The sequence below is a fragment of the Nocardia sp. NPDC041819 genome, from assembly GCF_055590505.1.
On sequence record NZ_JBVJAP010000014.1, the window covers coordinates 56,182 to 111,743 of the forward strand.

Annotated in this window: 55 protein-coding genes, 1 tRNA gene and 1 pseudogene (2 of these 57 only partly in view); 41 read left to right on the plus strand and 16 right to left on the minus strand. The window is 69.3% G+C overall.

Annotated elements, in window-relative coordinates:
* From ACZ6DL_RS30105 to hisH, 8 genes are all read left to right on the plus strand, one after another.
* On the plus strand, positions 1 to 920 hold the 3' portion of the coding sequence (locus tag ACZ6DL_RS30105; protein ID WP_466056171.1) for an alpha/beta hydrolase family protein. 82 nt of this gene lie to the left of the window's left edge; only the last 920 of its 1,002 coding nucleotides appear in the window; its start codon lies off the left edge, out of view; the stop codon is at positions 918 to 920.
* Between the two features lie 68 nt (positions 921 to 988).
* Positions 989 to 1,855, plus strand: coding sequence for an arylamine N-acetyltransferase family protein (locus ACZ6DL_RS30110; protein ID WP_466056173.1), 867 nt, complete (start codon positions 989 to 991; stop codon positions 1,853 to 1,855).
* Between the two features lie 89 nt (positions 1,856 to 1,944).
* On the plus strand, positions 1,945 to 3,654 hold the full coding sequence (locus ACZ6DL_RS30115; protein ID WP_466056346.1) for a penicillin-binding transpeptidase domain-containing protein: 1,710 nt from the start codon (positions 1,945 to 1,947) through the stop codon (positions 3,652 to 3,654).
* A gap of 99 nt (positions 3,655 to 3,753) precedes the next feature.
* Entirely contained in the window at positions 3,754 to 5,385 is a 1,632-nt protein-coding gene (locus ACZ6DL_RS30120; protein WP_466056175.1) for a protein kinase domain-containing protein, read from the plus strand.
* Between the two features lie 252 nt (positions 5,386 to 5,637).
* Positions 5,638 to 6,975: a histidinol dehydrogenase gene (gene hisD / locus ACZ6DL_RS30125; protein WP_040866017.1), complete on the plus strand. Its 1,338-nt coding sequence runs from the start codon at positions 5,638 to 5,640 to the stop codon at positions 6,973 to 6,975.
* Entirely contained in the window at positions 6,972 to 8,105 is a 1,134-nt protein-coding gene (locus ACZ6DL_RS30130) for a histidinol-phosphate transaminase (protein ID WP_466056177.1), read from the plus strand. The genes hisD and ACZ6DL_RS30130 overlap by 4 nt, the downstream gene beginning before the upstream one ends.
* 45 nt (positions 8,106 to 8,150) lie before the next feature.
* A complete protein-coding gene (gene hisB / locus ACZ6DL_RS30135) occupies positions 8,151 to 8,765 on the plus strand; it encodes an imidazoleglycerol-phosphate dehydratase HisB (RefSeq protein WP_040866019.1) in 615 nt (204 codons plus the stop codon).
* The gene (hisH, locus tag ACZ6DL_RS30140; protein ID WP_062970900.1) at positions 8,762 to 9,397 is read left to right on the plus strand and encodes an imidazole glycerol phosphate synthase subunit HisH; all 636 of its coding nucleotides are present in this window, start codon (positions 8,762 to 8,764) and stop codon (positions 9,395 to 9,397) included. The genes hisB and hisH overlap by 4 nt, the downstream gene beginning before the upstream one ends.
* Positions 9,398 to 9,439: 42 nt before the next feature.
* On the opposite strand, the gene ACZ6DL_RS30145 is transcribed toward hisH, so the two are convergent.
* Positions 9,440 to 9,901 carry a hypothetical protein gene (locus ACZ6DL_RS30145; RefSeq protein ID WP_357041635.1) on the minus strand — a complete coding sequence of 154 codons (462 nt, stop codon included), beginning with the start codon at positions 9,899 to 9,901 and terminating at the stop codon, positions 9,440 to 9,442.
* A 279-nt stretch (positions 9,902 to 10,180) separates the two neighbouring features.
* Complete coding sequence (locus ACZ6DL_RS30150; RefSeq protein WP_466056180.1) at positions 10,181 to 10,699, minus strand: nuclear transport factor 2 family protein; 519 nt, start codon at positions 10,697 to 10,699, stop codon at positions 10,181 to 10,183.
* Positions 10,700 to 10,798: 99 nt separating this feature from the next.
* On the opposite strand from ACZ6DL_RS30150, the gene ACZ6DL_RS30155 reads away from it, so the two are divergent.
* The 6 genes from ACZ6DL_RS30155 (at position 10,799) to hisI (ending at position 15,038) form a co-directional block, all read left to right on the plus strand.
* The gene (locus ACZ6DL_RS30155; protein WP_466056182.1) at positions 10,799 to 11,260 is read left to right on the plus strand and encodes a MarR family winged helix-turn-helix transcriptional regulator; all 462 of its coding nucleotides are present in this window, start codon (positions 10,799 to 10,801) and stop codon (positions 11,258 to 11,260) included.
* Positions 11,261 to 11,323: 63 nt separating this feature from the next.
* A complete protein-coding gene (priA, locus tag ACZ6DL_RS30160; RefSeq protein WP_062970890.1) occupies positions 11,324 to 12,055 on the plus strand; it encodes a bifunctional 1-(5-phosphoribosyl)-5-((5-phosphoribosylamino)methylideneamino)imidazole-4-carboxamide isomerase/phosphoribosylanthranilate isomerase PriA in 732 nt (243 codons plus the stop codon).
* Positions 12,052 to 12,867, plus strand: coding sequence for an inositol monophosphatase family protein (locus tag ACZ6DL_RS30165; protein WP_466056184.1), 816 nt, complete (start codon positions 12,052 to 12,054; stop codon positions 12,865 to 12,867). The genes priA and ACZ6DL_RS30165 overlap by 4 nt, the downstream gene beginning before the upstream one ends.
* Positions 12,868 to 12,871: 4 nt before the next feature.
* Entirely contained in the window at positions 12,872 to 13,645 is a 774-nt protein-coding gene (gene hisF, locus ACZ6DL_RS30170; RefSeq protein ID WP_466056186.1) for an imidazole glycerol phosphate synthase subunit HisF, read from the plus strand.
* A gap of 59 nt (positions 13,646 to 13,704) precedes the next feature.
* On the plus strand, positions 13,705 to 14,649 hold the full coding sequence (locus ACZ6DL_RS30175) for a TIGR03564 family F420-dependent LLM class oxidoreductase (protein WP_466056188.1): 945 nt from the start codon (positions 13,705 to 13,707) through the stop codon (positions 14,647 to 14,649).
* A 41-nt stretch (positions 14,650 to 14,690) separates the two neighbouring features.
* Entirely contained in the window at positions 14,691 to 15,038 is a 348-nt protein-coding gene (gene hisI / locus ACZ6DL_RS30180; protein WP_357041650.1) for a phosphoribosyl-AMP cyclohydrolase, read from the plus strand.
* Between the two features lie 12 nt (positions 15,039 to 15,050).
* Here hisI and ACZ6DL_RS30185 read toward each other — a convergent pair whose 3' ends face one another.
* The 4 genes from ACZ6DL_RS30185 to ACZ6DL_RS30200 form a co-directional block, all read right to left on the minus strand.
* Positions 15,051 to 15,566, minus strand: coding sequence for a MarR family winged helix-turn-helix transcriptional regulator (locus ACZ6DL_RS30185; protein ID WP_466056189.1), 516 nt, complete (start codon positions 15,564 to 15,566; stop codon positions 15,051 to 15,053).
* Positions 15,567 to 15,710: 144 nt separating this feature from the next.
* Positions 15,711 to 16,265 carry a permease gene (locus ACZ6DL_RS30190; protein WP_466056191.1) on the minus strand — a complete coding sequence of 185 codons (555 nt, stop codon included), beginning with the start codon at positions 16,263 to 16,265 and terminating at the stop codon, positions 15,711 to 15,713.
* A 63-nt stretch (positions 16,266 to 16,328) separates the two neighbouring features.
* On the minus strand, positions 16,329 to 16,784 hold the full coding sequence (locus ACZ6DL_RS30195; protein ID WP_391471337.1) for a peroxiredoxin: 456 nt from the start codon (positions 16,782 to 16,784) through the stop codon (positions 16,329 to 16,331).
* Positions 16,785 to 16,940: 156 nt separating this feature from the next.
* Positions 16,941 to 17,252, minus strand: a complete 312-nt coding sequence (locus ACZ6DL_RS30200; protein WP_040866030.1) for a hypothetical protein — start codon at positions 17,250 to 17,252, stop codon at positions 16,941 to 16,943.
* A 188-nt stretch (positions 17,253 to 17,440) separates the two neighbouring features.
* On the opposite strand from ACZ6DL_RS30200, the gene ACZ6DL_RS30205 reads away from it, so the two are divergent.
* From ACZ6DL_RS30205 to ACZ6DL_RS30255, 11 genes are all read left to right on the plus strand, one after another.
* Positions 17,441 to 19,006: an anthranilate synthase component I gene (locus ACZ6DL_RS30205; RefSeq protein WP_466056193.1), complete on the plus strand. Its 1,566-nt coding sequence runs from the start codon at positions 17,441 to 17,443 to the stop codon at positions 19,004 to 19,006.
* Positions 19,003 to 19,827 (plus strand): TIGR02234 family membrane protein, encoded by an 825-nt coding sequence (locus tag ACZ6DL_RS30210; protein WP_466056195.1) that lies wholly within the window; start codon positions 19,003 to 19,005, stop codon positions 19,825 to 19,827. The genes ACZ6DL_RS30205 and ACZ6DL_RS30210 overlap by 4 nt, the downstream gene beginning before the upstream one ends.
* A gap of 183 nt (positions 19,828 to 20,010) precedes the next feature.
* A complete protein-coding gene (gene trpC, locus ACZ6DL_RS30215; protein WP_062970871.1) occupies positions 20,011 to 20,829 on the plus strand; it encodes an indole-3-glycerol phosphate synthase TrpC in 819 nt (272 codons plus the stop codon).
* Between the two features lie 5 nt (positions 20,830 to 20,834).
* Positions 20,835 to 22,094, plus strand: coding sequence for a tryptophan synthase subunit beta (trpB, locus tag ACZ6DL_RS30220; protein ID WP_466056197.1), 1,260 nt, complete (start codon positions 20,835 to 20,837; stop codon positions 22,092 to 22,094).
* A complete protein-coding gene (trpA, locus tag ACZ6DL_RS30225) occupies positions 22,091 to 22,891 on the plus strand; it encodes a tryptophan synthase subunit alpha (RefSeq protein WP_357041671.1) in 801 nt (266 codons plus the stop codon). Before trpB ends, trpA begins: the two co-directional genes overlap by 4 nt.
* Before the next feature lie 370 nt (positions 22,892 to 23,261).
* Positions 23,262 to 24,404 (plus strand): prolipoprotein diacylglyceryl transferase, encoded by a 1,143-nt coding sequence (gene lgt, locus ACZ6DL_RS30230; RefSeq protein ID WP_466056199.1) that lies wholly within the window; start codon positions 23,262 to 23,264, stop codon positions 24,402 to 24,404.
* A gap of 257 nt (positions 24,405 to 24,661) precedes the next feature.
* Positions 24,662 to 25,195, plus strand: a complete 534-nt coding sequence (locus tag ACZ6DL_RS30235; RefSeq protein ID WP_466056201.1) for a TM2 domain-containing protein — start codon at positions 24,662 to 24,664, stop codon at positions 25,193 to 25,195.
* Between the two features lie 179 nt (positions 25,196 to 25,374).
* Entirely contained in the window at positions 25,375 to 26,127 is a 753-nt protein-coding gene (locus ACZ6DL_RS30240) for an amino acid ABC transporter substrate-binding protein (protein WP_466056203.1), read from the plus strand.
* 12 nt (positions 26,128 to 26,139) lie between these two features.
* The gene (locus ACZ6DL_RS30245; RefSeq protein WP_466056204.1) at positions 26,140 to 26,808 is read left to right on the plus strand and encodes an amino acid ABC transporter permease; all 669 of its coding nucleotides are present in this window, start codon (positions 26,140 to 26,142) and stop codon (positions 26,806 to 26,808) included.
* A 103-nt stretch (positions 26,809 to 26,911) separates the two neighbouring features.
* Complete coding sequence (gene pyk / locus ACZ6DL_RS30250) at positions 26,912 to 28,330, plus strand: pyruvate kinase (protein ID WP_174371804.1); 1,419 nt, start codon at positions 26,912 to 26,914, stop codon at positions 28,328 to 28,330.
* An 89-nt stretch (positions 28,331 to 28,419) separates the two neighbouring features.
* Entirely contained in the window at positions 28,420 to 29,238 is an 819-nt protein-coding gene (locus ACZ6DL_RS30255) for an acyl-CoA thioesterase (protein WP_393238441.1), read from the plus strand.
* Here the strand turns inward: ACZ6DL_RS30255 and ACZ6DL_RS30260 are convergent.
* The 3 genes from ACZ6DL_RS30260 to ACZ6DL_RS30270 form a co-directional block, all read right to left on the minus strand.
* On the minus strand, positions 29,235 to 29,660 hold the full coding sequence (locus tag ACZ6DL_RS30260; RefSeq protein ID WP_357041688.1) for a hypothetical protein: 426 nt from the start codon (positions 29,658 to 29,660) through the stop codon (positions 29,235 to 29,237). The genes ACZ6DL_RS30255 and ACZ6DL_RS30260 overlap by 4 nt on opposite strands.
* 156 nt (positions 29,661 to 29,816) lie before the next feature.
* A complete protein-coding gene (locus tag ACZ6DL_RS30265) occupies positions 29,817 to 30,437 on the minus strand; it encodes an arsenate reductase/protein-tyrosine-phosphatase family protein (protein WP_466056206.1) in 621 nt (206 codons plus the stop codon).
* 245 nt (positions 30,438 to 30,682) lie between these two features.
* The gene (locus tag ACZ6DL_RS30270) at positions 30,683 to 31,195 is read right to left on the minus strand and encodes a monooxygenase family protein (RefSeq protein ID WP_466056208.1); all 513 of its coding nucleotides are present in this window, start codon (positions 31,193 to 31,195) and stop codon (positions 30,683 to 30,685) included.
* A gap of 439 nt (positions 31,196 to 31,634) precedes the next feature.
* Here ACZ6DL_RS30270 and ACZ6DL_RS30275 point away from each other — a divergent pair, with 439 nt between their 5' ends.
* Positions 31,635 to 31,931 (plus strand): hypothetical protein, encoded by a 297-nt coding sequence (locus tag ACZ6DL_RS30275; protein WP_466056210.1) that lies wholly within the window; start codon positions 31,635 to 31,637, stop codon positions 31,929 to 31,931.
* A 600-nt stretch (positions 31,932 to 32,531) separates the two neighbouring features.
* Here the strand turns inward: ACZ6DL_RS30275 and ACZ6DL_RS30280 are convergent.
* Positions 32,532 to 32,618: transfer RNA gene (locus tag ACZ6DL_RS30280), tRNA-Leu, on the minus strand.
* Positions 32,619 to 32,842: 224 nt separating this feature from the next.
* Between ACZ6DL_RS30280 and ACZ6DL_RS30285 the strand changes: the two genes are divergently transcribed.
* The 7 genes and pseudogenes from ACZ6DL_RS30285 to ACZ6DL_RS30315 all read left to right on the plus strand — a co-directional run bounded on the left by ACZ6DL_RS30285 (position 32,843) and on the right by ACZ6DL_RS30315 (position 41,891).
* Positions 32,843 to 33,460 (plus strand): ANTAR domain-containing response regulator, encoded by a 618-nt coding sequence (locus tag ACZ6DL_RS30285; protein ID WP_040866041.1) that lies wholly within the window; start codon positions 32,843 to 32,845, stop codon positions 33,458 to 33,460.
* Between the two features lie 184 nt (positions 33,461 to 33,644).
* On the plus strand, positions 33,645 to 34,886 hold the full coding sequence (locus tag ACZ6DL_RS30290) for a branched-chain amino acid ABC transporter substrate-binding protein (RefSeq protein WP_466056211.1): 1,242 nt from the start codon (positions 33,645 to 33,647) through the stop codon (positions 34,884 to 34,886).
* A gap of 94 nt (positions 34,887 to 34,980) precedes the next feature.
* Entirely contained in the window at positions 34,981 to 36,018 is a 1,038-nt protein-coding gene (locus ACZ6DL_RS30295) for a branched-chain amino acid ABC transporter permease (protein WP_063050519.1), read from the plus strand.
* Positions 36,015 to 37,433, plus strand: a complete 1,419-nt coding sequence (locus ACZ6DL_RS30300; protein WP_466056214.1) for a branched-chain amino acid ABC transporter permease — start codon at positions 36,015 to 36,017, stop codon at positions 37,431 to 37,433. The genes ACZ6DL_RS30295 and ACZ6DL_RS30300 overlap by 4 nt, the downstream gene beginning before the upstream one ends.
* Positions 37,430 to 38,386: pseudogene (locus ACZ6DL_RS30305) on the plus strand (ABC transporter ATP-binding protein); the annotation flags it as partial. The gene ACZ6DL_RS30300 and the pseudogene ACZ6DL_RS30305, both read left to right, overlap by 4 nt.
* A gap of 165 nt (positions 38,387 to 38,551) precedes the next feature.
* Positions 38,552 to 39,247: an ABC transporter ATP-binding protein gene (locus ACZ6DL_RS30310; protein WP_466056348.1), complete on the plus strand. Its 696-nt coding sequence runs from the start codon at positions 38,552 to 38,554 to the stop codon at positions 39,245 to 39,247.
* Positions 39,248 to 39,356: 109 nt separating this feature from the next.
* Positions 39,357 to 41,891 (plus strand): tetratricopeptide repeat protein, encoded by a 2,535-nt coding sequence (locus ACZ6DL_RS30315; protein ID WP_466056215.1) that lies wholly within the window; start codon positions 39,357 to 39,359, stop codon positions 41,889 to 41,891.
* Positions 41,892 to 41,896: 5 nt separating this feature from the next.
* Here the strand turns inward: ACZ6DL_RS30315 and ACZ6DL_RS30320 are convergent, their stop codons facing one another.
* Positions 41,897 to 43,123 carry an FxsB family cyclophane-forming radical SAM/SPASM peptide maturase gene (locus ACZ6DL_RS30320; RefSeq protein WP_466056217.1) on the minus strand — a complete coding sequence of 409 codons (1,227 nt, stop codon included), beginning with the start codon at positions 43,121 to 43,123 and terminating at the stop codon, positions 41,897 to 41,899.
* A gap of 13 nt (positions 43,124 to 43,136) precedes the next feature.
* Positions 43,137 to 43,301 carry a hypothetical protein gene (locus ACZ6DL_RS30325; RefSeq protein WP_466056219.1) on the minus strand — a complete coding sequence of 55 codons (165 nt, stop codon included), beginning with the start codon at positions 43,299 to 43,301 and terminating at the stop codon, positions 43,137 to 43,139.
* A gap of 174 nt (positions 43,302 to 43,475) precedes the next feature.
* Here ACZ6DL_RS30325 and polA point away from each other — a divergent pair, with 174 nt between their 5' ends.
* Both polA and ACZ6DL_RS30335 read left to right on the plus strand, forming a co-directional pair.
* Positions 43,476 to 46,220, plus strand: coding sequence for a DNA polymerase I (polA, locus tag ACZ6DL_RS30330; RefSeq protein WP_466056220.1), 2,745 nt, complete (start codon positions 43,476 to 43,478; stop codon positions 46,218 to 46,220).
* 196 nt (positions 46,221 to 46,416) lie between these two features.
* On the plus strand, positions 46,417 to 46,914 hold the full coding sequence (locus tag ACZ6DL_RS30335) for a beta-class carbonic anhydrase (protein WP_466056221.1): 498 nt from the start codon (positions 46,417 to 46,419) through the stop codon (positions 46,912 to 46,914).
* Between the two features lie 69 nt (positions 46,915 to 46,983).
* Here the strand turns inward: ACZ6DL_RS30335 and ACZ6DL_RS30340 are convergent, their stop codons facing one another.
* A complete protein-coding gene (locus ACZ6DL_RS30340; RefSeq protein WP_466056223.1) occupies positions 46,984 to 47,298 on the minus strand; it encodes a DUF6191 domain-containing protein in 315 nt (104 codons plus the stop codon).
* 426 nt (positions 47,299 to 47,724) lie between these two features.
* On the opposite strand from ACZ6DL_RS30340, the gene ACZ6DL_RS30345 reads away from it, so the two are divergent.
* Positions 47,725 to 48,162, plus strand: coding sequence for a 2-keto-3-deoxygluconate kinase (locus ACZ6DL_RS30345; RefSeq protein ID WP_466056225.1), 438 nt, complete (start codon positions 47,725 to 47,727; stop codon positions 48,160 to 48,162).
* A 178-nt stretch (positions 48,163 to 48,340) separates the two neighbouring features.
* On the opposite strand, the gene trxA is transcribed toward ACZ6DL_RS30345, so the two are convergent.
* Together trxA and ACZ6DL_RS30355 are read right to left on the minus strand one after the other, a co-directional pair.
* Entirely contained in the window at positions 48,341 to 48,712 is a 372-nt protein-coding gene (gene trxA / locus ACZ6DL_RS30350) for a thioredoxin (protein WP_357041719.1), read from the minus strand.
* A 47-nt stretch (positions 48,713 to 48,759) separates the two neighbouring features.
* Positions 48,760 to 49,290 (minus strand): 2'-5' RNA ligase family protein, encoded by a 531-nt coding sequence (locus tag ACZ6DL_RS30355; RefSeq protein ID WP_466056226.1) that lies wholly within the window; start codon positions 49,288 to 49,290, stop codon positions 48,760 to 48,762.
* Between the two features lie 78 nt (positions 49,291 to 49,368).
* Between ACZ6DL_RS30355 and ACZ6DL_RS30360 the strand changes: the two genes are divergently transcribed.
* From ACZ6DL_RS30360 to ACZ6DL_RS30375, 4 genes are all read left to right on the plus strand, one after another.
* Positions 49,369 to 50,463 (plus strand): isocitrate/isopropylmalate dehydrogenase family protein, encoded by a 1,095-nt coding sequence (locus ACZ6DL_RS30360; protein WP_466056228.1) that lies wholly within the window; start codon positions 49,369 to 49,371, stop codon positions 50,461 to 50,463.
* Positions 50,464 to 50,755: 292 nt separating this feature from the next.
* A complete protein-coding gene (locus ACZ6DL_RS30365) occupies positions 50,756 to 51,619 on the plus strand; it encodes an ABC transporter substrate-binding protein (RefSeq protein WP_466056350.1) in 864 nt (287 codons plus the stop codon).
* Positions 51,620 to 51,622: 3 nt separating this feature from the next.
* Positions 51,623 to 52,582 (plus strand): amino acid ABC transporter permease, encoded by a 960-nt coding sequence (locus ACZ6DL_RS30370; RefSeq protein ID WP_040866051.1) that lies wholly within the window; start codon positions 51,623 to 51,625, stop codon positions 52,580 to 52,582.
* Positions 52,583 to 52,614: 32 nt separating this feature from the next.
* Complete coding sequence (locus tag ACZ6DL_RS30375; RefSeq protein WP_466056352.1) at positions 52,615 to 53,367, plus strand: amino acid ABC transporter ATP-binding protein; 753 nt, start codon at positions 52,615 to 52,617, stop codon at positions 53,365 to 53,367.
* 6 nt (positions 53,368 to 53,373) lie between these two features.
* On the opposite strand, the gene ACZ6DL_RS30380 is transcribed toward ACZ6DL_RS30375, so the two are convergent.
* Complete coding sequence (locus ACZ6DL_RS30380; RefSeq protein WP_466056229.1) at positions 53,374 to 54,273, minus strand: LysR family transcriptional regulator; 900 nt, start codon at positions 54,271 to 54,273, stop codon at positions 53,374 to 53,376.
* Positions 54,274 to 54,344: 71 nt separating this feature from the next.
* Between ACZ6DL_RS30380 and ACZ6DL_RS30385 the strand changes: the two genes are divergently transcribed.
* On the plus strand, positions 54,345 to 55,562 hold the 5' portion of the coding sequence (locus tag ACZ6DL_RS30385; RefSeq protein WP_466056231.1) for an FAD-binding oxidoreductase. It continues 144 nt past the right edge of the window; the window shows 1,218 of its 1,362 coding nt (coding positions 1–1,218); the start codon lies at positions 54,345 to 54,347; its stop codon lies off the right edge, out of view.

Sequence of the window (55,562 nt, forward strand, 5' to 3'; positions counted from 1 at the left end):
TCTCGGCGGATCCGGCTTGTGCGACGGGTGTGACGGCGCGTCCGGTCTCGCTGACCGTGGACGGTGAGGAGGCGACCGGGCGGGTGTACGAGCCCTACCGGTGCGCCGAGGGGGACGTGACCGCGCAGGCGCTCGTGGTCGCGGTGCACGGGCACGACGGGTCGTCGGCGGATTTCGCCGGTTACCTCGAGTCGATCGCGCGGCGCACCGCGACTCCGATCCTGTCGATGGATCTACGCTCCGCCGACAGCCGGTGGCGCACCGGAGAGTGGAATCTGTGGGCGGGCTGGCGCGATATCGTCGCCGCGACCGCGTGGTACCGCCAGGTCCACGGCTCGATCACTCGCACGGTGCTGTGGGGCTGGAGTCAGGGCGGCATCACCAGCGGTCTCGCGGCGGCGCACGGTCCGCGCGGGATGTTCGACTACTGGGTCGACAACTACGGCCCTGCCGACGATTTCACGATGTGGCTGGGTGCGGTGGCCGTGGACCCGGCACTGCCCGCGCAGATCGAGCGCGACGCGGGTGGCTGCCCGCCCGCCGCTTGCCCGCTCGCCTACGCCGAACGCTCACCCGCCCTGCTGGCGGCCCGGATGGACGTACGGCGCGCGTTTCTCGTCCATGGCACCGCCGACGACGTGGTGCCCTACGCCACGAGTGCCGAGATGCGCGCGGGGCTGGCCGCCGCGGGCAAGCCCACCTCCATGTACACCGTCGTCACCGGGCGCGACCTGAACGGGCGGGTGGCGCCGGGCGACCACAGCGTCGGCCCGGCCTTCTTCGAAGGCGGCTGCGTCGTCGAGCGTCTGCTGCTCGGCACGGAACCGGTCGACGGCCCGGACCGCGACTACCTCGTCGACGTCGCGCACGGCGTCGTCACCGCCCCGCCCGCACCCGCGGGCGCGAAGTGCGCGGCGTGAGGCGCCGGGAACACGATCGTCGTCCCGCGCGGTTGATCGAGAAGACCGAACGACGAAGCGAGGACGCGATGAGCAAGCCGACCGACCCGGCCTACCATTGGAACGGAGCGGATCTCGATCTGGACGCCTACCTGGCCCGGATCGGTTTCGACGGCGAGCGCGCCGCCACCGTCCGGACGCTGCACGACCTGGTGCGGGCGCACACCACCGCCGTCCCGTTCGAGAACCTGGAGATCATCCTGGGCCGGTCGATTCCCCTCGACCTGGCGACCTTGCAGGACAAGATCGTGCGCCGCCGCCGCGGCGGCTACTGCTACGAGAACGTCGGACTGTTCGCGGCCGCGCTGGAACGACTCGGTTTCGGCGTCACCGGGCTGAGCGGGCGGGTGAGCATGGGCGCGGGCGCCGGGTTGCGGCCCGCCACCCACGCGTTGCTGCGCGTAACGACCACCGACGACGACCGGGTCTGGCTGTGCGACGTGGGCTTCGGCGCCGGACCGCTCGCGCCGTTCGAATTGTCCTCGGAGACCGGCGAATTCGCGGCGGGGGAGTGGAAGTTCCGGCTGGAGCGCACACGCGGTGAGCTGGATTCCGAGCTGTGGGTGCTGCACCAATACGGCCGCGACGGATGGATCGACCGGCACAGCTTCACGTTGAATCCGCAGTACCGCATCGACTACGCCGTCGGCAACCACTTCGTGTCGACCTCACCGCGTTCCCCGTTCACCACCCGGCCGTATGTGCAGCGCTTCCATCCGGACGCGCACCACGTGCTGGACGGCACCACGTTCGTCACCGAGTATCCCGACGGCACGAGCGACACGCGGGAACTGGAACCCGCCGAACTCCCCAAGATCCTCGCCGAGGTGTTCGACATCGACCTCACCGACGACGACGCCGCCGCCCTGGCGGAGGCCAGGTGGTCGCGCGACTGACATCGAGCCCCGCCCGGCATCGCGCCCGGCCCGATAGGGTCGTCGGCGTGCGTACCAACCGGAAGTCCCTCGTCCTGTTCGCCGCACCGATGCTCGTGCTCGCCGCCTGCTCGTCCGGACCGGATCAACCCGATACCGTGGCGGGGCAGTTCGCCGAGGCGCTGAACCAGGACGACGTCGCCGCGGCGGCCGCGCTCACCGACAACCCGGCCCAGGCCTCCGACACCCTCGGCGCGCTCTACGAGGGGCTCGGCAAGGACGTGCGCTACGAGGTCCGCTCGGTCGACGATGAGAGTTTCACGCTGGCCGCCACCTGGAAACTGGGCGGGGACGGCAAGTCCGAGTGGACCTACACCACCAGCGGCACCGCGCACGACGACGGGAGGGGGTGGCGGGTGAAGTGGGATCCCGCCACGGTCGCCCCGGGCCTGGCCGGCGGGCCGTTGAGCTACAGCAGGGTCTACCCGGAACCGGCGCGCATCCTCGATGCCGTGGGCGGCGAACTGATGACCGAGCAAATCGTCACACTGGTGAATTTGACCCCCGGCACCGACCTCGCCGCGGTCGCGGAGCTGCTCGGCCCGCTCTCGCCCGGCCTCAGCGCGCAGTCGCTGCAAACGGAACTGGCCGCGGCGCAAGGCAAGCCGATCACCGCGATCACCCTGCGCGAGACGGACCTGGCCCCGATCCAGGAGCGCCTGACCGCACTGCCGGGCGTCACCCTCGCGCCGCAGACCCGGCTGCTGGCGACCGACAAGGCGCTGGCCGCCCCGACGCTGTCCGGACTGGCCGAGTTGTGGCAGGAGTCCGCCGACGCGAACGCCGGGTGGGCCGTGCGCGCCCAGACCCCGCAGGGCACACAGCGCGTCGCCGGGACGGACCCGAGGCCCACCGCCGACATCGCGACCACGCTCGATCCCGGCCTGCAGCGCGCGGCCGAGGCGGCGCTGGCCCCGGTCGCCCAGCCCGCCGCGATCGTCGCCCTGCGGCCCTCGACCGGTGCGGTCGTCGCGATCGCGCAGAACGCCGCCGCCGACGCGCAGGGCCCGATCGCGCTCACCGGGCTCTACCCGCCGGGATCGACGTTCAAGACGGTCACCGTCTCCGCCGCGCTGCAGGCGGGTGCCGTGACACCCGACACCGTGCTGCCCTGCCCCGGTACGGCGAACATCGAGGGCCGCCGCATCCCCAACGACAACAACTTCGATCTCGGCTCGGTTCCGCTGCACACCGCGTTCGCCCGGTCCTGCAACACCACGATGGGCGCGCTCGGCGCGCAGTTGCCCGCCGATGCCCTGACGAAAGCCGCCGCACAGCTCGGCCTCGGCATCGACTACGTCACACCGGGCCTGACCACAGTCACCGGAAAAGTTCCCGCGGCGGAGACCTCCGCGCTGCGGGTGGAATCGGCGATCGGTCAAGGGCAGGTGACAGCGTCACCGTTCGGCATGGCCCTGCTCGCCGCGTCCATCGCCCGCGGCGCCGTGCCCGCGCCCACCCTCGTCGCGGGCAAGCCCGGCACCCCCGACCGGACGGCGGACGCACTGCCACCGCAGGTCGACGACCAGCTGAAAGCAATGATGCGCGAGACGATCACAGACGGCACCGCGACGCAATTGCGCGACCTCCCCGGGCTGCTCGGCAAGACCGGTACCGCGGAGTACATCGATGACACCCACGCGCACGGCTGGTTCGTCGGCATCGACGGCGACCTGGCATTTGCCGTGTTCATCAGCGACGCGAGCAGTTCGGCGCCCGCGGTGGACGCCGCGGGCCGGATGCTGCGCGCTCGCGGATAGTCCGTGCCGGGCGATTCGGGGCCGCGGAAAGGTCCGGCTGGCGCGTACGAGTGTTCCGGCGCCCGCTACACTCATCCCCGGACCGCGTGAGTAATCAATATGCGGGATGTCACGATTTCGAGAAGGTTCGGAGTAGGCGCCATCGATACCGGTCAGTTGATCGCGGAGCATTACCGCCTGGTCGAGCGGATTGGTAGCGGCGGCACGGGCGTGGTCTGGCGTGCTGTCGACGAACGCCTTCAGCGCTCCGTTGCCGTCAAGCAGATCCACATCCAGCCGAGCCTGCCCGAGGCCGAGCGCGTCGTGGTGCGCCAGCGCGCTATCCGGGAGGCCCGCAACGCCGCCCGCTTCCAGCATCCGAACGCGATCGTGGTGTTCGACATCACCGAGCACGACGGCGACCCCTGCCTGGTGATGGAGTACCTGAAGTCCAAGAGCCTGGCGGCGGTGATCGGCGCTCAGGGCACGTTGCCGCTGACCCAGGTCGCGCGGATCGGCGAACAGGTCGCCTCGGCGCTGATCGCCGCGCACCAGGCGGGCATCGTGCACCGCGACGTGAAACCGGGCAACATCCTGCTCGACGATCACGGCACCGTGAAGATCACCGACTTCGGCATCTCCCGCGCGACCGGCGACGTCACGCTCACCGAGACCGGATTGATCTGCGGCACCGCCGCCTACCTCGCGCCGGAGGTCGCCCGCGGTTCCGATCCGAGCCCCGCCTCCGATGTGTTCGCGCTGGGCGCCACGCTTTTCCACGCGCTCGAGGGCGAACCACCCTACGGCGCGGGCTCCAACCCACTCGCGGTGCTCTACGCCGCCGCCAACGGTCAGCTGAGCGAACCGCGCAACGCCGGGCCCGCCACGGATTTCCTGCTCGACCTGCTGAGCCCCGAGCCACGCGAGCGCCCGAGCATGCGGGCCGCGCGCGACCACCTCGCCGCGTTCGCCGACGCCGGTCCCGCGCCGGTGGCCGCCGGGTTCGTGCCCGCCAGCGAAGCCTTCACCCGGCCGAGGGCGGGCGAGCCGGAATCGGCGACCCGCGCGCTGCGGCCCTCGGCGATGGCCTCCGCGCCCTACACGCCGACCGAGCGCCAGCCGCGTCCCCGTCCCACGCCCCCGCCGCCCGTCCACCCGGACACCGCGGCCCATCCCCGCACCATGGCGCAGCCGCGCCCGACACCGAGGCAGGGCTCGGGAGGGAAACGGCGCGCGGTGCTGATCGGTGCGCTGATCGGCGCGGTCGTGGTGGCCGGAGCCATCATGGTGAACATGCTGAGCTCGTCGGGCTCGAACACCAACGCCTCGCAGGGCGGTACCTCGTCGGTGGTCGCCTCCACACGCCCCGGCGGCAACACGACCTCGGCCGCCGTCCCCGTGGGGGAGACGAAGAGCGTCGGCAAGGCCGACTCGCGGCAGTCCATCGATCTGGTGGTGAACTTCTACAACAACCTCACCTACCTGAGTCTCTCCGCTGCCTGGAAGCAGCTGACCCCGGCTGCCCAGCAGGTCTACGGGAGCCAGCAAGCCTTCGAGGACTACTGGACGCAGAACCGGGTCACCGGCTTCAACACCGTCGACACGGCCGGTGGGGGTACCGGTACCAATGCGGACGGTTCGGTGGACGTCAACGTGGCCAGCGTGACCTACGGCGGCCAGAACAAGTCGGTCACGCTCCGGGTGATCAACCCCGGCAGCGGGTCTGTGCAGATCGACAGCGACACTCGTTGACACGGGCGTCCCGGTTCGGAAGCGACGACGCGACCGCTGTCGCGGCGGCGTCGGCCGCGAGGCCTTCAGCCTGAGGAGAGCAACGCCACAGTTCGGCGCACCGACGGCACCTACCGACCGCCGACCTGCGCACACCGCTGCCTCGCGACCCGGCCGCCCGGACCACGGCGATAACGGCTCGCGTCGGCCCATTAGGCTGGTAGCGGCAACTTTCCTGTTGCGGATTCAGCTGGAGACAAGGACCGACACCACATGACATCCCGCATCGAGCTCGCCCGCGTCGATCTGCGCGGTCGTACTCCCTCCGTCGCCGAGCTGCGCGCCGCGCTGCCGCGCGGGGGAGTCGACGTGGACTCGGTGCTGCATCAGGTGCGTCCGGTGGTCGAGGCGATCCGTGATCAGGGCGTGTCGGCGGCGCTGGAGTTCAGCGAGCGCTTCGACGGGGTGATCCCGGCGACGGTGCGGGTGCCCGCGGCCGAGCTGGAAGCCGCGCTGGAGCGGCTGGACCCGGCGGTCCGCGCGGCGCTGGAGGAGTCCATCGCCAGGGCGCGCAAGGTACACGCCGATCAGCGGCGCACGGACAAGACCACCGAGGTGGTGCCGGGCGGCACCGTCACCGAGCGCTGGGTGCCCGTCGAGCGGGTCGGCCTGTACGTGCCGGGCGGTAACGCCGTCTACCCGTCCAGCGTCGTGATGAACGTGGTGCCCGCGCAGACCGCGGGCGTCGGCTCGCTGGTGGTGGCCTCACCGCCGCAGGCGCGGTTCGGCGGGCTGCCGCACCCCACCATCCTGGCGGCCGCGCAGCTGCTCGGCGTCGAGGAGGTATGGGCGGTCGGCGGAGCCCAGGGCGTGGCGCTGCTGTCCTACGGCGGCGTCGACACCGACGGCGCGCAGCTGGAGCCGGTGGACCTGATCACCGGGCCGGGCAACATCTACGTCACCGCGGCCAAGCGGCTGTGCCGCGGCCTGGTCGGCATCGACGCCGAGGCGGGCCCCACCGAGATCGCCGTCCTCGCCGACGCGACCGCCGACCCGGTGCACGTGGCCGCCGACCTGATCAGCCAGGCCGAGCACGACGTGCTCGCCGCCAGCGTGCTGGTCACCGACAGCGAGCAGCTGGCCGACGCGGTGGACGCGGCGCTGACCACGCAGCTGACCGTGGTCAAGCACGCCCACCGGGTGGGCGAGGCGCTGCGCGGCAAGCAGTCCGGCACCGTCCTGGTCGACGACATCGAGCAGGGCCTGCGCGTGGTGAACGCCTACGCCGCCGAGCACCTGGAGATCCAGACCGCCGACGCGGCCGCGGTCGCGGCCCGGGTACGCAGCGCCGGAGCGGTGTTCGTCGGCGCATACGCGCCGGTCAGCCTGGGCGACTACTGTGCGGGCTCCAACCACGTGCTGCCCACCGCGGGCTGCGCGCGGCACTCCTCCGGGCTGAGCGTGCAGACCTTCCTGCGCGGCATCCACGTCGTGGAGTACACCGAAGCGGCGTTGAAGGATGTCGCGGGCCACGTGGTGGCGCTGGCGAACGCCGAGGACCTGCCCGCGCACGGGCAGGCCGTGCAGGCGCGTTTCGAGGCCCTCTCGTGACGCGCGCGGCGAGCGCGCCCGGCGCGGACCTGACCCTGGACGACCTGCCGCTGCGGGAGAACCTGCGGGGCAAGAAGCCTTACGGCGCACCGCAGTTGACGGTCCCCGTGCAGTTGAACACGAACGAGAACCCGCATCCGCCCAGCCGGGCGCTGATCGACGACGTCGCCGAGTCGATCCGCGCGGCCGCCGCGGACCTGCACCGCTACCCGGACCGCGACGCCGTCGCGCTGCGCACCGACCTGGCGCGGTATCTGACCACGCAGACCGGTATCGCGGTGGACACCGGCAACGTATGGGCCGCCAACGGCTCCAACGAGATCCTGCAGCAGCTGTTGCAGGCCTTCGGCGGACCGGGCCGCAGCGCGCTGGGGTTCGTGCCCTCGTACTCGATGCACCCGATCATCTCCGAAGGCATCGACACCGAGTGGATCGAAGCTGAGCGCAACGTCGACTTCTCCCTCGACATCGATCACGCTCTGGCCGCGATCGCCGAGCGCACACCCGACGTGGTGTTCGTGACCAGCCCCAACAACCCGACCGGGCACAGCATCCCGCAGGAGGACCTGGCGCGCATCCTCGCGGCCGCCCCCGGCATCGTGGTGGTCGACGAGGCCTACGGCGAGTTCTCCGCGCAGCCGAGCGCCATCGGGCTGATCGACCGGTTCCCCGCGAAGCTCGTGGTGACCAGGACGATGAGCAAGGCGTTCGCGTTCGCCGGTGGACGCCTGGGCTATCTGGTCGCCGCGCCCGCGGTGATCGACGCGATGCTGCTGGTGCGGTTGCCCTACCACCTGTCGGTGGTCACCCAGGCCGCCGCGCGCGCGGCCCTGCGGCATGCCGACGAGACGCTCGGCAGCGTCGCCGAACTGGCCGCCCAGCGCGACCGGGTGGCGGCGGCATTGCGCGAGCTCGGATACGACGTGATCCCCAGCGACGCCAACTTCCTGCTGTTCGGCCGCTTCGCCGACGCCGCGCGCAGCTGGCAGCGCTACCTCGAGCACGGCGTGCTGATCCGCGACGTCGGCCTTCCCGGCTATCTGCGCACCACGATCGGCCTCGCCGCCGAGAACGACGAACTGCTGCGGGTCAGCGGGCTGCTGGCAGGCAGCGATCTGGCACCGCGATGAACCAGCGCCGAGAAGCCATCGGCGACAACTCGATTGGACGTGAGCATGAGTAGGACCGCCCGGGTGGAGCGGGTCACCAAGGAATCCGGCATCGTCGTCGAGCTGGATCTGGACGGCACCGGCAAGACCGAGATCGCCACCGGCGTCCCGTTCTACGACCACATGCTGACCGCGCTCGGCGCGCACGCGAGCTTCGACCTGACCGTGCGGGCGGAGGGTGACACCGAGATCGAGGCGCACCACACGGTCGAGGACACCGCGATCGTGTTCGGTCAGGCGCTCGGCAAGGCGCTGGGCGACAAGGCGGGGATCCGCCGGTTCGGCGATGCCTACATCCCGATGGACGAGACGCTGGCGCACGCCGCCGTCGACGTGTCCGGCCGCCCCTACTGCGTGCACACCGGAGAGCCGGAGCACTTGGTGCACACGGTGATTCCCGGGTCCGGTCCCGGCGCGCCGTACTCCACCGTGCTCAACCGCCACGTCTTCGAGTCGATCGCGTTGAACGCGCGCATCGCGCTGCACGTGCGGGTGCTCTACGGCCGCGATCAGCACCACGTCACCGAGGCCGAATTCAAGGCGGTGGCCCGTGCGCTGCGCGCCGCGGTGGAACTCGACCCGCGGGTGAGCGGGGTCCCCTCGACGAAGGGAACGCTGTGAGCGCGAAAACGGTGGCCCTGCTCGACTACGGGTCCGGCAACCTGCACTCCGCCGAACGAGCGCTGACCAGGGCGGGCGCCCGCGTCGATGTGACCGCGGACCCGCAGGCCGTGCTCGCCGCCGACGGACTGGTCGTGCCGGGCGTCGGAGCGTTCGCCGCGTGCATGGCGGGACTGCGTGCGGTGCGGGGCGAACGCCTGATCGGTCAGCGGCTGGCCGGCGGGCGCCCGGTACTGGGCATCTGCGTCGGCATGCAGATCCTGTTCGAGCGGGGTGTGGAATTCGGCGAGCAGAGCGACGGGTGCGCCGAATGGCCGGGCACGGTCGAACGGCTGTCGGCGCCGGTGCTGCCGCACATGGGGTGGAACACCGTCTCCGCCCCGTCCGACAGCGTGCTGTTCGCGGGCCTCGACGCGCAGACCCGCTTCTACTTCGTGCACTCCTACGCCGCGCAGACCTGGGACCTGCCGCCCAGTGAGCACTTCGCCGCGCCCAAGCTGACCTGGGCCGAGCATGGGGTGCCGTTCCTGGCGGCGGTGGAGAACGGCGCGCTGTCGGCGACCCAGTTCCACCCGGAGAAATCCGGTGACGCGGGCGCCCACCTGCTGCGCAACTGGGTGAACTCGCTGTAGGGCGGGTCCCGCGCACCGAGGCGCGCGGGACCGCCGCCGCGGTCAGTGCTTGCGGACCTTGCTGACCAGCCAGCGTCCGTCGACGTTGTCCACCGTCACGGTCATCGCCATGCGGCTGGTCTGCGGCAGACCGTCGGTCTCATCGCTGGTCACCGTCCGTACCACGTCGACGTCCACCTCGGCCCGGTTGTCGTCGCCGGAGACGATGCGGCAGTCGGCCGAGTTCGCCTCGGCGCGGCTGTGCGCGGCCTCGGCACTGGATTGGATGTTGGCGCGGAAGTTCTCGAACTCGGCGCGGAACTCTCCGGTGCTGAGGTCGAGCATCCGGCGGGCGTGTTCGCCGAACCGCGCGTAGTCGTAGGTCGCCGCGGCGGAGCCGAATTCGCATCCCGCCAGGCGCGCCTCCTCGGGCGCGGCGGCGTTGGCGGCGGGTGCGGCGACGAAGGCCGCGAAGCAGGCTGCTGCCGAAAGCGACAGGGCGGCAGCGATTTCAGATCGTGACATGCACTTCCTCGGTGCGAAAGGGAAGCGGCGACCGGGATGATCGCCGAGCGGAGACGTTACCTGCCGCACCGCCTGTGCCGCGGTTATGCCGACGACCTGGCTGGTAGGTCCGGGCATACGCCGACCCGTCTTCGGGGCTCGCTGCGGATTCGCGAGTGACCGTCCGGTCCTGCGGTCGACGGGGTTCGGTGATCAAACGGCTACCCGGTGGGACGCGTGCGGGGCGCAGTGCGCGTTGCTCGCCCTCCGCTGTCACCGCACGCGTGCTCGCCGCGCCGATCAAGGACGCGTGCCGGTGGACCAGATCGGGGTGGTCCGCACCCGGGACAGCCGCCAGCCCTCCGCGGTGCGGACCGCGTCGAAACGGTAGACCTCGCCGAGGGTGTACTGCGGCCGCGGAATCGTCCCGTCGGAGGAGGCGGGTGCGAAAGTGGCGATCAAGTTGGCCCGCACGTCGGCCGCGTCGCCGCGCAGATCGATCAGCACGTTGCCGATCACGTGCTGAATGCGTTTGTCCTCGCCGTGGTTGCGGCTCGCCTGGGCGATCAGCGCCTCGCGCCCCTCGGCCGTGCCGCCGGGCGTCTTCGCGGTCGCGTCCGGGGTGTAGATCGCCCGCAGTTCCTCGAAGCGGCCCTCGTCCAACGCGCGGCCGAGCCGATCGACCAGAGCGGTGATCTGCGCGCGGTCGAGCATCTCGCGCACCTCCGGCGTGGGACTCGCGGCGGCGGAGGCGCAGGCTGCGGTCAGGGCGGCCAGCGGGAGAACGAGCAGGGGGAGGGCTGAGCGAATCTTGCGCATCGAAGTCGCCTTCCGAACGGAACGTTGGCGTGTCCAACGTTGGTATCTCCAACGTAACGGATCGTGGGTGCTGCCAACAAGTCTTGTTAGAGTGGCCGCATGGACATCGCGCACGAAGACGCCGCAGGACGGCTCCGCGTCCTGCCCACCAGGCTGGTCAATCAGGTCGCGCTGGTGGCGAATCGGGCGACCGAGCGGGCGCTGGAGCCCACCGGCTCCCGGCGGCACCATTACGCGCTGCTGGCCACGCTCGGTGAGTTCGGTCCGGCCAGCCAGGCGGAGCTGGGCAGGCGCACCCGTATCGACCGCAGTGACGTGGTCGCGGCGGTGAACGATCTCGCCGCCCGCGGGCTGGTCGAGCGCAACCCCGACGCCGCCGACCGCCGCCGCAACATCGTCACGCTCACCGCGGCGGGCGCGCGTCACCTCGACGATCTCGACGAGCGCCTGAAGGTCGCCCAGGACGAATTGCTCGCGGGGTTCTCCGAGCGCGATCGGCAGACGCTGGTCACGCTGCTGACCCGCATCCTGGACGCGCACGCGGCAGGCCCGCCGCGGTGATCGACGTCCCATCCGCCCAGGCCCTGCACTCGGACGCGGCCGGGTAACCACTAGGCTGCTCTCGTGAGTCTTGTGCTGCTACCCGCCGTCGATGTCGCCAACGGAGAGGCTGTGCGCCTCGTGCAAGGAGAGGCCGGCAGCGAAACCAGCTACGGCTCGCCTCGCGAGGCGGCGCTGGCCTGGCAGGAAGCCGGCGCGGAATGGGTGCATCTGGTCGACCTGGACGCGGCGTTCGGTCGCGGCTCGAATCGGGAGCTGCTGGCGGGCGTGGTCGGTGAGCTCGACGTCAAGGTGGAACTGTCCGGCGGCATCCGCGACGACGAGAGCCTCGAGGCGGCCCTGTCCACCGGCTGCGCCCGGGTGAATCTCGGCACCGCCGCGCTGGAGGACCCGGTCTGGTGCGCGAAGGCCATCGCCCGGCACGGCGAGCGCATCGCGGTCGGCCTCGACGTGCGCATCATCGACGGCGAGTACCGGCTGCGCGGGCGCGGCTGGGTCAGCGACGGCGGCGACCTGTGGGAGGTGCTCGAGCGCTTGGAGCGCGACGGCTGCTCGCGTTACGTCGTGACCGACGTGACCAAGGACGGCACGCTCACCGGCCCGAACCTCGACCTGCTGCGCGAAGTCTGCGCGGCCACCGACGCACCCGTCATCGCCTCCGGCGGCGTGTCCACCATCGCGGACCTGGTCGCGATCGCCGAACTCGTGCCCGACGGCGTCGAGGGGTCGATCGTCGGCAAGGCGCTCTACGCGGGCCGGTTCACCCTGCCCGAGGCGCTGGCCGCGGTGAGATGACCCGGGAACTGTCGAACCTGCTCGCGGCGGCGAGCGAGGTCCTGGATTCGGTGCGTTCGCGGTTCGTCGAGGGTATCGGCGCGCCGAGCGCGGTCGAGAAGGGCCGCAATGATTTCGCCACGGAACTCGACCTGGAGCTGGAGCGCACCGTCTCCGCCGAGTTGCTGCGCCGCACCGGGATCGAGGTGCACGGCGAGGAGTTCGGCGGACCGCAGCTCACCTCCGGCACCGCATGGGTGCTCGACCCGATCGACGGCACGTTCAACTACTCCTCCGGGCATCCGCTCTCGGGCATGCTGCTCGCGCTGGTCCGCGACGGGGAACCGGTGCTGGGACTGACCTGGCTGCCGCTGCTCGGCCGCCGCTACGCCGCCATGGCCGGGGGCCCCGTGCTGCTGGACGGGCAGCCGCTGCCGCCGCTGCCGCGCGGGAAACTCGCCGAGGCCATGATCGGTTTCGGCGCGTTCAACGTGGACGCGCACGGCCGCATCCCCGGACAATTCCGCTTCGACCTGCTCGGACCGCTGAGCAGGCTGTCCTCCCGGGTGCGCATGCACGGCTCGACCGGCATCGATCTGGCGTTCACCGCCTCCGGCGTGCTCGGCGGCGCGATCGTGTTCGGGCACCATCCCTGGGACAACGCGGCGGGCGTCGCCTTGGTGCGCGCGGCGGGCGGCGTGGTCACCGACCTGGTGGGCAGGCCGTGGACCATCACCTCCGGCTCCGTGCTCGCGGCCGCGCCCGGCGTGCACGAGGAACTGCTCGACATGATCTGCACGGTCGCCGATCCGGCGGCCGCGGAGGAAGGGTGAGGCAATGACGTTGGCCGTACGGGTGATCCCGTGTCTGGACGTCGACGCGGGCCGGGTGGTCAAGGGCGTCAACTTCGAGAACCTGCGCGACGCGGGTGATCCCGTCGAACTGGCCGCCCTCTACGACGCCCAGGGCGCCGACGAGCTGACCTTCCTCGACGTGACCGCCTCCACCGGTGATCGAGGCACGATGATCGACGTGGTGACCCGCACCGCCGAGCAGATCTTCATCCCGCTCACCGTCGGCGGCGGGGTGCGCACGGTCGAGGACGTGGACCGCCTGCTGCGCGCGGGCGCGGACAAGGTCTCGGTGAACACCGCCGCGATCGCGCGGCCGGAGGTGCTGCGCGAGATGTCCGAGCGCTTCGGCTCCCAGTGCATCGTGCTGTCGGTGGACGCGCGCACCGTGCCGGAAGGGCAGCCGGACACGCCCTCCGGCTGGGAGGTCACCACGCACGGCGGCAAACGCGGCACCGGCATAGACGCCGTCGAATGGGCGGTGCGCGGCGCCGAACTCGGCGTCGGCGAGATCCTGCTCAACTCCATGGACGCCGACGGCACCAAGGCCGGTTTCGACCTGCCGATGATCCGCGCCGTGCGGAAGGCGGTGACGGTCCCGGTGATCGCCAGCGGGGGCGCGGGCGCGGTCGAGCACTTCGCCCCGGCCGTGCACGCGGGCGCCGACGCCGTGCTCGCCGCCAGCGTGTTCCACTTCGGCGATCTCACCATCGGCCAGGTCAAGGATTCGATGCGGGCGGAGAAGATCGTCATCCGGTAGCGGTTGGCGGAAATCCGCCGAGCCGGAAGGCGCTTCGCGGCAGCGCGGTTGCATCGGGCATGAGCATCGGAATCGCGCTGTCCCCGTTCGCCCTCGACGCCACGGGCAATGCCGTGGACGCGGCGGTGTCGCTGGGTGCGACGGCGGCCGCCGCCGGTTTGTCGTCGCTGTGGCTCGGCCAGACGTTCACCCATGACGCCATCGCGCTGGCCGGGATCGTCGGCCGTGCCGTGCCCGGACTCGCTGTCGGCACCTCCGCGGTGCCGATCACGGCGCGTCATCCGCTGCTGATCTCCGGGCAGGCGCAGACCGCACAGGCGGCCACCGCCGGCCGGTTCACCCTCGGACTCGGCCTCGGCGCGGCATCCTTCGCGGCCCCCGTGTTCGGCGGATCCTTCGATCGGCCGATCACCCGGCTGCGCGAGTTCCTCACCGCGCTGCGCACCGTGCTGCACACCGGCACGGTGGATTTCCACGGCGAGACGCTCACCGCCGCCGCCCCGCTGACCGCCGCGGTGGCCGGGGCGCGTCCACCCGTGCCGCTCCTGGTGGCCGCCATGGGACCGCAGGCGCTGCGCGTCACCGGCGAGCTGGCCGACGGCACCCTGCCCTTCCTGGTCGGCCCCGAGGCGCTGGCCGAGCACATCGTCGCGCCGCTCACCGCCGCCGCCGAGCGGGCGGGCCGGCCCGCGCCGCGGGTCGCCGTGCTGGTCCCCGGCGTGGTCACCGCCGACCTGGACACCGCGCGGGCGGCGGCCGCCGCCCAGACGGCGTTGTACGACGACATCCCCTCCTATGCCCGGGTGATCGAGCTGTCCGGGGCGGCACGGGCGGCGGAACTCGTGGTGATCGGTGACGAGGAGCTGATCGCGGCCCGTGTCGCGGAGTACTTCGCGGCGGGCGCGACGGAGGTGATCTTCTCGCAGACCGATCTGACCACCCCGGAGGACCAGCGGCGCACCTGGGAGGTGCTCGGCGAACTCCAGCGCTCCCGGGTGCGCTGACCGGGTACTCCGCGCCACGGCGCCCCTGTTATAACGGTGCCATGAGTCTCGATCCCGCTATCGCCGCCCGTCTCAAGCGCAACGACGCCGGGCTGGTCTCGGCCGTCGCGCAGGAACGCGCCACCGGTGACGTGCTGATGGTCGCGTGGATGGACGACGAGGCGCTGGCGCGCACGCTGGAAACCCGTAAGGCGACGTACTATTCGCGCTCCCGTCAGCAGTACTGGGTCAAAGGGGAGACTTCCGGCCACACCCAGTACGTGCACGAAGTGCGGCTCGACTGTGACGGCGACACGATCCTGCTGGTCGTCGATCAAGCGGGGGCGGCCTGCCATACCGGCACGCACACCTGCTTCGACTCGGATGTGCTCCTGGCCCCGCGATCCTGAGCAGGCGCCGGGCTAGCCTCCGTTCGGGCGTTGGTCGTCCGTCGCCGGGGTGAGTCCGCCGAGCTGGTCGAGTTGGTCGAGCGCGTCGACGAGCCGCTCGGCCAGCAGTTCGCCCAGATCGGCGACCTGGGCCTTCTGCGCGTCGTCCAAGCCGTCGAAAACCAGGTGCCGCACGGCCGCCAGATATCCGGGCGCGGCCTCTACGACCTTCAGGTACCCGTCGTCGGTGAGCACGGCATGCACGCCGCGTCGGCCCGCGGTCGCCGAGCGCTGTGCCCAGCCCATCCGCTCCAGCTTGGAAACCACGTGTGACAAGCGCGATAGCGATGCATTTGCCTTGTGGGCAAGCTCACTCATCTGCAGTCGGTGGCCCGGTTCCTCCGACAACAGGGTCAGTACCCAGTACTCGAAATGCGTCACGCCGGACTCGCGCTGGAGCTGGGTGTCCAGAGCCCCTGGCAGTCGCGTCATCAGCGCCACGATCGCACGCCAAGCGCGTTGTTCGACCGGGTCGAGCCACTTCGTCACTGTGTGCCTTCTTTCAAGCCAAGTGACGTGGTTTTGTTCGTTGTCCTAGTGATTGTCGAGAAGCTTGTGCACAGTCACCCGCGACAACGAGTTTGCCACGACTTCGCTCGACCGTCATAAAGATGCCGCATGACGTGAGTTCACTCACACGCCGCTCGCAGGCGTCTCCTCGGCCTTCGGTCGGCGCGGGTGCGTGCGCCGCCACCGGCGCAGCAGTAACAGCGCTACCGCGAGCAGGAGCAGCAGCACCGCGACGACGGCACCGGTGAGCGCGGCGCCACGGAAGGCGGGCCCGTCGACATCCAGGATCCGTTCGCCCGCGTGGGCGGCGCTGCTGTTGCCGAGCACGATGGTCAGCGTCATCAGGTTGGGCAGCGCGAACAGGATGGCGACGACCCCGGCCGCACCGGCGAGAAACTTGCCGGCCTTGCGCCGCCACACCAGCACGGCGAACAGCAGCAGGAAAAGGGTGACGATGGTGCAGATCCCGCCGAAGAACAGGCCCCAGCCGATGCCCTTGGCGAAACTGCCGTGCACCATCGATCCCACCCGCTGCGCCCACCAGCGCGGAATGAACGCGGACAGGATGAAATAGAGAACGACGAGGACGGCCAGCAGCACGGCGCCGCCGATGATCCGGGTGCGCCAGACCGCTGCGGTGGGTTTGCCCTCGCCGGGCTGGACCTCGGTCGAAGTCATGGATCCAGCGTAGGCCGCACCGCGGCCCGGCAGTGGCTGCGCGGCCGCGGCGCGCCGCGCGGTCTACCTGGTGCGCAGGTAGTTCAGGGCTTCGTCGGCGTGCACCGCGGCGCGCAACTCGCCGGTGATGATCTTGCGAATGGTGCGGTCTGTGTCGATGACGAACGTTTGCCGCTTCACCGGCGCGAGTTTGCCGAGCAGTCCGCGCTTCACGCCGAACTTCGCGGCGACGGCGCCGTCGGCGTCGGAGAGCAACGGATAACCGAGGCGCTGCTTGTCCGCGAACCCGGCCTGGGTGTCCACGTTGTCGGTGCTGATGCCGACGCAGGTGGCGCCGAGTGCGGCGAACTCGGCGGCGAGGTCACGGAAATGACATGCCTCGGCCGTGCACACGGGCGTATTGGCGGCGGGATAGAAGAAGAGGACCAGGGGGCCGTCCGCCAGCAGCGCGTCGAGCGAGCGGGGGGTGCCGGACTGATCGGGAAGCTCGAAAGCGGGGGCGAGCTGTCCTTGCTGCATAGTCGGAAAGCCTACCGGGCGCTTGGTTGAATCGGGTATCCCGCTCTCCGGCGGCGGCGGTCGGGGAAACCATGCTCCGTTGCTCGTGCCCGTCGAGGCGCCGCCCGCGCTCCGATCGCCGCGCTGGTGGCCGGGCACGAGCCGATGGTGTGGCGGCTACGCGCCGATGAGCGCTGCCACCTCAGGGTTCTTGATCGCCATCACATCGAGGATGCCGTGGGCTCGCAGGAACGGCCGAAGCTCTTTGATGCGGTGGCTGTGGACGGCGTATTCGTCGGGAAAACGATTCTTGTCCAGGGACTCCAGTGCTTTGACGTAGGTGACGAAGGACGCGAGCGCGTTGCTCGGAGCACCCTGGGGGTAGGCCGGATGGCCGGTGGCCCCTGGGTGCGGGGCGTGCGGGCGCGGGACGCTGTGGTTCGGGATGTGCCGAGGACCCTCGGGCGCTACCGATTGCGAGGGGTACATCAGTTGTCTCCTCTCGAGATGGATACCGCATGCGACGTGGAACGCCGCGAGTGTAGTGAGCGCCGCCACACGTCCGGCGGCCGCGTGAGAACCGGACGGTCGACCTGATTTGTCGCGTTTGTCGCGTACGGCCCCGTGTCACCGGCACCGCTCACCGGTCGATCGGCCCGGCCTGGGATGATGAGTGCATGCCAGGCGCGTCCACTCCCACCACCACGACCCGCGAACAGTTCCATCAACTGGCCGCGGAGCACCGGGTGGTCCCGGTGACCCGAAAGGTCTTGGCGGACTCCGAGACTCCGCTGTCGGCCTACCGCAAACTCGCGGCCGACCGGGCGGGCACCTTCTTGTTCGAGTCCGCGGAGAACGGCCGGTCGTGGTCGCGCTGGTCGTTCATCGGCGCGGGGAGCCCGTCGGCGCTGACCGTGGTGGACGGCGAGGCGGCCTGGTTGGGCAGCGTCCCGGCCGACGCGCCCTCCGGCGGCGATCCGCTGGTCGCGCTGCGCGAGACGCTGGAACTGCTGCGCACCGAGCGCCTGCCCGGACTGCCGCCACTGACCGGCGGCATGGTCGGGTACCTCGGCTACGACGCGGTGCGCCGGATGGAGCGGCTGCCCAGCCTGGCGCTGGACGACTTGCGGCTGCCGGAGATGGTCCTGCTGCTCGCCACCGACCTGGCCGCGTTCGACCACCACGAGGGCGCCATCACGCTGATCGCCAACGCGGTCAACTGGAACGGCACCGCCGAGCGAGTCGACGAGGCCTACGACGACGCGGTGGCCCGGCTGGACCGGATGACCGCCGCGCTCGGCGCGCCGGCCGAATCCACCGTGTCGGTCTTCGACCAGCCCGAGCCGCGGTACCGGCGCAGGCGCACCACCGAGGAGTTCGGCGCGGGCGTGCGCCGCCTGGTCAAGGAGATCGAGGCGGGCGAGGCGTTCCAGGTGGTGCTGTCCCAGCGTTTCGAGATGGACTACGACGGGTCGCCGATCGACCTGTACCGGATGCTGCGCGCGTCCAATCCCAGCCCGTACATGTATCTGCTGCACATCCCGGACGGCCAAGGCGGCACCGCGTTCTCCATCGTCGGCTCCAGCCCGGAATCGCTGGTCACCGTGAAAGACGGTGTGGCGACGACCCATCCGATCGCGGGCACCCGCTGGCGGGGCGGCACCGAGGAGGAGGACCTGCTGCTGGAGAAGGGCCTGCTCGCCGACGAGAAGGAGAACGCCGAGCACCTCATGCTCGTCGACCTCGGCCGCAACGACCTGGGCCGGGTGTGCGAGCCGGGCACGGTGCGGGTCACCGAATACCGGCACATCGAGCGCTACAGCCATGTCATGCACCTGGTGTCCACGGTGTCGGGCCGGTTGGCGCCCGGCCGGATCGCGCTGGACGCGGTGCGGGCGTGCTTCCCGGCGGGCACCCTGTCCGGTGCGCCCAAGGTGCGCGCGATGGAACTGATCGAGGAACTCGAACCGACCCGGCGCGGCGTCTACGGCGGCGTGGTCGGGTACCTCGACTTCGCCGGTGACGCCGATACCGCCATCGCCATCCGCACCGCGCTGCTGAAGGACGGCACGGCCTACGTGCAGGCGGGCGCGGGCGTGGTCGCGGACTCGAATCCGGAATACGAGGACGTGGAGTCGCGCAACAAGGCGATGGCGGTGCTGAAGGCGGTCGCGGCGGCCGGAACGGTGCGGGCCTACGGCACGGAGCCGGAGCCGGATGCGGCGGACGGCGGATCGCTATGACAGCTGCCCGTCCCGAAGACGAACCCGGCCCGGCGCGGGAGTCCGCCCCGGAGACCGGCGGGCCGGAAGCCGGTCCAGCCGCATCGGATTCCGCCGCCCGCGCCGAGCCGCCGGACACGGGAAGCGAGTCGCGCCGGAGATACCCGGTGGCCCCGGTCGCGCTGCTCGCCGTCGCCGCCGCCGCGCTGTGGGCGTCGTCCCGGATGACCTGGGTGACCGTCAGCTCCTCCGACGGACTCACCCAGCCCCGCACCGATCACCTCGACGGCGGGGTGTGGTTCGGCGCGCTCACGCCGCTGGCGCTGGTGCTGCTCGCGTCGATCGCGGCCGTACTGGCCACCAGGGGCTGGTTGCGCCGCCTGGTCGGCGTGCTGATCGCGTTGGTCGCGGCGGTGGCGGCGGTGCCCGCGTTCGCGCTGCTGACCGATTCCGGCAAGATCACCGAGCGGGCCGCGACACTAGCCGAGCTCCCGGCCCGCGCCCAGGTGGAGACGGCGACCACGTCGGCGTTCCCGGCCGTGCTCGCGCTGCTCGGCGCGCTCGCGGCGTTCGGGGCGGGCGCGCTGCTGGCCCGGATGCCCGCCGAGGCGGCACGGATGTCGGGCAAGTACGACAACCCGGTCTTCCGGCGCGCCGCCGCCACCGCGGAGGTCGCGCAGCGGCGCGCGCAATCCCCGGACGATGTGTCCTCGCCCCAGCTGTCCGAGCGCGTGCTGTGGGACGCGCTGGACGCCGGGACCGACCCGACCGACGAGCCCGCTGCCGGGCCGTCGGCTCCGGAGGACCCGGAGCACGGTGAGGCGGACCGACGTGGCCGCTGAGCTGTTCCCGCACGGCGGGTGTGGCGGGTACCACCTTGCGCGGAGCCCTTCCGCATGGTTGAACCCGAGCCCCGGCGCATCAGCGCCCGGTAGGTCCATTTATTCTTTGTCAGCATCGGTGAGACAGCGCCTGGGGGGATTCTCAGGTAGCAAGTCCGTCTCCCCAGAAAGGATTCGAGCCAGATGACGGTACTCGACTCGATTCTCGACGGGGTCCGCGCGGATGTGGCCGCTCGGGAAGCCCTTCTCGACTTCCAGGCGGTCAAGGCGGCCGCCGCGGCCGCGCCCGCGCCGCTGGACGCCCGCGCGGCGCTGCTCGAGGACGGCATCGGCGTGATCGCCGAGGTCAAGCGGGCAAGCCCGTCCAAGGGCGAGCTGGCGGACATCCCGGACCCGGCGAGCCTGGCCAAGTCCTACGAGGACGGCGGCGCGCGGATCATCAGCGTGCTCACCGAGGGCCGCCGCTTCAACGGGTCGCTCGACGACCTGGACGCGGTCCGCGCCACGGTGAACATCCCGATCCTGCGCAAGGACTTCGTCGTCGGCCCCTACCAGATCCACGAGGCGCGCGCGCACGGCGCGGACGTCATCCTGCTGATCGTCGCGGCACTGGAGCAGGACGTGCTGTCCTCCCTGATCGACCGCACCGAGTCGCTCGGCATGACCGCGCTGGTCGAGGTGCACACCGAGGAGGAGGCCGACCGCGCGCTGGAGGCGGGCGCGTCGGTGATCGGTGTGAACGCCCGCAACCTCAAGACGCTCGAGGTCGACCGCGACGTGTTCGCGCGGATCGCGCCCGGACTGCCCACCGAGGTCATCCGGATCGCCGAATCCGGCATCCGCGGCACCGCCGACCTGCTGGCCTACGCGGGCGCGGGCGCGGACGCCGTTCTCGTCGGCGAGGGCTTGGTGACCAGTGGCGACCCCCGCGCGGCGGTCTCGGAACTGGTGACCGCGGGTACCCACCCGTCCTGCCCGAAGCCGGCACGGCGGGGCCGGTGACCGGCGTGGCAGCGGTACCACAGGCCAGTGACGGCGTCGCCCAGCGCAGCGGCCACGAGCCCGATGTGGGCGGGCACTTCGGCGTCTACGGCGGCAGGCACGTCCCCGAGGCCCTGATGGCCGTCATCGAGGAGGTGACCGCCGAATACGAGAAGTCCCGGATCGACGAGTCCTTCCTCAACGAGCTGGACCGGTTGCAGCGTGACTACACCGGGCGCCCGTCGCCGGTGTTCGAGTGCACGCGGCTGGCGGAGCACGCGGGCGGCGCGCGCATCCTGCTCAAGCGCGAAGACCTGAACCACACCGGCTCGCACAAGATCAACAACGTGCTCGGCCAGGCGCTGCTCGCCAAGCGGATGGGCAAGACCAGGGTGATCGCGGAGACCGGCGCGGGCCAGCACGGCGTCGCCACGGCCACCGCCTGCGCGCTGCTCGGCCTGGACTGCGTCGTCTATATGGGCGCGGTCGACACCGCCCGCCAGGCGCTGAACGTGGCGCGCATGCGCCTGCTCGGCGCCGAGGTGATCTCGGTGACCTCCGGTTCGCAGACCCTCAAGGACGCCATCAACGAGGCGCTGCGCGACTGGGTGACCAACGCCGACGACACCTACTACTGCTTCGGCACCGCCGCGGGCCCGCACCCGTTCCCGATGCTGGTGCGCGATTTCCAGCGCATCATCGGCATGGAGGCTCGTGCCCAGGTGCAGGCCGCCACCGGCGGGCTGCCCGACGCGGTCGTCGCCTGCGTCGGCGGCGGATCCAATGCCATCGGCATCTTCCACGCGTTCCTCGACGACGCCGGCGTCCGGCTGATCGGCTACGAAGCGGCCGGCGACGGCGTCGACACCGGCAGGCACGCGGCTACCTTCACCGGCGGCACGCCAGGAGCGTTCCAGGGCGCCTACTCGTACCTGCTGCAGGACGAGGACGGCCAGACCATCGAGTCGCATTCGATCTCGGCGGGCCTGGACTATCCGGGTGTCGGCCCGGAGCACGCCTACCTCAAGGACGTGGGCCGCGCCGAGTACCGGCCGATCACCGACACCGAGGCGATGGACGCGCTGCTGCTGCTCAGCCGCACCGAGGGCATCATCCCCGCGATCGAGTCGGCACACGCGGTGGCAGGCGCGCTGCAACTGGGCAAGGAACTCGGCCCCGGCGCGGTCATCCTGGTGAACCTCTCGGGCCGCGGTGACAAAGACATGGACACGGCAGCGCGGTGGTTCGGGCTGTTCGACGACGAGCCGAAGGAGGAGGGCCGGTGAGCCAGCAGTCCCGCTTGGCGAACACCTTCGCCGCCTGCCGCGCCGAAGGCCGCGCGGCGCTGATCGGCTACCTGCCCGCCGGCTACCCCGATCTGGCCGGTTCGATCGAGGTCGTGCGCGCCATGGTCGACGCCGGATGCGACATCATCGAGGTCGGCGTCGCCTACTCCGATCCGGTGATGGACGGCCCGACCATCCAGGCCGCCGCCGAGCAGGCACTGCGCGGTGGCGTGCGGGTGCGCGACGTGTTCACGGTGGTCGAGGCGATCACCGGCGCGGGCGGCAAGGCCGTCGTGATGAGCTACTGGAACCCCGTGCTCAAGTACGGCGTGGATCGCTTCGCGCGGGATCTGGCCGCCGCGGGCGGCGCGGGCATCATCACCCCCAACCTGATCCCGGAGGAGGCCGACGACTGGTTCGTCGCCTCGTCCACGCACAACCTGGACCGCATCTTCCTGGTCGCGCCGTCGTCCACCGAGGAGCGCCTGGTGAAAACGCTCGAGGCCAGCCGCGGCTTCGTCTACGCGGCTTCGACCATGGGCGTCACCGGCGCCCGGGACGTGGTGTCCTCGGCCGCGCCCGCCCTGTGCGCGCGGATCCGGACGCACTCCGACATCCCGATCGGCGTCGGGCTCGGCGTCCGCTCGGGCGAGCAGGCCGCCGAGATCGCGTCCTTCGCCGATGGCGTGATCGTCGGCTCGGCGCTGGTGAGCGCGGCGGGACAGGGTCTCGATGCCGTCCGGGCACTGACGGCGGAACTCGCCGAAGGCGTGCGCTCGGCCACCGTGGCGTCCTAGGAAGGCGGTTCGGCCCGGCGGCGAAATCGGCCCGGCCCCGCCGCTGTACCCACCCAGATGGGGTAACGCACCCCGGCGGCCTGCCCCTGGTCGGCCTCGTCCTGTGGTGCCCTGGTCGCCGCTGTGACACGAGACCAGCGATCCAGTCCGGCCACCCGGACGCGCACAAGCCGGTGCACCGGATGGCGTGCCTCCTGTCGAAGACGTGCAATCCACGGGAGTGCGCTCGGCCGCTCTCGCCCGATGAGGGGAACTCCCGGGGCTACCGGCGGGCGGGCACGTCCGGACGGCGCCGCGATGGCGCGCCCCACCACGACAAGGGCGGTGCGGTGTTGGCGTGGCGGCCGAGCTTCTCCGCTACGGTGACCCCGTGACGTTACGAGTCCTCGCAGACAGTGTCCTGGCCGACGGCGGCGTCAGCGGCGCCCTGCTGGCCTACATCCCCAGCCCCGCGCGGGGCGTGTGGCAGCTCGGGCCGTTCCCGCTGCGGGCCTACGCCCTGTGCATCATCCTCGGCATCGTCGTCGCGATCTGGTGGGGCGAACGGCGCTGGCGCGCACGCGGCGGGCAGCCCGGCGCGATCCTGGACGTCGCAATGTTCGCGGTGCCGTTCGGTCTGGTCGGCGGCAGGCTCTACCACGTGGCCACCGACTGGCAGAAGTACTTCGGCGCGGACGGGAATCCGGTCGACGCGCTGAAGATCTACCAAGGCGGGCTCGGCATCTGGGGCGCGGTGCTGCTCGGCGGCATCGGGGCGTGGATCGGCTGCCGGGTGTACCGGATCCCGCTGCCCGCCCTGGGCGACGCGGTCGCCCCGCCGATCCTGCTCGCCCAGGCCATTGGCAGGCTCGGCAACTACTTCAACCAGGAACTGTACGGCCGCGAGACCGACCTGCCCTGGGGCCTGGAGATCTACCGGCGGGTGGGCGACGACGGCAGGCTCGACATGATGAACGGCGCCTCCACCGGCGTGGTCGACAAGATCGTGCATCCCACCTTCCTGTACGAACTGCTGTGGAACGTGCTCGTCGTCGTGCTGCTGGTGTACGTGGACAAGCGTTTCCGGATCGGGCACGGCCGCCTGTTCGCGCTGTACGTCGCCGGCTACTGCTTCGGCCGGTTCTTCATCGAGCTGATGCGCGCCGACGAGGCGACGAAGATCGCGGGCATCCGGATCAACTCGTTCACCTCCGCCGTCGTATTCCTTGCCGCGATCGCCTACTTCGTGTTCGCGACGAAGGGCCGCGAAACGCCCGGGCAGCTGCAACCCGGCGCGAGCCCGCGGCCGTGGCCGTGGCAGATCCGCGCCCTGCGCGCCGCAGGGGCGGCGCCCGGAAAGTCCGCGCCGATCAGCGAATCCACGACCGGCATCGATGCGCCGACGGCCGAGAGCGCGGTGGCCGAGGCCGAGTCCGGCTCGGCGGAACCGGGCGGGCAGCAGGCGGCCGAGACCGACGAGTCTTCCCGGACCGCCTCGGAGAAGGCCGATTCGGGAAAGTCGGCGTCCGACTAGAACTGATCGCCCGGTACGGCCGGGACGCCGAAGGGCACGGTTCTCGACTCGACCCGGCACCGTCGGCACAGAATCGCCGCGGCGGCAACGTTCGGGTGATCCGTCGCGATAACTGTGCGCGGGGCCGAATGCCACCGGGGCGACAACCAGGTCGATCCCCGTGACAATGGCTCGTGATCGTCGCGAAACGGCAGTTCGGCGATTCAGCAGGACCGGGGGCCGACCAGAGGGTGCCCGCACGACCGAGGAGGACCTGAGTGACCGACCCTTACCAGCAGAATCCGGAAACCGGTGGCCCGCAGTACGGCCCGCCCGGCACCGGTCCCGATCTGACCAAGCGGCTGGACGCGCAGAACCAGCCGCAGTACAGCGCCCCGTCGGACCCCTACGGCCAGCCGCAGTTCAGCGCGCCGTCGGACCCCTACGGTCAGCCCCAGTACGGCCAGCCCGTCGATCCCTACGGTCAACAGCCGGTGGGCTACCCGGGCGTCCCCTACCCGGTCGGGCCGCAGGGCTACAACCCCAACGATCCGGAGGCACCCTGGGGCCGTGACCCTTTCGGTGTACCGCTGTCCGACAAGCAGAAGCTCGTCGCGGGACTCCTGCAGATCTTCCTGGGCAGTTTCGGCGTCGGCCGCTTCTACCTCGGGTACACCGGCCTGGGCGTAGCTCAGCTGGTCGTCGGCATCCTCACCTGCTTCACCGTCGGCTGGATCTGGGGCATCGTCGACGGCGTCCTGATGCTCACCGGCAAGGTGCCGGACAGCAACGGCCGCCCGCTGCGCGACTGATCTCGGCGGAACCGGCAGGCGGGAGCGGGGTGCCCGCCTCCCGGTCGACGCGGGTGACAGCGCTGCGCAACTCTTCCGCGCACCATGATCGCGATACTGTCGCTCGTGGCGGTCCGGGCGTAGCATGACCGGATTCGCGTGCCGTGTGTGGAACGCCACGCACCGAAGAGAGGGATTCCGTGCGCCGTAAGTTGTTCGCCGCCGCCGTGCTCGCCGTCCTCGCCGCCACCGGACTGACCGCGTGCGGCGGGAGCGACCCGAACGTGCTGAAGGTCGGTACCGAGGGCACCTACACCCCGTTCAGCTACCAGGGCTCCGACGGCAAGCTCACCGGCTACGACGTCGAGGTGATCCAGGCGGTCGGCGACAAACTCGGCAAGAAGGTCGAATTCGTGCAGACGCCGTGGGACGCCATCTTCGCCGGCCTGGAGTCCAAGCGCTTCGATCTGGTGGCGAATCAGGTGACCGTGAACGACGAGCGCACGGCGGAATACGCGCTGTCGGCGCCCTACACCACCTCGGCGGGCGTGATCGTCACCCGCGCCGACAACAACGCCGTCACCGGGCTTGCCGACCTCGCCGGGAAGACCTGCGCGCAGTCGGCCACCAGCAACTGGAGCAAGGTCGCCACCGACGCGGGCGCGAAGGTCGAGGCCGTGGAGGGCTTCGTGCAGGCCATCCAGCTGCTGAAGAACGGCCGCGTGGACGCCACCGTCAACGACAACCTGGCCGTCGCGGAGTACACCGCGAAGACCGGTGACACCAGCGTGAAGATCGCCGCCCGGACCGGATCGGTGAGCAAGCAGGCGTTCGCTGCGCGCAAGGGTGACGCGCTGATCACCGACGTCGACAACGCGCTGAATCAGCTGCGCGCCGACGGCACGCTGGCGAAGATCTCCGAGAAGTATTTCGGCACCGACGTCAGCCGGTAGCCGACATCGTTCATGGACGCCGCCACCCGGAATCTCATCTGGCACAACCTGTGGCCGATGCTGCAGGCCACCCTCACCAAGACCCTGCCGCTCACCGCGATCAGCTTCGCCATCGGCCTGGCGCTCGCGCTGTTCGTCGCGCTGGCCAGGATGTCGCCGCTGTGGCCGCTGTCGGCGGCGGCCCGCTGCTACATCTCGATCATTCGCGGCACACCGCTGCTGGTGCAGTTGTTCATCGTGTTCTACGCGCTGCCGCAGTTCGGCATTGTGATCGATCCGTTTCCCGCCGCGGTGATCGCGTTCAGTCTCAACGTCGGCGGCTACGCGGCCGAAGTGGTGCGGGCCGCCATCCTGAGCGTCGCGGCGGGGCAGTGGGAGGCGGCGCAGGCGCTCGGCATGTCGTATCCCTTGATGCTGCGGCAGATCATCCTGCCGCAGGCCGCGCGCATCGCCGTACCGCCGCTGTCGAATACGCTGATCTCCCTGGTGAAGGACACCTCGCTGGCCTCGACCATCCTGGTGACCGAGCTGCTGCGCGTCGCCCAGCTCGCCGCCGCGCCGACGTTCGATTTCTTCGCGCTCTACGGGGTCGCGGCGCTGTACTACTGGGTGATCTGCCTGATCCTCGGGTTCGGGCAGACCCGGCTGGAAACGAGGTTGGCCCGTCATGTCGCCCGATGAGTATCCGTTTGTACCTGCCGTGTGGCTGTCGTTCATATTTTTCACCAAGGTTTCACCGTGGCCACGGCGGGACCTGCCCACCGAGCGGGACTAGGCTCTACTCGTGATGCGACGGACGAAGATTGTGTGCACGCTCGGCCCGGCCACTGCCACCGAGGACCGTATCCGCGAACTCGTCGAGAGCGGCATGGACGTGGCTCGGCTGAACTTCAGCCACGGCGAGCACAGCGACCATGCCGAGAACTACAAGAAGGTGCGTCAGGCGGCCGACCACCTCGGCCGGGCGGTCGGCATTCTCGCCGACCTGCAGGGCCCCAAGATTCGCCTGGGGCGCTTCCTGGAAGGCAGAACCGTCTGGGCGACGGGCGAAGAGGTCCGCATCACCGTCGACGACGTCGACGGGACCCACGACCGCGTGTCCACCACCTACAAGGAGCTGGCGCAGGACGCCAAGGCCGGCGACCGCCTGCTGGTCGACGACGGCAAGGTGGGCCTCACCGTCACTCGCGTCGACGGTAACGACGTGGTCTGCCGGGTCACCGAGGGCGGACCGGTCTCCAACAACAAGGGCGTCTCGCTGCCGGGCATGGATGTGTCGGTGCCCGCGCTGTCGGAGAAGGACATCGAGGACCTGGAATTCGCGCTGAAGCTCGGGGTGGACTTCATCGCGCTGTCGTTCGTGCGGTCCCCGTCCGACGTCGAGCTGGTGCACGACGTGATGGACCGGGTGGGCCGCCGAGTGCCGGTGATCGGCAAGCTGGAGAAGCCGGAGGCGATCGACAACCTGGAGGCCGTGGTGCTGGCCTTCGACGCGGTGATGGTCGCGCGCGGCGATCTCGGTGTCGAACTGCCGCTCGAGCAGGTGCCGATCGTGCAGAAGCGCGCCATCCAGATGGCCCGGGAGAACGCCAAGCCGGTCATCGTCGCCACGCAGATGCTGGAATCGATGATCGAGAACTCCCGCCCCACCCGCGCCGAGGCCTCGGACGTGGCGAACGCGGTGCTCGACGGCGCCGACGCGGTGATGCTGTCGGGCGAGACCTCGGTGGGCAAGTACCCGATCGAGACGGTGCGCACGATGGCGCGCATCGTGCACGCGGTGGAGACCGAATCGACCAGGGTGCCGCCGCTGACCCACGTGCCGCGCACCAAGCGTGGTGTGATCTCCTACGCCGCCCGTGACATCGGCGAGCGGCTCAACGCCAAGGCGCTGGTCGCGTTCACCCAGTCGGGCGACACCGTGCGCCGCCTGGCCCGGCTGCACACTCCGCTGCCGCTGCTGGCGTTCACGCCGCTGCCGGAGGTGCGCAGTCAGCTGGCGCTGACCTGGGGCACCGAGACCTTCATCGTGCCCACGGTCGACAGCACCGACGCCATGATCCACCAGGTGGATGTAGCACTTCTGTCGATGGACCGATACCAGAAGGGTGACCTGGTGGTCATCGTCGCCGGGTCGCCGCCCGGTACCGTCGGTTCCACCAACCTGATCCACGTTCACCGAATCGGTGAGGAGGACCACTAGTGAGTGCTTCCCTGAGCAGCCCCATCGCGGATCCACACGCGCCGCGCTCCGACCTGGATGTGCTGCTCGGCCTGCTCGATCTCGAGCAGATGGACGAGGACGTGTTCGTCGGCCAGCACCCGGAGAAGGTGTGGAGCCGGACCTTCGGCGGTCAGCTCGTCTCGCAGGCCATCATCGCGGCGGGCCGGACGGTCGGTGACCGTCCGGTGCACGCCGTCAACGCGCATTTCGTGCGCGGCGGCGATGTGAAGAAGCCGATCGAGTACCGGGTGGACCGGCATCGCGACGGTCGCGCGTTCGCCAACCGCACGGTGACCGCCAGCCAGGACGGCCAGGAGCTGTTCGTGATGCTCGCCGCGTTCCAGGATTGGGGCACGGGGCTCGAGCACGCGCATGCCCAGCCGGACGTACCGGATCCGGAGACGTTGCCCCGGGTGGAGGAGAGCTTCGAAGGCTTGGAGGACAAGCTGGAGATGTTCGTCAAGGCGCCGCATCCGATCGACATGCGCTACACCAACGATCCGGCCTGGATTCTCAAGGGCACCGGGGAGCGGCTCAACCACAACCGCGTGTGGATGCGCGCGGACGGCAGGTTGCCCGACGACCCGCTGATCCATGTGGCGACGCTGGGCTATTCGTCCGACACCACGGTGCTGGACTCGATCATCACCACCCACGGGCTGTCGTGGGGTCTGGACCGCATCGTCGCGGCCACGGTCAACCACTCGATCTGGTTCCACCGCCCGTTCCGTTTCGACGAGTGGGCGCTGTACTGCACCGAGTCACCGGTAGCCGCGGGCTCTCGTGGCCTCGCGACCGGCCGCTTCTACTCCCGCAGTGGCGATCTGCTGGCCACCACGGTGCAAGAGGGACTGATCCGCCACTTCCCGCCGCGGCGTCAGGACTAGAGCAGTTCGCGGTCGCGATCGATGTCCAGATCGACGTCGGTGCGTTGCGATGCGCGGATCGAGACCGGGATCCCGCCTCCCGGCTCGGTTCGCGCCAGCCCCGAGACGGCGTGCAGCAGTTCATGTTCCAATGCGGCCATGTGGGCGCCGGTCAGCTGATCCGGTGCGCCGACCAGACTGAGCGCGATTTCGTAGGTGCCGCGGTTGCCGGGAATTCCACCGGGCGGATCCGCGCGGCAGCCGCTCTCGAGCGCCAGGTGGGCCGGGTCGTCGGCGTCGACCGGCAAGGTGAAGCGCCAGGCGAATACGTCACGGTCGGCGAGGTGGTCGTCGACCACCTCGCGCACGGTGTCGACGACGCGTTCGAGTATTTCCGGTGTCACATAAACATGGAGCGAAACATCCGAAATGCGTTTCGGCATGTCTGATTCCTGTCCTGTGTCGACGCAGCAACGGCGGAGAATGGTGTCCGGCGGGAGTTTAGTGCGTGGGGGAGGGAAAAGGACACAGCCGCGTGGTAACAGGTTGATACGCGGTCTATCCGGGCGCGTTGCCCGGTGCGGTCGTCGCCGCGGCGGTCACCTGGTGCGCTGGGCGGCGAGGAAGGTCGCCAGCGGCGCAGGCGCGCCACCCGGGCGGATCACCAGTCCCCGGCGCTCGTCGTGTGGCCAGCGCGGCTGCTCGTGCGGGGCGAGCGCCAGCAGCAGCGGTACGAGCGCCTCGGCGATGCGATCGCCGACGTCGCAGAAAGCCTGGGCGGACAGCCCCACCGGGTCGGCGATGTTCTCCCGGCCCACCAGCGACAGGTCGTTGCGCGCGCGGTGCAATTCGGCGACCGTGCGCGCGCCGGTGACGTGCGCGATGCGGTGGGCCTCCAGCAGCGTGAAGGTGCGCGCGCCCGCGCCGAAGGCCAAGTCGATCGCCTGCTCGCGAATCTGCTCGGTCATCGTGAGGACCAGGTCGGCCTTATCGATCATCTCCGGCTTCAGGCGACGGGCCCGGAAGTTGCTCGCGTCCGCGCCGAGCCCGGTGATGGTCTGCGCGGCGAGCGGCTCGACCGGAAATCCGACCAAGGCGCGGGTGCCGGCGCTTTCGGCGGTGAGATAGGGGAGATCGTGTTCGACCGCGAGGGCGCGAGTGAGCCGCTCGGCGATCACCGACCGGCAAACATTGCCGTTGCAGACGAACAGGACGTGCATACGGAACACGATAAACGGCGGGGAGGCTACCAGACGGTCCCAAGTCGTTGGTCCCACATATGGGAACAACATATTCATCTGCCCGTAGCGCGCCGTACACGAAGCGCGCCGCTTTCGGCCGCCGGCCTGCGACGTGCGTCACTCCGAAGAGCGGTGCGGTGCGATTCTATTCATGGCGGTACCCCGGGGCTCACGCGCTCAAACGCTGCTTTGTGATTTCCTTGTGATGTGACAGCCCGCGCGGATTACTCGGATTCGCCGCTGTAGTAGATGGATTCGGGCACGACCGGTTCGACCTCGGGCGGACTGCCCTCGACTCGGCCGCGGGTGGAGAACCGGTGACCACGTGAGGCGACGACGGGCGCGAACCGCGCCAGTCCCGTCGCCGGGTCCATGTCGTCGTACATCGCGTCGATGCCGCCGCGGGCGAAGTAGGCCTCGTGCCAGAACCCGGTGCCCCCGGAGTCGCGCAGGAACTTCTGCCACCAGTCCCGATGTGGCGCCGTCCGGGTCCACGCTTCGAGACTGTCCAGATCGCGCCAGTACTGCCGCGCGCCCCAGTGCGGCGGGAACAGCGCCCACACGACGTCTTCGTGCAGCAACAACCCGTCCGGCCGATCTTTGTGCGAGCGATAGAGTTTGGGCCCCAGCCCGAGCAGCCGCAGCATCCCCCTCGGCCGCCGCACCCGCATGCCGATGTAGATAACCACCAGATCCGGATACCCGGACAGATCCACAGTGGTCCTGTTCACTCGCATCGCATACCTCACCGCCCGGCCGTCGATGCCGCTACATGGACAACGATCCACCAACCGTATCGGTTCGATGAAGACCGAACTCCGGTTACTCGTGACTGCGCCGCCGCGTCGTCGATCACCCACCGCCGACATGCGAGCCGATGGAGCCGCGCTCCAACCGACGCACCGGGCCCGGCGAGCGGGCTCACAGCGACGGTGTGAAGGGGTCCACCGATCCGCGCGCCAGACGCGTGGAATCGAGGGAATCGGCTGCTGCCGAAACATCACCTATCTCCCCTCCTCCCCCCCCCCCCCCCCCCACCACCCCCTCCTGCCCCCCCCTCCCGGGGGGGGGGGGGGGGGGCCTCGGCGGCCGCTGATGCATAGAGGGTGGAGGCTGCATCGGTGTACGGGGCCGCCCCCCGCGCTCGCCACTTCTGTTCGAGGAGGCCAGTTTTCGATGACGATCGTAGGACAGTGCCGCCCACCTCAAAAGGAAAGCCGGGACCAGACCGGTGGCAATTCCGATGATGAGAACGCCGAGCAAGGTGCCCAGAACATTTTCGTACGGCGGAAATCCGGCAGCGAGAACGCCCAGCGCGAGAACCGAGATCATCCAGGCGAATGCGATGTAGTAAAGACCTCGCAGCATTCTTCCGCCCGCCGTGTCGATGCTGCCGATCAACCACATCTCACTGACCTTGTTGCGCTGGCGAACCATCTGCGGCTGGTGCATCGATTGCGCTTGGAGGAGTGATTCCAACGCAGTGGATATTATCGACTCCGCTTTTTTCGAGAATTCAGGGGAATCGCTGCCGTTGGCACCCTTGATCGATTCCCATATTTGTACCGCGGCAAGCTGGTCGTGAGCCGAGCTGACCAACTTGTTCCGGCGTGCCTCCAGGTCGCGAGCCGCCCGGCGCTGCTCCGATATGCCTATCGCCGCTACCAGGCCGGCCGTTATGGGACCTGCCAGAATTGCGACTGTTACTTCCGTCCCATCCATCCGGCGATTCCTCTCCCGCGTGGGGTGAGTCGACGATGACTTGGCCGCAAACTTTTAGCAAATTCTAGCACCGTGGATGTCGCCCGCTGAAGTCTCGAAGCGTGCGGAAGGGCAACCGTGTGTTGCCGAGTTGTGTTCCGCAAAAGGTCACGCGGGCGCTCCAGCGTGCCGGAACGGCTCCCATTTTCTCGGAGCGAGGAATCGGTCTGCCGTCGATGCGCCGGGAACGTGCGAGCCGGCGCTCGCGGACGCCATGCGCTGCCGCCGGGTGGGTTCCGGCCACTGGCGCCGGTGCCGGGATGGGTGGGCGATCGCCCTGCGCGAGCGCGGCGCGGCGTCTGCGTTCCACCTTGGTGCCGAGTGTGGGACTCGAACCCACACGTCCTTTCGGACAACGGTTTTTGAGACCGTCGCGTCTGCCAGTTCCGCCAACTCGGCGCACCGGGTGGCAACTATAGCGGGTCGGGTGGCGTGAGCGCGAATGGGTTGGCCTCCGCGGCGCGAGGGCACGGTTTGCGCAGGGTATATGCGTTCTATGTCGAAGTGAAAGGTACTCTTTACATCACTCGACAGCCCGATGGATGGCCGATGGTCGCCCGGTGCGAGCGCGGCTTTCTTTCGGTTGGGTCGGGACAGGGCATCGGAACCAGAGGGGTCTACCTATGAGCACAGCAGCTGGGGGCACCGGCACCAAGCGGGACGCCGGGGCGAAGCGGGTCGTCGTCGCCGAAGACGAGGCGCTCATTCGCATGGATCTGGTCGAGATGCTGACCGAAGAGGGCTATCAGGTGGTCGGCGAGGCGGGTGACGGCCAGCAGGCGGTGGATCTCGCGGTGGAACACCGGCCGGACCTGGTCATCATGGATGTGAAGATGCCGCGCCGCGACGGCATCGACGCGGCGGCCGAGATCGCGTCGAAACGCGTTGCCCCGGTGGTCATCCTGACCGCGTTCAGTCAGCGCGATCTGGTGGAGCGGGCGCGTGACGCCGGCGCGATGGCCTACCTGGTGAAGCCGTTCACGAAATCGGATCTGGTGCCGGCCATCGAATTGGCGGCCAGCCGCTTCCACGAGATCACCGCGCTGGAGAGCGAGGTCGCGAATCTCGCCGAGCGGCTGGAGACGCGCAAGCTGGTCGAGCGTGCCAAGGGTGTTCTGATGCAGACGCAGGGCCTTTCGGAGCCGCAGGCGTTCAAGTGGATTCAGCGCACCGCAATGGACCGCCGCACCACGATGAAGGCGGTCGCGGAGGTCGTCTTGGAGAACCTGACGCCGAAGTGACCGTGCGCGCGGCGGGAGAATTTACGTAGTCGAAACGTCGCGGTGAAGAAGAATTCGAAACGATGTCGCGCGCATGATCCGAATGTGATGCGGAACTAACGTACCGACGCTATGTTCTGACCGGGCTGATGTCTCGGCCTCCTCGGCGACCCCGGGGGAGCACAGAACTTAGATGAGGTGAAACGTGCTTAGTTCGACATGGCGCAGTCGCTCGACGCGAGCTGTTCTGGCCGTCGGCGCCGCCGCCGCGCTGGTGCTGACCGGTTGTAGCGACAAATCCACCAGCAGCGGTTCGGATTCCTCGGGCACCAACGGCGCGGGCGGCCTGTCCATCCAGCCGCTTCTCCAGGTCGACCAGCAGGGCAAGGAAGTGCCGAAGGCGGACGCGGCCGCGGCGGCCGATCCCGCGGGCGACGGCAAGGCGACCTGCGCGCCTGGTACGGCCATCGCGATGGCGGGTGCGCTGACCGGCCCCGACGCCGCGCTCGGCATCAACATCGTCAACGGTGTCAAGCTCGCCCTGGACAAGCACAACAAGGCCAACCCGGGCTGCAAGATCGAGCTGAAGCAGTTCGACACCGAGGGTGACCCGCAGAAGGCCACCCAGGTGATCCCGCAGATCGTCAACGACCGCTCGATCATCGGGCTGGTCGGTCCCGCCTTCTCCGGCGAGACGAAGGCGACCGGCAAGATCCTCAGCGATGCGGGCCTGGTGTCGGTCACCTCGTCAGCGACCAACGCCACGCTGACCCAGAACGGTTGGACCACCTTCTTCCGTGGTCTCGCCAACGACGACGTGCAGGGTCCCTCGGTGGCGAAGTACCTGGTCAACGGCGCGGGCTACAAGAAGGTCTGCGTTATCCAGGACAACACCGACTACGGCACCGGCCTGGCGAAGTCGATCACCGAGGGCCTCGGCCCCGCCGCCGACCCGGCGTGCGCCGCCAGCATCAAGAAGGGTGACAAGGACTTCTCCGCGACGGTCACCAAGGTCGCGGCCGCGAATCCCGACGCCATCTTCTACTCCGGCTACTACTCCGAGGGCGCGCCGCTGGCCCAGCAGTTGAAGTCCGGTGGGGTGAAGGCGGTCTTCGTCTCCGCCGACGGCACCAACGACCCGCAGTTCGTCGCCCAGGCGGGCAGCGCAGCCAAGGGCGCGAAGCTGTCGTGCCCGTGCGGTCCCGCCCCGGAGAAGTTCGCCGCGGACTACGAGGCGCTCAACGGCCAGGCGCCCGGTGTCTACTCCGTCGAGGCGTACGACCTGACCACGATCCTGGCCAAGGGTATCGACGGCGGTAAGGTCACCCGCCCGGATCTGCTCGACTTTGTACGGACGTACGACGGTGCCGGCCTCGCGCGTCAGTACAAGTGGAACCCGAACGGCGAGCTGACGAACGCGCTGATCTGGGTGTACGAGGTCAAGTAGTCCCGGATCCCGGGCGAACGGCACGTACGGGGGTTCATCCGACTCCCCGTACGTGCCGTTGTTCGGTGGGCGAAAGGATGAGGGGCAGAAATCAATGAAACAAACGCTATCGGCCGGTGGGATTCAACTCGCTGCCGGTTCGATCGACTTCAACTACGAGGGGTTGGTCGACAGTTTCTGGCGACTGACCGTCGACGGCGTGACATACGGCGCCATCTATGCGTTGGTCGCCGTGGGCTACACCTTGGTCTACGGCGTATTGCGGCTGATCAATTTCGCCCATTCGGAAATTTTCATGCTCGGGTTGTTCGGGCAATTGATCGGGTTGATGATCTTCGGATTCGTCGCGAGTCCGGACGTTTACACCCAGGGTGTGGTGCTCACCGTCGTCTATCTGGGCTTGGCGATGATCGTGGGCATGCTGGTATCCGGCGGCGCGGCCGTCGGATTGGAGCGGGTGGCCTACCGGCCCCTGCGCAAACGGGGCGCGAAGCCGCTGGCCTTCCTGATCACGGCGATCGGCATGTCGTTCGTGCTGCAGGAGCTGGTGCACTTCGTATTGCCGAAGTTGCGCCCCGACCTCGGTGGCACCAACGCTCAGCAGCCGATCCGGCTGGTCGAGCCGACCATTCAGTTCAGTTTCGGCGGTGCGGACGTCACCAACATCATGTTGCTGATCGTCGCGGCGGCGGTGGTGCTGGCGATCGCCACCGAGGTGCTGATCAACCGGACGAAGTTCGGCCGCGGCATCCGGGCCGTGGCTCAGGACCCGGACACCGCGACGCTGATGGGCGTCTCGCGCGAACGGGTGATCATGCTGACCTTCCTCATCGGCGGCGTGCTCGCGGGCGCGGCGGCGATGCTGTTCACGCTGAAGATCCCGAACGGGATCATCTACTCCGGCGGGTTCGTCCTCGGCATCAAGGCGTTCAGCGCCGCGGTGCTCGGCGGTATCGGCAATCTGCGCGGTGCGCTGCTCGGCGGCCTGCTGCTCGGTGTGGTGGAGCAATACGGCCAGATCCTCTTCGGCACCGAGTGGCGCGATGTGGTCGCGTTCGTGGTGCTGGTCCTGGTACTGATGGTTCGCCCGACCGGCATCCTCGGCGAGAGTCTCGGAAGGGCGCGCGCATGACCGACACGACCAAGACGGCGTCCGCGCCGGACACCGCGCGCCGCGGCCTCGGCGATGCGATCCGCACCTGGTGGGACGGCCTGAGCAGGCCCTCGCAGTGGGGCGTCGGCGTCCCGATCCTTCTGCTGCTCGCGCTGCTGCCGCTGTTCCCGCCGCCGCTGCTGAACACCCCCTCCTACAACTTCGGCCTGGTGATGGCGCAGGTCGCGATGTACGCGCTGCTGGCCATCGGCCTCAATGTGGTGGTCGGGCAGGCGGGTCTGCTCGACCTGGGCTACGTCGGTTTCTACGCCGTCGGCGCCTACACCGTCGGCCTGCTCACCAGCCCCAACAGCCCGTGGAACCAGACCGACGGCGGCTGGCTCGATCCGAAATGGGCATGGCTGGCCTGCCTGCCGATCGCGGTGGCGGTGACCGCGGTATCCGGCCTGATCCTCGGTTCGCCGACGCTGCGGCTGCGCGGCGACTATCTGGCGATCGTGACCCTCGGCTTCGGTGAGATCGTGCGCCTGCTCGCCGAGAACCTCACCGAGATCACCAACGGCAGCCTCGGCCTGTCGGGTGTGGCCTACCCGCACGTGGGCGAATCCGCGAGCAAACCGGAGGGCGTGTTCTCCGGCGGCAACAGCGGCGACCCCGACAGCGTCAACCTCCTCGACCGCGCCAGCTACGGCACCTACTGGTATTGGTTCGGCATGGCGCTGGTGGTCGTGGTGCTGCTGGTGGTCGGCAACCTCGAGCGCAGCCGGGTCGGCCGCGCCTGGGTGGCCATCCGCGAGGACGAGGACGCCGCCGAGATCATGGGCGTGCCCACGTTCAAGTTCAAGCTGTGGGCCTTCATGATCGGCGCCGCGGTGGGCGGCATGTCCGGCGCGATCTACGCCGGGCAGGTGCAGTTCATCAACCCGACCGGTTTCAACATCATCAACTCGATGCTGTTCTTGTGCGCGGTGGTCATCGGCGGGCAGGGCAACAAACTCGGAGTGATCTTCGGCGCGTTCGTCATCGCCTACCTGCCCGCGCGGCTGCAGTCGGTGAACCTGGTCAGCAACGAGTCGACCGGGTATGTCCTGCTGGCGATCGATGTCGCGGTGTTCGTCGCGCTGATCGTCGCCTGGCGGTTGTGGGCCGGCAGGCTGAGCGTCTGGCCACGGCGCGGCGTGATCACCGGCATGGTGGTGACCGGCGTGCTGGCGCTGCTGTTGCTCGGCAGCGTGCTGCTGTTCCGCAAGGGCGGCGCGCAGTCACTGGGCGACCTCAAATATCTGTACTTCGGTATCGCGTTGGTGGTGATGATGATCTTGCGTCCGCAGGGTCTGTTCCCGGTGCGGCAGAAGCTGCTCACCTACGGCAGGCAGGTGTACCTGGCCGTGCGCAGACCGGTCGCCGCCGAGCCGATCGGAGCGGGACGATGACCGGGCCGGGCGCGGGCGACGCGCTGTTCGACAACGAGGACATGGCCGCGGGCTACGTGGCCGAACCGCAGCCGGAGTCGGCGGGCACGGTCGACGTCACCCAGGTGATCCCGGACCTCGCCGACGCCGAGACCGTCGCGGAAGTCGTCGCGCCGCATCGCGATATCGAGACCGCGGTGGGCGAGCCACTGCTGCGCACCGAGGGCCTGACGGTGCGGTTCGGTGGTCTCACCGCCCTGGACCAGGTGAGTTTCGAGATCCGCCGCGGCGAGATCCTCGGTCTCATCGGGCCCAACGGCGCGGGCAAGACCACCTGCTTCAACGCGATCACCGGTGTCTACCAGCCCGCCTCCGGGCTGGTGTACTTCGACGGCAAGCCCCTGACCAAGACCAAGCGCAACGCGATCACCCGCCTCGGCATCGCGCGCACCTTCCAGAACGTGCGGCTCTTCGGCGAGATGACCGCCTTGGAGAACGTCGTGGTCGGCACCGACGCACGGCACCGGACCTCGGTGCCCGGCGCGGTGTTCCGCACGCCGCGGCATAGGCGTGAGGAACGCGACGCCATCGAGCGTGGCATGGCGCTGCTGGAGTTCGTCGGCATCGCCCCGCGCGCGGTGGAGAAGGCGCGCAATCTGTCCTACGGCGACCAGCGTCGCCTGGAAATCGCCCGCGCGCTGGCCACCGAGCCGAAACTGCTGTGCCTGGACGAGCCCGCGGCCGGGTTCAATCCGAGTGAGAAGTCCGCGCTCATGGATCTGATCCGCAAGATCCGCGACGACGGGTTCACCGTGCTGCTGATCGAGCACGACATGCGGCTGGTCATGGGCGTGACCGACCGGATCGTGGTGCTCGAGTTCGGCCGCAAGATCGCCGACGGGCTGCCCGGGGACATCCGGGACAACCCAGCTGTGATCGCCGCGTACCTCGGCGTGCCGGATACCGAGGTGAGCGAATCCGGGTCTTCCGCAACGGAAGACGGCGAAGACGTGTCGCCGTCGGATCCGGAGCCCGCAGCGGTGCCGGTCGGCAAGACGGCGGTCACCGAGCCGGTGCCCGAGGCGACGCGCGAGCCCGCGGGCGCCGGTCGGGGAGCCCCGCTGCTCGAAGTCGAGGACATGGTCGTCAACTACGGCAGGATCCAGGCGCTGCACGGGATCTCGCTGACCGTCGCCGAGGGCGAGCTGGTCACCCTGCTCGGCGCCAACGGCGCGGGCAAGACGACGTCGATGCGCGCGATGTCCGGGCTGCTGCCGCTGACCCGCGGCCGGATCATGTTCGAGGGCCGCGACATCACCCGGATGAAGGCGCACGAGCGGGTGACGCACGGGCTGATCCAGGCGCCGGAGGGCCGGGGCGTGTTCCCCGGCATGACGGTGCAGGAGAACCTCGACATGGGTTGCTATGGAAGGGTTTTCAAGCAGAAGGCCGAGTACGACCGGACGCTGGAGTGGGTGTTCGAACTGTTTCCCCGGCTGCTCGAGCGGCGCAAGCAGGTGGGTGGCACGCTCTCCGGCGGTGAACAGCAGATGCTCGCCATCGCCCGCGCGCTGATGGCACGGCCGCGGCTGCTGCTGCTCGACGAACCGTCGATGGGCCTGGCGCCCATGGTGATCCAGCAGATCTTCCGGATCATCAGCGAGATCAACCAGCAGGGCACCACGGTGCTGCTGGTGGAGCAGAACGCCCAGCAGGCGCTGGCCCGCAGCGACCGCGCCTACATCATGGAGACCGGTGAGGTCACCAAAACCGGGCGCGGTGCGGAACTGCTCACCGATCCCGCGGTGAAATCGGCGTATCTGGGCGTGGGATAGGCGTCTTCACCAGCGCGGCCTGTGCTCCCGATGCCCGGGAGCGCAGGCCGCTTCGGTCCGCTGAAGCTTTTCCGGGCGATGACCGCGTGCCGCGGGTTACCGTTGACAGGTGACAGCGGTCGGACGGCCGTGGCGGGTGTTCTTGAGTCACACTCGTGATCTCCGGTCCGAGACGAGTGGACGTTCCTGGATCACCTCGGCCGAGGAAGCGGTGAAAAGGTTCCGGCATGCGCCGGTGGACATGAAGTACTTCGCCGCCGATGGCAGGCCACCTGCGGAGGTGTGCGCGGAGCTGGTCGGTCTCGCCGATCTGTACGTGGGGATCATCGGGAGCAACTACGGCTCGCCGGTGCTCGATGACCCATCACGCTCTTACACCGAACTCGAGTTCGACACCGCCACAGCGGCGGGCAAACGCAGACTGGTGTTCTTGGTCGCGGACGATTCACCCCGGCCGGTCGACGCCCGCCAGCTCGCGTTCCACGCTCGGCTGCTCGCTTCCGGGCTGACGATCGCCCGCGTCGCCGACCCGGGCGAGCTGGACGCGGCGCTGACGCAAGCCATCGCCCAGCTGATGCTCGACGACGCGATGCGCGGCCCTGTCGCGGCGCCGGCTTCGAGACCTCGCCCACGTCAATTACCGGCCGCCGCCTCGGGTTTCACCGATCGCGCCGAGGACAGCGCCTGGCTGACCGCACTACTGCGCGGTGACGGAACGTGCGCGCGCTCGATCGGCGTCATCAGCGGTCCGCCCGGTGTCGGCAAGTCGACGCTGGCGGTCCGGGTGGCGCACGCGCTGCGCGCGGACTTCCCGGACGGGCAACTGTATCTGGATCTGCACGGGTACAGCGCGATGCCGGCATCGACGGCCTACGAGGCCCTGGATCGTTTCGTGCGGACCCTCGACGACACCGCGCAGGGGGACCCTGAGCTGGACGTGGAACGGCTGGCGCAGCGCTACCGCGCGCTGCTCGATGGGCGGCGCGTGCTGGTGGTCATCGACAATGCCTTGACTCCGGAACAAGTGCGGCCGCTGCTGCCGCCACCTTGCTGCGCGACCGTGATCACGTCACGAAGTCCGTTGTCCGGGCTGGTGGTACGGGACGATGCGAGCAGGCTGGTGTTACGGCCACTGATGCCGACCCACGCCGAGACGTTGCTCAGGACCGCGACCGGCTCGGAGGACAGCGCCGCGGCGGCGCAGGTCGCACGGATGTGCGGGCATCTGCCGCTGACTCTGAAGCTCGCTGCGGAGCATGCCGCCGTGTCCGGCATGACCTTGGGTGAGCTCGCGGCCGAGCTGTCGAACGAACGGAACCGGCTGGACGCACTGGCCGGTGTGGACGGTGATCCGACATCGGAGGTACGGATGGTGTTCTCCTGGTCTTACCGGAATCTGCCCCATGATCTCCGCCGTGCATTCCGCCTTCTCGGTTTGCATCCGGGTGATGAATTCAGCACCACGGCCGCGGCGGCGCTGCTGGGTGCTCCGGCGGATCGAGCCCGCCGAACCCTGGACTCCCTCGTGGCATTCAGTGTGCTGGAGCGCCTGTCCCGCAATCGTTACCGGTTGCTGGACCTGCTGCGAGAGTACGCGGCAGAGCGAGCCGCGGAAGACGAGCCCGACGGAGAGCGTCACGCTGCGCTGGCTCGGGAACTCGACTGGTACGCGCATACCGTGGACGCCGCCGACCGATTGCTGGCGCCGCTGCGTCGGCATGTGCCGCTCGAGCCGCCCGGCCCCGGCACTCCGACCACCGAGTTCGGCGACTACGACAATGCGCTGAAGTGGTGTGATAGCGAGAGAGCCAACCTGATCGCGGCGATACGGGCCGCCGGTACGGACGGTATGCCGGACGTCGCATGGCGGCTGGCGCTGGCCGCGGTGACTTTTTACAAGATCCGGCGTCACCACGACGATTGGCTGGCGACCAGTGAACTCGCCGTGACCGCGGCGCGGGAGGCGGGCGACGCCTTCGCCGAGCAGTGGTGCCTGACCAGTTTGGGAGGCGCGTTGGTGGAGGTCGGCCGTATCGAAGAGGCGCGGTCGGCGTACGAGCAGTCGCTGCGTATCAACCGGCAGATCGGCGACCGGATCGGCGAGGGCATGGCGCTGGGGAACCTCGGGGAGGCCGCGCGCGGGCTAGACCGCCCCGACTATGCCAGCGAGCTGGGCGAACAGGCCCTCGCGATCTGGCGCGCGATCGGCGATCGGCGCAACGAAGCCATCGTGCTGCGAGATGTCCTCGCCGGTGCGCGCTTCGATCATGGTGACTACCCGGCGGCGGAACTGCTCTACCGGGATGCCCTCGCGGCCTGTCATGGCATCGACTCGCACACCGAGGGCAACGTACTGCACGACCTGGGTACCACCCTGCAGGCCATGCTCCGGTACGGGGAGGCCGCGGATACTTACGAAGAGGCGCTGGCGGTACGGAGGATGAGCGGCGACCGTTTCGGGGAGGCGGAAACCCTCTACGCCCTCGGGGAGACCCGGCGGTTGCTCGGCGACCAGGTCGGCGCGCAGAGCGCGCTGCTCCAAGCACTGGCCGTTTACGTGGAATCGGGTTCACCCCGCGCCGACGAGGTGCGCGCGCGCCTGCGCGACCTGGGGGTCGATTCGGAGGATGGGCACGGGAGCTAGGGCTGCTACCTCCTGCGGGTGGCGCGGATTGCGGCGAGTGAGGTCCCGCGCCGCGCCAAGCCGTCGGCAACCCGCTGCTCTATATGAGTGATCAAGGCGAACAGATCGGCGCAATAGACGGACGGATTGCCGAACCCGTTCTCCGGCCGATACCGATGGGGGTAGAGGCCGCCACCGCAGATCCGGTGGTGTGCGCAGGAGCGACAAGTGGGCGACAGCGCGTCGATTCCCTGCTGCCTGGCTACGAAGGACGGTAATCGCAGCACGTCGTCGAGTGTGTGCCGCAGGACATGCAGGCCGGTGGCCGCTGCGCCGTCGTGCACGGCTTTCATGCTGTCCACCTGCTCGTATGAACCATCGGTCTCGATGACCACGAGCGCCACCGGATCCAGCCCGAACGACTCGTAGCTTTCGGTGCCACCGAGCACCAGATGCACCAAATCCTCGAACATACGCACTCCGCAGGGACATTCGGCCGCGTCGAACCACTCGTCGAAGATGGGTATCAGCCAGTCGGCGTACGGAGTACGACCGTCGCCGGGAACCAGACCTGGGGGCGGGTTCTCCCACGTGCCGTGCGGGAGCAGAAAATCGACCGCCGGCAGATTCCTGTCCCGCAGAGCCCGCCAGACGTCGAGCGGATCGGCCGCGAGCTGGATGGTGCAGAGGACGCCGCTGAAATACGCGCTCCGGCCCGGCTCGCGCATGAGCTCGATCGCCGCCACAACCGTGTCGTAGCTGGACCTGCCGTTACGGAAGCGCCGGTGGAGGTCGTTGGCCTTCCGGTCTCCGTCCAGGCTGATCCCGATGCCGATATCGGCTGCGATCAGACGGTCGGCGGCCACCGCGTCCAGCCGAACGCCGTTGGTCTGAACCGAAGCTACGACACGGGTGGGCGCCAGTCGGTGGCGCAGCTCATCGACGATCCGAACAAGGTAGTCAGGGCCTGCGAGCAGAGGTTCTCCACCGTGTAGCCGGACCGTCACACTGTCCAGATCGTGTGTCCGGGCGTGCTCGGCGATGCGGTCGCCGACGGCGGCGACGATTTCCGGAGCCATACCGCGCGGTTGGTTGCGCCACGACTGATCCGCCAAGTGATAGACGTAGCAGTAGTCGCAGTCCAGATTGCACCGGGACTGAACCTTGAGAATGAACTCACGTAACGGACGGAATCCTCCGGTCGGCCGCGACCGAGCCGAGGAGAAACCCGGCCCCGGCAGGTCCACCGACATCTATGTATCCGGATTACCGGTCTTGTCGTGGAGCGCGGACGGCGGTGACCGCGCGTCCGTTCGAACTGTGGGCGTAAGCCGCGGAGTCCTCGGCTCGCGGAGCGTGCAATCGCTCCAGGGCCAGGTCGAGCGCGGATGCCGGAGCGGAAACCGGGGGAAACTCGGCGGGCGATCTCATGGCGGCTCCTTATGGAAGTCTGTCTCTATCATCGCATTTCAACCCGCACGGCGAGGGGTGAATGAGCGGTCCACGTACCGATCGGGCCGCAGGTGGGATCGCCGCGCCGCCGGCCGCCGCTCAGCCGGGTGTCGGCGTATCGCCTTGTCGGTGCCGGTCCCTAGACTCTGGGGCGTGAGTTCACCCACGACCGCTCCGCGTCCTGCCCCCGCGTCCGGCTCCGGCGATCCCGGCTCGGGAGACCGGCCGACGTTGCTGTTGCTGGACGGGCATTCGATCGCCTATCGCGCGTTCTTCGCGCTACCTGCGGAGAACTTCAAGACGGTCACCGGGCAGACCACGAACGCGGTCTACGGCTTCACCGCGATGCTGATCAACCTGCTGCGCGACGAGAAGCCCACGCACGTCGCCGCGGCGTTCGACGTCTCGCGCCAGACCTTCCGCGCCGAGGCGTACCCGGAGTACAAGGCCAATCGCAGCGCCACCCCGGACGAGTTCCGCGGCCAGGTGGAACTCACCAAGGACGTGCTGGGTGCCTTGGGTATCCCGGTGATGGCGATCGAGGGCTTCGAGGCCGACGACCTCATCGCCACGCTCACCACGCAGGCGACGGCCGCGGGTTTCCGCGTGTTGATCGTCACCGGCGACCGGGACTCCATCCAGTTGGTGAACGAGAACGTCACGGTGCTGTACCCGCGCAAGGGCGTCTCCGACCTGACCCGGTTCACCCCGGACGAGGTGATGGCGAAATACGGCCTCACGCCCAACCAGTACCCCGATTACGCGGCGCTGCGCGGCGACCCGAGCGACAACCTGCCCGGCATCCCGGGCGTGGGGGAGAAGACCGCCGCCAAGTGGATCCGCGAGTACGGCGACCTGAACACCTTGGTCGAGAAGGTCGATCAGGTGAAGGGCAAGGTCGGTGACGCGCTGCGGGCGAACCTGAGCAGTGTGGTGCTCAACCGGCAGCTCACCGAGCTGATGCGGGACGTGCCGTTGCCGTACACCCCCGACCAGCTGGCGCAGGGGCCGTGGGACCGCGAGAAGATCCATCAGTTGTTCGACGACCTCGAATTCCGCGTGTTGCGCGACCGGCTGTTCGAGACGCTGGCGCCGCCGGAGCCGGAGGCGGAGGCGGGCTTCGAGATCAGCGGCGGCGCGCTGGAGATCGGCGCGGTCGCGGACTGGCTCGGCGAGCACGCGAAAGCCGGTGTGCGCCACGGTGTCTCGATTCTCGGCACGGGCTCCCCTGCCGGTGGTGACGTCCGCGCGCTGGCCATCGCGGCGGGCGACGGCGAGAGCGGTTACATCGACGTCACCGTGCTCACCCCCGAGGACGAGGCCGCGCTGGGTGCCTGGCTCGCCGACCCGGCGACGCCGAAGGCGCTGCACGAGGCCAAGGCCGCCGTACACGCGCTGCGCGGCCGCGGCTGGACTCTCGGCGGGCTGGCCAGCGACACCGCGCTGGCGGCGTATCTGGTCCGCCCGGGCCAGCGCACGTTCAACCTCGACGACCTGTCGCTGCGCTACCTGCACCGGGAGTTGCGCGCCGAGACCGGCGAGACCGCGCAGCTGTCGCTGCTCGACGAAGAGGACGCCGTCGACGCCGAGCTGGCGCGGGCGCAGATGCTGCGCGCGCGTGCCGTCGCGGACCTGGCCGACGCGCTCGACGGGGAACTGGCCCAGATCGAGGCCACCCCGCTGCTGGCGGAGATGGAACTGCCGCTGCTGGGTGTGCTGTCCACCTTGGAAGAGGCGGGCATCGCGGTGGACACCGACCAGCTCGCGACGCTGCAGCGGCAGTTCGCCGACCGGGTGGCCGAGGCGGCCGAGGCGGCCTACGAGGTGATCGGCAAGCAGATCAACCTCGGCTCGCCCAAGCAGTTGCAGGTGGTGCTGTTCGACGAGCTGGACATGCCCAAGACCAAGCGCACCAAGACCGGCTACACCACCGACGCGGACGCGCTGGAGTCGCTGTACGAGAAGACCCAGCACCCGTTCCTGGAGCATCTGCTCACGCACCGCGACGCCACCCGCCTCAAGGTCACCGTCGACGGCCTGCTCAAATGCGTTGCCGACGACGGCCGCATCCACACCACGTTCAACCAGACGATCGCGGCCACCGGGCGGCTGTCCTCGACGGAACCGAACCTGCAGAACATCCCGATCCGCACCGACACCGGCAGGCAGATCCGCGACACCTTCGTGGTCGGCTCCGGCTACCAGTCACTGATGACCGCCGACTACAGCCAGATCGAGATGCGGATCATGGCGCACCTGTCCGGGGACGAGGGACTGATCGAGGCGTTCAACTCCGGTGAGGACCTGCACACCTTCGTGGCATCCAAAGCGTTCGACATCCCGATCTCCGAAGTGAGCCCGGAACTGCGCCGCCGGATCAAGGCGATGTCCTACGGCCTGGCCTACGGGTTGAGTTCCTACGGCCTGTCCGCGCAGCTGAAGATCAGCACCACCGAGGCGAAGGAGCAGATGGAGGTCTACTTCGCCCGCTTCGGCCGCATCCGTGACTACCTCTACGAGGTGGTGGAGCAGGCGCGCAAGGTCGGCTACACCGAGACGCTGTTCGGCCGCCGCCGCTACCTGCCCGATCTGGACTCCAGCAACCGGCAGCGCCGGGAATCGGCCGAGCGGATGGCGCTCAACGCCCCGATCCAGGGCACCGCGGCCGACATCATCAAGGTGGCGATGATCAACGTGCACCGGGCGATGCGCGAGGCGGGGCTGCGCTCCAGGATGCTGTTGCAGATCCACGACGAACTGCTGTTCGAGGTCGCCGACGGGGAACGAGAGACGCTCGAGGCGCTGGCACGCGAGCAGATGTCCGCCGCCATCGCTCTTTCCGTGCCGTTGGAGGTATCGGTCGGCGTCGGCCACAGCTGGGACTCCGCCGCGCACTGACCGGCGCAGCGCAGGAGGACATGCCGGGCCCGACCGCAGGGGCCCGGCATCCGGCATCCGGAGAGCTACCATCGGGCCGCCGCGTGCAAGTAAACGAATCACGGTGAACGGGACGGATGTCCCGTGTCGCGCGGCCACCTACCGTGGGGCTGGTCGTACCGAGGGATTCACGCATACCGAGCGCAGGGGATGGCCCATGACTGTCACCGATGAGTACCTGGAGAACAACGCGGGCTACGCGAGCACCTTCCGAGGCCCGCTGCCGCTACCGCCCTCGAAGGGCGTGGCCGTGGTCGCGTGCATGGACGCGCGGCTGAACGTCTACGGCGCGCTCGGCCTGGCCGAGGGCGAGGCGCACGTCATCCGCAACGCGGGGGGCGTGATCACCTCCGACGAGATCCGCTCGCTGGCGATCAGTCAGCGACTGCTCGGGACGAGGGAGATCATCCTGATCCACCACACCGATTGCGGCATGCTCACCTTCACCGACGACGACTTCAAGGCGAGCATCCAGGAGGAGACCGGTATCAAGCCGGACTGGTCGGCGGAGTCGTTCTCCGACCTGGAAACCGATGTGCGCCAATCGATCGCGCGCATCGTCGCCAGCCCGTTCGTGCCGCACAAGGACTCGATCCGCGGTTTCGTGTTCGACGTGGCCACCGGCAAACTGAACGAGGTCCTTTGCCGTCAGTAAGGCGAGTTCCCCACTACCGCAGTGAGATCCGGGTGAGAATCTCCGGATCTCACTGTGTTGTGGCGTGTTTCACGGGAGCCGGTGCGGCACGAGGCGCGCAGAACCCGCTGTGAGGTCCACCTCGTCGCGCGGCGGCGCGCCGTCGGAGGGGTCCTCCCGGTGCATCAGCGTCGTCAGGCGCTGCTCGAACTCGTGGTGTTTGCCGCCCTGGAAGACTGCCGTGACCTCCTCGAAGCCCGCGGCCGCCACGGGGCGACCGGACCGCCTGCGAGTCCAGGGCAGTGCTCGGCTGCCGGTGAGCCTGTTCCAGGCCACTTCGGCGAAGGCCAGGAGGATGAGCAGCACCGCCAGACCCGGAATGGTCATGGCCATCAGGAGACCCATGTCACCGACGCTACCCTCGGACCCGCCGCAACGTCCTGAACTGCAGGGACGGTACTCGTCAGTAGACAAATCGGGCATCGGATGTGGTTGCTATTGCGCCGCGATGTCCCTATCCTCGATGCCGTGCCGAATCCCGCCGACCGCCGCAGTGCAGCGCTCACCGTCGCAGACCGCGACAGCGCTCTGCTTTCGGCGTCGCTCATCGGGCCCTCCGTGGCTGCGCAGGCTACCGCCTCCGCGTCCGAGGTTCGCGCCGAGCTACTTCCGCTCACCGCGACGGTGGCGCCGCGTCCCCGAGTTCTCGTAGTAGCCCGCCGTAGCGGGGTCTGATCCGGGCCGGCCCCCTCGCTGCGGGCTTTTCCACTTGTTAGTGCTGGTCCCCTCTGTCAACTGAGCCACGACATTCTTCGGGAAGACCTACTTTCAATGACCATCCTGACTCTTGATACAGACCTGTTCCACGCCGCCGCTCCCAAGGCCCTACGTGCCGAAGCGGCCGGGCTGACTTCGGCGGAGTTCCACAGCCGCTACAGCGCGCACGGCGGTCCGATCCGCCTCGGCGAATGGTCGCCCGCGGGTGCCAGGACCGCGGAGTTCACCGCCACGCTGGAGTTCGCAGGCCATCTGCGGACCGTCATCGCCACCGGCAGCCCCGTCGCGGCGATGACCTCGGCCCTCTACGAGGAGGGCTATCCCGTCGAGATCCTGCAATTCCACCAGCGGCGCACCGCGGAGGGCACCGCCACATTCGTGCAGTGCGAATGCAACGGCAGGCGCGGCTGGGGCGCTGCGATCGCGGATGACGGCGCCGAGTCGACGGTCCGCGCCATGATCGCGGGCGTCAACCTGCTCGGCGTGTCCTGAGATCCGGCGTCCCGACCGCGGGGCGGCAGCACGTCGCCCCGCGGTCGGGACGCTGACCGGCGCCGGACGTGGAGCGGGCCCTGATACGGACTGCGGCTTTCGCGTGTCCGTACCAGGGCCCGAATCAATACCGTTGCGGCGCAATGCCTGTCGTGCCGCGTGGTCCACCGTAGGTCTGCTACTCCGCGGCCTGCTGCTGCTCGGCGATCTGCTTGCGCACCTCGTCCATGTCCAGCGCCTTGACCTGGCTCACCAGATCCTCGAGCGCCGCGGGCGGCAGCGCGCCGGGCTGCGCGAACACCAGCACGCCCTCCCGGAAAGCCATGATCGTCGGAATGGAGCGGATGTTCGCGGCCGCCGCGAGGCCCTGCTCGGATTCGGTGTCGACCTTTCCGTGCACCACGTCGGGGTGCTTGTCGGAAGAGGCCTCGAAAGTCGGTGCGAAACTCTTGCACGGACCGCACCAATCGGCCCAGAAATCGACGAGTACCACGTCGTTTCCGGTGACTACCTCGTCGAAGTTCTGCTGGGTCAGCGTCTGGGTGGCCATGACGTCCTCTCGTTTCGGTGTGCCTGCTACAACGCGGGCTGCTCCGGTTATCTTCCACGGCGGATCCGGCCGACCGGCCACTCGCGCCGCTGATCCCCGTCCCATCGACGGATACCCAGCACGGTCGCCGGAAAATCCCGGTCCCTGGCGACGGCGTGGATCGCCTCGCCGAGTTGGTGCGGCGGCACCCGCCTGGCCAGGGTGATGTGCGGGGTCCACGCGTCCGGTTGCACGTTGGCAGGCACGCCGGGGCACGGGGAGATCGTGTGGAAGATCCGGCGGTGCAGGGTGAGCAGTGCCTCGGTCGGAACCACCAGCCGCACCAGGATGGAACGGCGCGCACCGAAGACCACCACACCACCGAGCCGTACCGGGATCGGCGCGAAGATCTGCTCGTCGAGCGCATGCTCGATGCGCGGCCAGATCTGCTCTGCCACCGCGGCGGTGATGTGCGGACGATTGGACTCGTCGGTGCGCGCGGCGAGGCTCCGCACACCGGCTTCCGCGAGCAGTTGCCACTGCCTGCGGATCTCGGTGTCGGCGGCCTCGTCGAGGAGTAGTTCGACCGACTGCACCATGGTCCCCGAAGGTAACCGCAATCGGCGTGTCCGCGGGCCGCTTCGGGCAGCCGGGCGCGTCGGCGGGAGGATGTTGCGGTGAACGACGCGAACCAACCCCGCCGGAACCGAGCGCTGCGGCTCGGCCTGATCGATGGCGACGGTATCGGCCCCGAGGTGGTGCGAGCGGCCGGGCAGGTGGTCGACGAGGCGCTGGCCGCCGCGGGAGCCCCGCCGGTCGAATGGGTGCCGCTGCTCATGGGGCACCGCGCCATCGCCGAGTTCGGCACCCCGCTGCCCGAGCAGACGCTCGAGGAGTTGGCCGGGGTGGACGCGTGGATTCTCGGCCCGCACGACAACGCGTCCTATCCGGCCGAACATCGCGTCGCGCCCGGCGGCCTGATCCGCAAGCATTTCGGCCTCTACGCCAACATCCGTCCCGCGCGGGCCTTCGCCGGTGTGCGCGCGGCGGCTCCGGATATCGACCTGGTGATCGTCCGGGAGAACAGCGAAGGGTTCTACGCCGATCGCAACATGTTCGCCGGGTCGGGGGAGTTCCGGCCGACGCCGGACGTCGCGATGTCGGTGGGGCTGGTGACCCGTGCGGCCTGCGAGCGGATCGCGCACGAGGCGTTCCGGCTGGCCGCGATACGGCGCAAGCGGGTGACCATCGTGCACAAGGCCAATGTCCTGCCGCTGACGATGGGGCTGTTCCGCGACGTCTGCCACGAGGTCGGCCGGGCGTATCCGGGGATCGAGGTGGACGACGAACACGTCGACGCGGCGGCCGCGCACCTGGTCCGAGCCGCCGCCGACTACGACGTACTGGTCACCGAGAACCTGTTCGGTGACATCCTGTCCGACCTGGCCGGGGAATTGAGCGGATCGCTCGGGCTGGCGGCGTCGCTGAACTGTTCGGCCACCACTGCGATGGCCCAGGCGGTGCACGGCGCTGCGCCGTCGCTGGCCGGGCACAACCGGGCGAACCCGGCGGCGTTGCAGTTGTCGTCGGCGATGCTGTTGCGCTGGCTGGCGACCCGGGACGCCGAGGTGACCTTGGCGCGCGCGGGTGAGCGCATCGAGCGGGCCGTGGCCGCGACCTTCGCGGCGGGCATCGCCACCGCCGACCTCGGGGGGCTCGCCTCCACCAGTGAGTTCACCGAGCAGGTATGCGCCAGGGTGCACCGCCGGTAGTCGGAGCCGGTCATCCGTAAGCCGTCGGCGTTCGCTCGCCCGGAGCGCCGCACGCCCCGCGCTCGGTCCTGAGTTCGCAGGTCAGCGACCGGGAGGGTAGGGTGTCCCGCCGGTGAACCGGCATCGAACGGCGCGCCCGGTCGTGTTGCTGTTGCATTACTGTCCAGCGCGGAGCGCCCTGTTCGCTTAGATTGCCAAACGGGTGGTGACGCCCGGGTTTCGTGGAGCCGAAATGTGGAGGGCTGTTGTGTCTGATCGTTCGTTTCTCGGCAGGCGCGCCCTGCGAGCCACCATGGGTGCGTTCGCCGCGGGTGCGTTGGTGCTGACGGGCTGTACTACGAACACCGAGGACACCGGACCCTCGGCGGCCAAGGTGCAGGTGGACAAAGTCGACGAGATCGCCGCGCAACTCCCCGACAAGATCAAGCAGTCCGGCAAGCTCGCTGTCGGCGTGAACATCCCTTATCAGCCGAACGAGTACAAGGACGCGAGCGGCCGGATCGTCGGCTTCGACGTGGACCTGATGGACGCCGTGGCCTCCGTGCTCGGCGTCAAGGCCGAATACGTCGAGTCGGCCTTCGAGAAGATCATCCCCTCGATCCAGGCCGGTACCTACGACGTGGGCATGTCGTCGATCACCGACTCCAAGGAACGCGAGCAGCAGGTCGACTTCACCACCTACTTCAACGCGGGCGTCCAGTGGGCCCAGCAGAAGGGCAAGCCGGTCGACCCGGAGAACGCCTGCGGCAAGAAGGTCGCCGTGCAGGCCACCACGGTGGAGCACACCGAGGAGGTGCCCGCCAAGAGCGCCAAGTGCGTCGCCGAGGGCAAGCCCGCCATCGACATCAAGCCGTTCGACGAGCAGAGCGCCGCGACCAACGCGCTGGTGCTCGGCCAGGTCGACGCCATGTCGGCCGACTCCCCGGTGACGGCGTACGCGATCAAGCAGAGCGACGGCAAGATCGAGAACGCGGGCCCGGTGTTCGACTCCGCGCCCTACGGCTGGGCGGTGCCCAAGGGCGCGCCGCTGGCCGCCGTGCTGCAGAAAGCGGTTCAGCACCTGATCGACACCGGCAAGTACCTCGAGATCACGAAGAACTGGGGCGTCCAGGAAGGCGCCATCACCAAGTCCGTCGTCAACGGCGCTGTGAGCTGATCGATGGCGGACGACGACACTCGGCCGGCGCCCGGCGATCCCGGGCCCGGCGGAGCGGATCAGGCGCGGGAGCCGGAGCCGATCAAAGCGGTTCCGCTGCGCAGGCCGGGACGCTGGATAGCGGCGGCGGTCATCCTCGTCTTGGTGGCGCTGTTCGTCTACGGCGCAGCGACGAACCCGGCCTATCGCTGGGATACCTACGGCAAATACCTGTTCGACACCCGGATCACCGCGGGCGCCATCGTGACGCTGGAACTGACCGTGTGCGCGATGGCGATCGCGGTCGCGCTCGGGACGACGCTCGCCGTCATGCGGCTGTCACCGAATCCGGTGTTGCGGAGCACGGCGTGGGTGTATCTCTGGATCTTCCGCGGCACCCCGGTGTTCGTGCAGTTGGTGTTCTGGGGGTTGGTCCCCTCGCTGTACCGGCAGATCCACCTGGGCGTTCCGTTCGGGCCGCAGTTCTTCGAGTTCGACGTGCAGCACCTGCAGGCCGCGTTCGCCTTCGCGGTGCTCGGCCTCGGTCTCAACGAAGCCGCCTACATGGCCGAAATCGTCCGGGCCGGAATCAATTCGGTCGGTGAGGGGCAGCGGGAGGCGTCGTTCGCGCTCGGCATGTCCTGGAGCCAGACCATGCGCCGCACGGTGCTGCCGCAGGCCATGCGCGTGATCATCCCGCCGACCGGCAACGAGCTCATCGGCATGCTGAAGACCACCTCGCTGGTCACCGGCATCCCGCTGAGCACCGATCTGTTCGGCCGGGCGCGCGACATCTACGGCGTGAACTTCCAGCCCATCCCGCTGCTGCTGGTCGCCGCCACCTGGTACTTGGCCATCACGAGTGTGCTCATGGTCGGGCAGTACTACTTGGAGCGCTACTACTCGCGCGGCGTCTCCCGCAGGCTGACCGGCAAGCAGCTGCAGGAACTCGCCGACGCTCAGCAGGTGGAGAAGGCGAAATGAGCGTGAATGTCGAGAAGACCACCGCTGCTCCGATGATCGTCGCGGACCGGGTCTGCAAGAACTTCGGCGCGCTACAGGTACTCAAGGGCGTTTCCCTCGAAGTGGGCCGCGGCGAGGTGATGTGCCTGATCGGTCCGTCCGGCTCGGGCAAGTCCACCTTCCTGCGCTGCATCAATCACCTGGAACAGGTGAACGCGGGCCGGCTCTACGTCGACGGCGAGATCGTGGGCTACCGGGAGAAGAACGGCAGGCTCTACGAGATGCACCCGCGCGACGCGGCCAAGCAGCGCCGCGAGATCGGCATGGTGTTCCAGCACTTCAACCTGTTCCCGCACCGGACCGCGCTGGAGAACGTCATCGAGGCGCCCACCCAGGTGAAGAAGCTGCGCAAGGCCGACGCGGTGACCAGGGCGCGGGAACTGCTGGACCGGGTCGGCCTGGCGGACAAGGCGAACGCCTACCCTGCGCAGCTGTCCGGCGGTCAGCAGCAGCGCGTGGCGATCGCCCGTGCGCTGGCCATGGACCCCAAGCTCATGCTGTTCGACGAGCCGACCTCCGCGCTGGATCCGGAGCTGGTCGGGGAGGTCCTCACGGTCATGCGGGAACTCGCCCGCTCGGGCATGACAATGGTCGTGGTGACCCATGAGATGGGCTTCGCGCGGGAGGTCGCCGATCAGCTGGTCTTCATGGACGGCGGCGTGGTCGTGGAGGCGGGAGCGCCCCGAAAGCTGCTGGCCGATCCGCGGCACGAGCGCACCAAGGCGTTCCTCTCGCGCCTGCTCTGAGCCGGCTCACGCGTCGGCGCGCAGGGCGATGCGCAGCTGTCCGAGCAGGACTTTGGCCGCCGGGCTCGCGGGACGGTCGGTGCGCCAGGCCAGCGCCAGGCGCCCACGCAGTTCCGGCTCGACGATGCGGACGGTCCGCACCCCGAAAGCCGCGGCCTCCTCGGCGGTGAGTTCGGGTACGACGGCGACGCCGAGACCGCGTGCGGCGAGGCGCAGCAGCAGGGCGGGCGCCGCCGCCTCGTAGGCGATGCCGGGCTCGAACCCGGCCGCCGCGCAGGCTCGCTCGAAGACGCCGCGAATGCCGGTGCCCGGCGTGAGGCAGATCAGCGGGCGATCCCGCAGCGCGGTGAGCGCGACCTCGTCGCCGTAGCCGGGATCCGCCGCTGCCACCGCGGCCACCACCACCGTCTCCAGCACCACTTCGATGCCGATGGCCGGATCGAGTTCCGCGCCGGTCATCCCGATCAGGGCCATATCCAGCTCACCGCGGCCGAGCGCGGCGAGCATCCGCTCGGAGGTGTCCTCGGTCAGGCTGATGCCGATCTGCGGGTGGTCGTGGTGGAAATCGGCGAGCACGGCGGCGACGTCGAATTCCTCGACCGCCGCCCCGGAGATCAGCCCGACCCGCACCTGACCGCGCAGCAAGCCGGTGAACTCGTCCACGGTGTGGGTGATCCGCTCGGTGGCGGCCAGCGCCGCCCGTGCGTGCGGGAGGACGGCCGCGCCGACCTCGGTCAGGGTGACCGCGCGACCGCCACGGTCCAGCAGCGGGTGGCCGAGTTCGCGCTCCAATTGCCGGATCTGCGCGCTGAGCCCGGGCTGGGCCAAGTGCAGCCGAGCCGCCGCGCGAGTGAAGCTCGCCTCCTGGGCGACCGTGACGAAGTAGCGCAGCTGCCGCAATTTCATAAGCAACCATTATAGGAACAAGAAGAACTATCTGTTTTACTTCTTCACACCCGTGCAGCAGGGTCGAAGTCATGGGAAACAACGCCGCAGCAGCCAAGGAAAACGCCGACATCTTCACCGGCCCGGTCTTCCGTCCGGGCGACGAGGGCTATGACGCGGAGATCGCCGGCTTCCAGACCGCCTACACGCACCGGCCGGGGTTGATCGTCGGCGCGGTGCACGCCGAGGACGTGCGCGCCGCCGTGGAGTACGCCGCGCGCCGCGAGCTGCCGATCGCCGTGCAGGCCACCGGCCACGGCCTGTCCGTCGCCACGGACGGCGGCGTGCTGATCAGCACCCGGCGGATGACCGGCATCCGGATCGATCCGGCCCGCCGGACCGCGCAGGTCGGCGCGGGGGTGCGCGCGGGCGCGCTGGTCGAGGCCGCGGCCGAGCACGGGCTCGCGCCGTTGAACGGTTCGTCGCCGTCGGTAGGTGTGGTGGGCTACCTGCTCGGCGGGGGAGTCGGGCTGCTCGCGCGGCAGTTCGGGTACGCCGCCGAGCACGTGCGGACGATCGAGCTGGTCACCGCCGACGGCCGTGTGCGCAGGCTGACACCGGACGACGAGCTGTTCGGCGCCGTCCTCGGCAGCGGAGGCAACTTCGGCGTGGTGACGGCGCTGGAGGTCGGGCTTGTCCCGGTCACGACGGTGTACGGCGGACAGCTCGTGTTCGACACGCCGCTGGTCGAGCGGGCGGTGGACGCGTGGCGGCGCTGGACCGCCACCGTGCCGGAAGAACTGACCTCGACGGTGAGCATGCTCGCCTTCCCGGACATCCCGCAGGTACCCGCACCGATGCGCGGGCGGTACGTCGCCTCGATCCGCATCGCGTACAGCGGTCTCGCCGAGGAAGGCGAACGTCTGGTCGCACCGCTGCGGGCGGTCGGGGAACGACTGAAGGACGACCTGCGCGCGATGCCGTACACCGAGTCGCACACCATCCACAGCGACCCCGACCACCCGCATGCCTACGCCGCCACCAACGCACTGCTCGGCGAGTTCACCGAGGAGACGGCCGAGGCGTTGCTCGAGGTCGCGGGACCGGAATCCGGCGCCGGAGCGGTTGTCGACGTCCGTCATCTCGGTGGCGCGCTGGCTCGTGCGGGCGACGCCGGAATCGCGGTGGACCATCGCGAAGCCGCCTACATCGTGCGGATCATCACCGGTCCGGAGGGCGCTGCGGCCCGAGCCGGCATCCGTGCCGCGCTGACACCGTGGACGCTGGGCCACAGCCTCAATTTCCTCTAC

Bases quoted from the DNA above. Each gene is read 5' to 3' on its own strand.
- ACZ6DL_RS30110 (WP_466056173.1), top strand. From the start codon at position 989: ATGAGCAAGCCGACCGACCCGGCCTACCATTGGAACGGAGCGGATCTC.
- ACZ6DL_RS30115 (WP_466056346.1), top strand. From the start codon at position 1,945: ATGCTCGTGCTCGCCGCCTGCTCGTCCGGACCGGATCAACCCGATACC.
- ACZ6DL_RS30120 (WP_466056175.1), top strand. From the start codon at position 3,754: ATGCGGGATGTCACGATTTCGAGAAGGTTCGGAGTAGGCGCCATCGAT.
- hisD (WP_040866017.1), top strand. From the start codon at position 5,638: ATGACATCCCGCATCGAGCTCGCCCGCGTCGATCTGCGCGGTCGTACT.
- hisB (WP_040866019.1), top strand. From the start codon at position 8,151: ATGAGTAGGACCGCCCGGGTGGAGCGGGTCACCAAGGAATCCGGCATC.
- ACZ6DL_RS30145 (WP_357041635.1), bottom strand. From the start codon at position 9,901: ATGTCACGATCTGAAATCGCTGCCGCCCTGTCGCTTTCGGCAGCAGCC.
- ACZ6DL_RS30150 (WP_466056180.1), bottom strand. From the start codon at position 10,699: ATGCGCAAGATTCGCTCAGCCCTCCCCCTGCTCGTTCTCCCGCTGGCC.
- ACZ6DL_RS30155 (WP_466056182.1), top strand. From the start codon at position 10,799: ATGGACATCGCGCACGAAGACGCCGCAGGACGGCTCCGCGTCCTGCCC.
- ACZ6DL_RS30165 (WP_466056184.1), top strand. From the start codon at position 12,052: ATGACCCGGGAACTGTCGAACCTGCTCGCGGCGGCGAGCGAGGTCCTG.
- hisF (WP_466056186.1), top strand. From the start codon at position 12,872: ATGACGTTGGCCGTACGGGTGATCCCGTGTCTGGACGTCGACGCGGGC.
- ACZ6DL_RS30175 (WP_466056188.1), top strand. From the start codon at position 13,705: ATGAGCATCGGAATCGCGCTGTCCCCGTTCGCCCTCGACGCCACGGGC.
- hisI (WP_357041650.1), top strand. From the start codon at position 14,691: ATGAGTCTCGATCCCGCTATCGCCGCCCGTCTCAAGCGCAACGACGCC.
- ACZ6DL_RS30190 (WP_466056191.1), bottom strand. From the start codon at position 16,265: ATGACTTCGACCGAGGTCCAGCCCGGCGAGGGCAAACCCACCGCAGCG.
- ACZ6DL_RS30195 (WP_391471337.1), bottom strand. From the start codon at position 16,784: ATGCAGCAAGGACAGCTCGCCCCCGCTTTCGAGCTTCCCGATCAGTCC.
- ACZ6DL_RS30200 (WP_040866030.1), bottom strand. From the start codon at position 17,252: ATGTACCCCTCGCAATCGGTAGCGCCCGAGGGTCCTCGGCACATCCCG.
- ACZ6DL_RS30205 (WP_466056193.1), top strand. From the start codon at position 17,441: ATGCCAGGCGCGTCCACTCCCACCACCACGACCCGCGAACAGTTCCAT.
- ACZ6DL_RS30210 (WP_466056195.1), top strand. From the start codon at position 19,003: ATGACAGCTGCCCGTCCCGAAGACGAACCCGGCCCGGCGCGGGAGTCC.
- trpC (WP_062970871.1), top strand. From the start codon at position 20,011: ATGACGGTACTCGACTCGATTCTCGACGGGGTCCGCGCGGATGTGGCC.
- ACZ6DL_RS30245 (WP_466056204.1), top strand. From the start codon at position 26,140: ATGGACGCCGCCACCCGGAATCTCATCTGGCACAACCTGTGGCCGATG.
- ACZ6DL_RS30255 (WP_393238441.1), top strand. From the start codon at position 28,420: ATGGACGAGGACGTGTTCGTCGGCCAGCACCCGGAGAAGGTGTGGAGC.
- ACZ6DL_RS30260 (WP_357041688.1), bottom strand. From the start codon at position 29,660: ATGCCGAAACGCATTTCGGATGTTTCGCTCCATGTTTATGTGACACCG.
- ACZ6DL_RS30265 (WP_466056206.1), bottom strand. From the start codon at position 30,437: ATGCACGTCCTGTTCGTCTGCAACGGCAATGTTTGCCGGTCGGTGATC.
- ACZ6DL_RS30270 (WP_466056208.1), bottom strand. From the start codon at position 31,195: ATGCGAGTGAACAGGACCACTGTGGATCTGTCCGGGTATCCGGATCTG.
- ACZ6DL_RS30275 (WP_466056210.1), top strand. From the start codon at position 31,635: ATGACGATCGTAGGACAGTGCCGCCCACCTCAAAAGGAAAGCCGGGAC.
- ACZ6DL_RS30285 (WP_040866041.1), top strand. From the start codon at position 32,843: ATGAGCACAGCAGCTGGGGGCACCGGCACCAAGCGGGACGCCGGGGCG.
- ACZ6DL_RS30295 (WP_063050519.1), top strand. From the start codon at position 34,981: ATGAAACAAACGCTATCGGCCGGTGGGATTCAACTCGCTGCCGGTTCG.
- ACZ6DL_RS30300 (WP_466056214.1), top strand. From the start codon at position 36,015: ATGACCGACACGACCAAGACGGCGTCCGCGCCGGACACCGCGCGCCGC.
- ACZ6DL_RS30310 (WP_466056348.1), top strand. From the start codon at position 38,552: ATGGTCGTCAACTACGGCAGGATCCAGGCGCTGCACGGGATCTCGCTG.
- ACZ6DL_RS30320 (WP_466056217.1), bottom strand. From the start codon at position 43,123: ATGTCGGTGGACCTGCCGGGGCCGGGTTTCTCCTCGGCTCGGTCGCGG.
- ACZ6DL_RS30325 (WP_466056219.1), bottom strand. From the start codon at position 43,301: ATGAGATCGCCCGCCGAGTTTCCCCCGGTTTCCGCTCCGGCATCCGCG.
- ACZ6DL_RS30335 (WP_466056221.1), top strand. From the start codon at position 46,417: ATGACTGTCACCGATGAGTACCTGGAGAACAACGCGGGCTACGCGAGC.
- ACZ6DL_RS30340 (WP_466056223.1), bottom strand. From the start codon at position 47,298: ATGGGTCTCCTGATGGCCATGACCATTCCGGGTCTGGCGGTGCTGCTC.
- ACZ6DL_RS30345 (WP_466056225.1), top strand. From the start codon at position 47,725: ATGACCATCCTGACTCTTGATACAGACCTGTTCCACGCCGCCGCTCCC.
- trxA (WP_357041719.1), bottom strand. From the start codon at position 48,712: ATGGCCACCCAGACGCTGACCCAGCAGAACTTCGACGAGGTAGTCACC.
- ACZ6DL_RS30355 (WP_466056226.1), bottom strand. From the start codon at position 49,290: ATGGTGCAGTCGGTCGAACTACTCCTCGACGAGGCCGCCGACACCGAG.
- ACZ6DL_RS30365 (WP_466056350.1), top strand. From the start codon at position 50,756: ATGGGTGCGTTCGCCGCGGGTGCGTTGGTGCTGACGGGCTGTACTACG.
- ACZ6DL_RS30370 (WP_040866051.1), top strand. From the start codon at position 51,623: ATGGCGGACGACGACACTCGGCCGGCGCCCGGCGATCCCGGGCCCGGC.
- ACZ6DL_RS30375 (WP_466056352.1), top strand. From the start codon at position 52,615: ATGATCGTCGCGGACCGGGTCTGCAAGAACTTCGGCGCGCTACAGGTA.
- ACZ6DL_RS30380 (WP_466056229.1), bottom strand. From the start codon at position 54,273: ATGAAATTGCGGCAGCTGCGCTACTTCGTCACGGTCGCCCAGGAGGCG.